Genomic DNA, 57,671 nt, shown 5'->3' on the forward strand with positions numbered 1-57,671 from the left:
TGCGTGATGACGTTCTCCGAGTTCGGCCGGCGGGCGAAGGAGAACGGTAGCAACGGCACCGACCACGGCAGCGGCGCGCCGATGTTCCTCGTCGGCGGCAAGGTGAAGGCCGGGTTCGTCGGCGAGCATCCGAGTTTGGATAAGCTCGAAGACGGGAACCTCGTCCACACGACCGACTTCCGGCAGGTCTACGCGGCAGTGCTGGACAAGTGGCTGGGCGTCGATCCGAAGCCGATTCTGGGTGAGGGCTTCAAGCCGGTGGACGTGTTCAAGGGGTGAGACCCGACTTCCGAAGTCGAAGCCGGACTTCGGAAGTCGGGTCACTCTTTGATCGCCGCCACGACGGTTTCGAGCGCCTGTCGCAGTTCCTTCGCCGTCTGCGGCCGCTCCGCCGGGTTCTTCGCCAACATCCATAGGCACAGGTCGCTCGCCAACGGCGACACGTCCGGGTTCCGCTCGACCGGCGGCCGCGGCGGCGTGCTCATGTGCTGCATGATCATCTGCATCCGGTTCCGCCCCTCGAACGGCAGCTTCCCCGTCAGTAGTTCGTAGAACGTCACGCCGAGCGAGTAGATGTCCGCCCGCAGGTCCACGCTCCCGGCGTCCTTCGCCTGCTCCGGGGCGAGGTAAGCGGCCGTGCCCGCCAGTTCCGGCGGGGCGGCCCCTTCGAGCATCTTCAGCAGGTCGGACTTCGCCAGCCCGAAGTCGATCAGCTTCGCGATGCCGCTGGTGCTGACCAGGATGTTGTCCGGCTTGATGTCGCGGTGGACGATCCCCGCCTGCCACACGGCCGCGAGGCCCTCGATCACCTGCCCGACGAGGTACAGCGCCCACGAGGTCGGCAGTGCGCCGCCCGAGCGGACCAACTCGCCGAGCGGCCGGCCCTCGACGAACTCCAGCACGAGGTACGGCCACCGCGGGTCGAACCCGAAGTCGATGAACCGGACGACCCGCGGGTGCTTCACGCGGGCCAGGGCCGCCGCCTCCGCCCGCATCTGCTTCAGGGCCGCGTCCCGGTCGTAGACGTTGCCCCAGTTCACCAACTTCACCGCCACCGGGATTTGCTTCGCCTCGTCCCATGCCCGGAAGACGTGGCACGACACCCCCTGGCCGAGTTGCTCCTGCAGCGCGTACGGCCCGATCCGGTCCCCGGTCTTCGGGCCGTTCGGGACGCCGTTGAGCGTGTGCTCCTTGCGGGTCGGGGCGGTGATGAAGCTGGTGTCGTTCGTCTCGTTCGACGTGGTGCGGCGGACCTCGTCGTGGATGTCCGACGAAGTGAGCCGGCCGTCCGGGGTGTTCGGAATGGGCGTGGGCGTCATAAGTGTTCGCGGGTCAATCGCAACTTTCCCGTCCGTGGCGAAAGGGATGCAACTTGCCTCATCACAGCTTAGCACACGTTGTAAAGGCGGAAAAATTTCCCGCGCAGTTCTTCCAGGAACGGCCCGACGGCGAGCGTCGCCCCCGTCACCCGGCGGCACAACTCCTTCGCCCGATACCGTCGGCCCTGCGAATGGACGTTCGCCACCAGCCACTCGCGGAGCGGCCGGAAGTCGCCGACGCGCATCCGGTCGTCCAGGGCCGGGATCGCCTGCCGAGCCGCCCGCATCAGCTGCGCCGCGTACAGGTTCCCCAGCGTGTACGTCGGGAAGTACCCGATGCCGCCGAAGCTCCAGTGGATGTCCTGCAGGCAGCCCTCACGGTCGGTCGGCGGCGTCAGGTCGAACAGCGTCCGGAACTTCTCGTTCCACGCGGCCGGCAACTCGGCCACCGGCAGGTCGCCGCTCATCAGGGCTTGCTCGATCTCGAACCGCAGGACGATGTGCAGGTTGTACGTCGCCTCGTCCGCCTCCACGCGAATGAACGACGGCTTCACTTCGTTGATCGCCGCATGGAAGGCGTCGAGCGGAACGTCCGCGATGCTCGTGAAGGTTTGTTGCAGCCGCGGGAAGAAGTGTTCCCAGAACGGCCGACTGCGGCCGACGAGGTTCTCCCACAGCCGGGACTGCGACTCGTGGATGCCGAGCGAACACGCCTGGGCCGTCGGCTCGCCGTACCGGTCGGCGGGGAGGTTCTGCTCGTACAACCCGTGCCCGGCCTCGTGCAGGAGGCCGAAGAACGCCTCGTTGAACGCCCGCGGGTTGTACCGCGTGGTGATCCGGCAGTCGCCGGGGCCGAACCCGGAGCAGAACGGGTGCGTCGTCGTGTCGAGCCGCCCGGCGGCGAAGTCGAACCCGACGGCCGCGGCCGCCGCCTCGGCGAACAGCTTCTGCCGGTCGATGGGGTAGTCGCGCTCCAGAATCGACCGGTCCGGCTTGGTGGAAGATGAGGTGATCTCGCGGATGATCGGAACCAGCCCGGCCGACAGTTCCGCAAAGAGGGCCGTGATCTCGCCGGCCGTGGCCCCCGGCTCGTACTCGTCGAGCAGCGCGTCATAGGGGTGGTCCTTCCACCCGACGGCCGCGGCCTCCTCCCGCTTCAGCGCGACGATCTTCTCCAGGTGTGGTTTAAAAAAAGCGAAGTCGCTCTTGGCCCGCGCCTCGATCCACGCCTCGTTCGCGGCGGCGGTGACGCGGGCGAGTTCCTCGACCAGTCGGGCCGGTACCTTCGTCGCCCGGTCGAAGCCGTGCCGCAGTTCGCGAATGTTCGCGGCTTCGAGAGAGTCTTCCGGGAAGCTCCCGGCCGCGGCCAGCAGTTCGCCGATTCGTGGATCAGTGGCGTGCTGGTGCGTCAGCTTCGCGAGCAGGGCCAGTTGCTCGCCGCGGAACGCGGCCCCGGCCTTCGGCATGTACGTCTGCTGGTCCCAGCCGAGGACCGACGAGCAGGACGAGAGAAGGGCCACGTCGCGGGAACGGGCCATCAGTTCGGCGTAGGGTGTGGTCATGCGGCTATGTTACGCGGGCGTGAACAGGAGGAACTCCCCGCGGACGTTCGTCCGCGGGCTTTGCCTTCAGAATTGAAAGCCCGCGGACGAACGTCCGCGGGGACTCACGCCTGGCACTTAATCACCGCCCGCGCCGCGCTGCCGCACAGGTCCGTGAACGTACTTTCGCTCGGCAGCAGCAGCTTCGCCACCAGCGCCGTCCACCCGGTCTGGTGGCTCGCCCCGAGGCCCATCCCCGTGTCGCCGTGGAAGTACTCGTAGAACGGCACGTAGTCCCGGAACTGCGGGTCCGACTGGTGCTTGCCGTACCACCCGTTCACCGGCCGCTCGCCCTTCGCGTCCTTCAAGAAGATGCGGGTCAGCCGCTCCGAAATCACCTTCGCCACGTCCAGGATCGACATCATGTTCCCCGATCCCGTCGGGCACTCGACCTTGAAGTCCTCGCCGTAGTAGTGGTGGAACTTGTGCAGGCTCTCGACGATCAGGTAGTTCATCGGGAACCAGATCGGGCCCCGCCAGTTCGAGTTGCCGCCGAACGCCGGGATCGTCGATTCCGCCGGCTGGTAGTCCACCGTCAGCACCTCGTCGCCGACCTGGAAGGCGAACGGCCGGCCCTTGTGCGACTTCGACAAGGAGCGGATGCCGAAGTCGGACAGGAACTCGTTCTCGTCGAGGACGCGGCGGAGCAGCTTCTTCATCCGGTGGCCGCGGAGCAGCGACAAGAGGCGGCGTTCGCCGCGGCCGCCCTGATACCACCGGGACACGAGCGTGGCGAGGTCCGGGCGGTTTTCGAGAATCCACCGCATCCGGCTCGCGAACGCCGGGACGCGGGCGAGCAGTTCCGGTTCGAGGACTTCCACCGCGAACAGCGGGATGAGGCCGACCATCGACCGGACCCGCAGCGGCTGCATGTGGCCGCCGGGGAGGATGAGTTCGTCGTAGTAGAAGCTGTCCTGCTCGTCCCAGAGGCCGATCCCCTTGCCGGCCATGTCGGTCATCGCCCGCGCGATGCCGAGGAAGTGCTCGAAGAACTTGATCCCCACGTCCTCGTAGACGGGGTTGTGCAGGGCCAGCTCCAGCGCGATCCGCATCAGGTTGAGGCTGTACATCGCCATCCAGCCGGTAGCGTCGGCCTGGTTGATGAACCCACCGGTCGGCAGCGGGCGGCTCCGGTCGAACACACCAATGTTGTCGAGGCCGAGGAACCCGCCCTGGAAGACGTTCCGGCCGAAGGCGTCCTTCCGGTTCACCCACCAGTTGAAGTTCAGCATCAACTTGTGGAAGCAGCGTTCGAGGAACGGGATGTCCCCGGCGTCGCCCCGCTGCTCGCGGTCGATCTGGAACACCCGCCAGCAGGCCCAGGCGTGGACCGGGGGGTTGGCGTCGCCGAAGTTCCACTCGTAGGCCGGGAGCTGGCCGTTCGGGTGCATGTAGCACTCGCGGAGGAACATCAGGAGCTGGTCCTTCGCGAACCCGGCATCGACTGTGGCGAACGGGATGGTGTGGAACGCCAGGTCCCACGCCGCGTACCACGGGTACTCCCACTTGTCCGGCATCGACACGATGTCGGCGTTCTTCAGGTGCTCCCAATCGACGTTGCGGCCGCGGTCGTGCTCGGCGTTGTTCCGCTTCCGCTCCCGCGGCGGCTTCGGCTGGGCCGGGTCGCCGTGCAGCCACTGCCACACGTCGTAGTTGAAGAACTGCTTCGTCCAGATCAGCCCCGCGATCGCCTGCCGGTGGACGAGCTTCGCGTCCGCGTCGGTCATCCCGGCCTGCACGTCGGCGAAGAACGTGTCGGCCTCCTCGATCCGCTGGGCCATCACGTCGTCGAAGTCGGCGAACGGCGGGTCGAGGGTGTCCTCGGTGGTGTGCCGCATCCGCACGCGGACGGTGGCGAATCCGCCGGGCGGCAACGTGAACCGGTACTTCGCGGCGACCTTCGTGCCGGTCCGCTCCGGGTTCACGGCGGTCGCGTCACCGCCGACGATGTTCTCGTGGAAGGCGTCTTTGAAGAAGCCCTGTTTCGGGACGCGGTAGAGTTTCGTGACGTTCGTGTCGTTGTCGGTGAAGAGCAGGGTCGGGCTACCGTCGAAGTGGCAGACGTACTCGTCCCAGTCGAAGTGGAACAGGCGGACGTTCTTGTCGTCGATGCCGGTGATGATGGGGCGGAAGGCGTCGGCCGTCCAGGACCAGGTGTTGCGGTACCAGACCTGCGGGAGCACCGTCAGTTCGGCCGTGTCCGGGCCGCGGTTGACGACGGTGATCCGCATGAGGATGTCGGTCGGCGACGCCTTCGCGTACTCGACGAACGAATCGAAATACCGGTCCTCGTTCAGCAACCCGGTGTCGAGCAGCTCGAACTCGGGTTCGTGGCGGCCGCGGCGCTTGTTCTCGGTCGCGAGCCACCGGTACGGGTACTCGGCCTGCGGGTACTTATAGAGGAACTTGAGGTAGCTGTGCGTCGGCGTGGCGTCGAGGTGATAGTAGAGTTCCTTAACGTCCTCGCCGTGGTTGCCGCCCTCGTTGGGGACGCCGTAGAGCCGTTCCTTGAGGATCGGGTCTTTCCCGTTCCAGAGGGCAAGGCCGAGGCAGAGCCGTTGGCCGCTGTCGCTGACGCCGGCGATGCCGTCCTCGCCCCACCGGTAGGCCCGGCGGTGGGCGTGGTCGAACGGGAAGTGGTCCCAGGCGTTGCCGTCCGGCGAGTAGTCTTCCCGCACCGTGCCCCACTGCCGGTCGGACAGGTACGGCCCCCAAGTCCGCCAGGACGCGAGGCCGTCGTTGGCTTCCCGGAGGCGCTGGTGCTCGGCGGTGGCGTAGGTCGCGGCGGTCACGGGCGACTCCGGGGTGTGGGGAAACTTGGAGTGACGATACTGCTTGGATGCAACGGTTTCACCCCGATTCCGGGCGAAATCGTTGCCGAGGCTTCCCGGCGTACCGCTAGGGTCGGCACAGGCGATAGAGGTCAGAGGTCGGACATCAGAGATCAGGAAAGACAGAAACCATTCTGACCTCTCACCTCTGACCTTTGACCTCTGACTTCTCGGTTTCCCCGGTTACCCCTATCGGGTAGGATGCATCTAACTCTCACCTGCCGGAGACCGTGTCCCCATGTCTCAGTCGGTCCCCACGCCCCCGCGTCGACCCTTGCGGCCGCTGCTGATTGCGTCGATCGCGTTCGCCGGGGCCGCCGCCCTCGCGGCGGTCGTCCTGCTCCGCCCGGCCCCGGCGGACGCGCAAAACCCGCCGAAGGTGAAGCTGCCGGAGAAGCGGCCGGACGCCCCGGACCTGAACGGCGGCCTCGCGTGGCTGAACACGTCCGGGCCGATCAAGATGGCCGACCTCAAGGGGAAGGTCGTGTTGCTCGACTTTTGGACGCTCTGCTGCATCAACTGCATCCACATCATGCCGGACCTCGCGAAGCTGGAGAAGAAGTACCCGAACGAGTTGGTCGTCATCGGCGTGCATTCCGCGAAGTTCGAGAACGAGAAGGACACGAAGTCGATCCGCAAGGCGGTGCTGCGGTACGAGATCGCGCACCCGGTCGTGAACGACGCGAACCACACGATTTGGGACAACTTCGACGTGAACAGCTGGCCGACGATGGCCGTCATCGACGCCGAGGGGAAGTTCGTCGGCAAGATTTCCGGCGAGGGGAACTACGACCTGATGGACGAGGTCGTGGCCACGCTCATCGCCGAGGCGAAGGAGAAGAAGGTCCTCAACGACAAGCCGATCCGGTTCGACCTGATTCGTTACCGCGAGACGGGCGACTCGCCGCTGTTCTTCCCCGGCAAGGTGACGGCCGACGAGAAGGGGAACCGCCTCTTCATCGCCGACAGCACGAACCATCGAATCGTGGTCACGGACCTCGACGGCAAGAAGCTGGACGTCATCGGGACCGGCACGCCGGGCTTCAAGGACGGGTTGTTCGCCGCGACACAGTTCGACGACCCGCAGGGCATGGCCCTCGACGGCGACACGCTGTACGTCGCGGACCGGAAGAACCATAGCATCCGCGCCCTGGACTTGAAGGCGAAAACGACCACGACCGTCGCGGGCATCGGAAAGCAGGACGGCGAGTTCGCGAACCGCGCCCTCGATTCGTTCGTAGACGCGAAGGGGATGGGCTTGAACTCGCCGTGGGACCTGCTCATCGTCGGCCGGCAGATGTTCATCGCGATGGCCGGGCATCACCAGATTTGGGTGATGGATTTGGACGCGAAGAAGGTGAAGCCGTTGGCCGGGAACGGCCGGGAGCACATCAAGGACGGGCCGCTGTATGCGTCGAGCTTCGCCCAGCCGTCCGGGTTGACGCACGACGGCCAGTTCCTGTACGTGGCGGACAGCGAGGGCAGCGCGATCCGGAAGCTGCCGCTCTCCGGCGACGGCCGGGTGACGACTTACATCGGGCGGCCCGGCGACCGCGGGGCGCTGTTCTTCTTCGGCGACAAGGACGGCAAGCTGGAGGACGCGAAGCTGCAGCACGCCCTGGCGGTGTTGCACCACGGCGGCAAGCTGTACGTCGCGGACACGTACAACAGCAAGCTGAAGGAGGTCGATCCGCAGGCCGGGACGTGTACGACGCTTCTCGGCGGCGACGACGCGGACAGCTTCTTCGGCGGCCCGCTGTTCAGCGAGCCGGCCGGGATGTCGATCGCGAACGGCAAGCTGTACGTGGCCGACACGAATGCCAACCGCATCCGCGTGGTGGACCTGAAGTCGAAGCAGGTCTCGACGCTGAAGCTGACGGGCGTGGAGCCGCCCCCGCCGCAGAAGGAATGGCAGCCGATGAAGTAACGCGCCGTTGAAAGATCGTCCCTCACACGGAGGTACTGCCGAATATGTCCGCCAAGCTCGCCACGGCACTCGGCCTGCTCCTAGTTCTCAGCCCGCTCGCGCCCGCCGCCGACAAGGATGCGTGGTACGCGAAGGCCGTGAAGTCGGTCGAGGCGAGCTTCGACCCCGCCGAGGCGAAGCCGGGGCAGACGGTCACCTTCAAGGTCACGGTCACGCTCAACGACGGCTACTACACGTACCCGCTGAAGCAGCCGGAGAAGAACGCGAAGGGAATGGTCAACAAGATCGCGTTCCCGAAGCCCGGCAGCGTCATCTTCGTCGGCGACGCGAAGGACCCGGACGGGTTCGACACCAAGAGTGAGCCTTTGCTCGATATCACGGAGCTGCGGACGTACAAGGGTACGGCGACGTTCGAGCGGAAGGCCGTCGTGTCGCCGACGGCGAAGCCCGGCGACGTGACGGTGCAACTCGACAAGTTCGTCCTGTCCGTGTGCGACGCCTCGAACTGCTACCCGGCCAACACGCTGACGCCGGAGGCGAAGCTGAAGGTTCTCGACGGCAAGGTCGAGGTCGCGAAGGAGTTCGCGGCCGAGGTGAAGGCGGCGCTCGACGGCAAGTAGAATGACGGCGACCCGGACCGACCCACGGACGGCCTCCGTGGGTCGTGCCATTGACCCGAGGACGGCATGCGCTCACTCCTGTTGCTCCTGGCACTCGCGACGCCGGCCCTGGCGCAGAAGAAGAAGCTCACGTTCGCCGACGTGGCCGACGTGTCGGCGACCATCGAGCCGCAACGGGCGCAACCGGGCGACACGGTGACGTTCAAACTCACCATCACCCCAAAGCAGAACTTCTGGACTTACCCGACCGGCAAGAATGTCTTCGGCCTCCCGAAGACCGGCGACGTGGTGTTCGACCCGAAATTCGCCGACCCGCCCAACCCGGAAACAAAAACGGACGAGATGGGCTTGCCGGAAGACTACTACCCGGCCGGCGGGACGTGGGAGTTCAAGGGCCGGGTGTCGCCGACCGCCACGCCGGGGAAAAAGACGGTCGCGCTCACGGGCACGAAGCTCCAGGTCTGCGACAAGCAGAATTGCTACTACTCGAGTGCGGCGACCACGCCGACGGCGGAGATCGAGGTTCTCGCGGGGGCCGCCCCGCCCCCTCCCTCGGCGATGCCGCCGCGAGGCCTGCCGCCGGAGAGCGCGAACAGCCAGCCGCAAGCCGTCCCGCTCGGGCCGCCGAAGGTGGAGCCGCCCGCCCCCGCGCACAAGGGCGTTATCAAGAAGAACGCCGTCCCCGTCGCCCAGCACAAGGCCGCACTCGACGACCTCGCGGCCCGGATCGAGAAGGAATCGACCGCCGGCCACCTGCCGACGACGAACCTCTGGGGCTTCCTCGCGACGGCCGCCGTGTGGGGCTGGATTTCGCTCGTCACCCCCTGCGTCTTCCCGATGATCCCAATCACCGTCAGCCTGTTCCTCAAGCAGGGGAACAAGTCCACGAAGGACGTGCTGAAGTTGGCGACCGTCTACTCGCTCACGATCATCCTCGTCATCGGCCTGTCGGCCGTCGCGTTCCTGAAGACGTTCCGCGAACTCAGCACGAACCCGGTCATGAACATCGGCCTCGGCGTGCTTCTCGTCGTGTTCGCGCTGTCGCTGTTCGGCATGTTCGACATCGCGCTGCCCGGCTTCCTACTACGGTACACCGAGAAGAAGCGGGGCGCGGGCGGCATGATCGGCACCGTGTTCGGCGCGCTGGCGTTCAGCATCGTCAGCTTCACCTGCGTGGCCCCGTTCCTCGGCGGGTTCGCGGGCATGGCCGCGTCGGGGCAGTTCAGCACGCTCCAACTCGTCCTCGGCGGGCTGGTGTTCGCGACCGCGTTCGCCTCGCCGTTCTTCGTCCTCGCGATGTTCCCCAGCCTGCTCAAGAAGCTGCCCAAGTCCGGCGGCTGGCTCGACACGATCAAGGCCGTCATGGGCTTCCTCGAAGTCGCGGCCGCGCTCAAGTTCTTCCGCACGGCCGAGCTGCTCCTGCTGCCGCGGACGGAATACTTCACCTACGAGGTTTGCCTCGCCGGGCTGATCGTCACGTCCGGCGTGTGCGGGCTGTACCTCTTGAACGTGTTCCGGCTGCCGCACGACGAGGAGCGGCCGAACATCGGCGTCGGCCGGCTCATGTGGGCGCTCGCGTTCCTCGGGCTGGCCGTCTACCTCGCGCCTGGTCTGTTCAAAACGAGTGAAGGTAAGGCGCAACGGCCGCGGGGCGTGGTGTACGCCTGGGTCGATGCGTTCCTGCTGCCGGACGCCAGCCCGGACCTGCCGTGGAACAGCGACCTGCCGGCCGCGGTCGCGCAGGCACGGAAGGAGACCGGCCAGAAGCGGTTCGTGTTCGTGGACTTCACCGGCGAGTCGTGCCAGAACTGCAAGTACAACGAGAACAACGTCTTCCCCCGGCCGGAGATCGACCCGGTGTTACGGGGCTACACGCTGGCCGCGATGTACACCGACAAGGTTCCGACGGACTTCTACCATACGCCGCCGGCCGAGGACGCCAGCCGGGCCGAGGCGGCGGAGAACGCCGAGTTCCAGCGGAAGGTGTTCCGGGACGAGGCGCTGCCGCTGTACGCGATCCTCGAACCGCTGCCGGACGGCAAGGTGCGGGTCGTAGGCGTGTACGACGAGGGGAAGATCAACGACCCGGCCCGGTTCGCAGAATTCCTGAAGAAGTCGCTCGGTAAGTGATTCAATGGCCCGGTTCACGAATGTCGCGCTCTACAAGTTCACGCCGCTCGACGACCTGAAACCCCTCCGCGACCGGCTTCTCGGGCGGTGTCGCGAAGGGAACCTCAAGGGGTCCGTCCTCCTCAGCACCGAGGGCATCAACCTCTTCGTCGCGGGGCTTCAACCGGGACTCGACCGGCTCCTCACGGAGTTGCGGGCCGTGCCCAATCTCGGCGAACTGGACCCGAAACTCAGCTACAGCGACGAGCAACCGTTCACGCGGATGCTGGTGAAGATCAAGAAGGAGATCATCGCGTTCGGCGTGCCCGGCATCGACCCGGCCCGGCGGCCGTCGCCGCGGGTGTCGCCCCGCGAGCTGAAGCGGTGGCTCGACGAGGGGCGGCCGGTCACGCTGCTCGACACGCGCAACAACTTTGAAGTAGACCTCGGAACGTTTCGCAACGCCCGCGCCATCGGCGTCGGCCATTTCCGCGAGTTCCCACACGCCGCCGACGCGCTACCGGACGAGTTGAAATCACGGCCGGTCGTCACGTTCTGCACCGGCGGCATCCGGTGCGAGAAGGCCGCGCCGTACCTCGAACGCCTCGGGTTCGAGCAGGTCTTCCAGCTCGACGGCGGCATCCTGAAATACTTCGAGGAGTGCGGCCGCGACCACTACGACGGCGAGTGCTTCGTCTTCGACAAGCGGGTCGGCCTAGACCCGAGCTTGCAGGAGTCCGACACGGCCCTCTGTTTCGTGTGCCAGTCGCCGCTCGGCGAGGCGGACCGCCGCGACCCGCGGTACGTCGAAGGCGTCTCGTGCGCCCACTGCGTCCGTAGCGACGAGGAACGCCGTCGCGCGGGGATGGCGCACCACGAGAAGTTGCTTCGCGAAGTGACGACACCGTTGCCGGGTGACGCGCCCTACGAGAACGTTCGCCCGTTGGTCGTGCCGCGGCGGTGGGCGAACGCCTCGCTCGTCGAGTACCTGCACGGCATCCTCGGTCACATTTCCATCGAGCACTGGCGAACCGAATGCGATGCCGGCCGCGTTCTGGGCCGGGATCACCGGCCGGTGACGGCGGAACACGTCGTCAAGGACGGCGACCGGTACTTCCACCTCCAACCGAGAGCCGCCGAGCCGGCTGTGAACGCGGACATCCGCATCCTGCACGAGGACGAGGCGATCGTCGTCCTGAACAAGCCGGCCCCGCTGCCGATGCACCCGTGCGGGCAGTTCAACAAGAACTCGCTGCAAATGATCCTGCGGCAGGTGTACGCTCCGCAACGGCCGCGGCCGGCGCACCGGCTGGACGCGAACACCACCGGCGTCGTCGTGTTCACCCGCACGGCCCACTTCGCGAAGCTCGTGCAGCCGCAGTTCGAGCGCGGCGAGGTGGAGAAACAATACCTGGCCCGGGTCGTCGGCCACTCCCCGGCGGACGAGTTCACCTGTGATGCACCGATCCAGGAGTCGGCGACGGAGGCCGGTTCCCGCGGAGTGCAAGAGGACGGGCTGTCGGCCCGCACCGACTTCCGGGTGCTACGCGGGTTCGAGGACGGGACGACGCTCTTGGAGGTGACGCCGCGGACCGGGCGGACGAATCAGATTCGCGTCCACCTGTGGTACCTCGGTTTCCCAATCGTCGGCGACCCGATGTACCGGCCGAACGGCGAGCGGGCGGACAAGCAAACGCTCGACGTGTCCGACCCGCCGATGTGCTTGCACGCCCACCGGCTGACGTTCACGCACCCCGTCCGAAACGAGCGGGTCACGTTCGAGGCCGACCCGCCCGAGTGGGTTACCCGCGGATGACCCACTGGGCCAGGTCCTTCAACTTTGCGGATTTCCCCTGCATCAGGAACCCGACGCGGAAGATGCGGCCGGCCGCCCAGACGCACGCCACGGTCGCTGCCGCGGTGATGGCCACGCCCGCGAGCAGCTGGACCAGCGGCACGCCCGGCGGGACGCTCTGGCGGGCGACCAGGATCATCGGGGCGCTCGTCGGGAACAGCGACGCCGCGACCGCGAGCTTCCCGTGCGGGTCCATCAGGATCGGGCCGATCGCGAACATCGGCATCACGATGAAAAACATCACCGGCGTCAACAGCGTCTGCGTGTCCTTCACGTCCTGCGCCGCCGCGCCGACGGCGATGAAGATCGAGCCGAACATCATCAGGGCCATGGTCAGGAAGACGAAGAACCAGAAGATCAGCCCCGGCGTGATGGCGTCGGTCAGGCCGTAGCGGGCCGCGAGGAAGTACCCGCCGCCGAAGTAGATCACGGCCGTCGTCAGCGAGATGCCGACGACGCCGAGCAGCTTCCCGGACATCAGCTCGAACGGCGTCACGGACCCGAGCAGGACCTCCGCGATCCGCTGGCCCTTCTCCTCGACGATGCCGTTCATCGCCGGGGACGCGCCGAACATGATGACCACGAACATCATCGCGATCAGCACGCCGGGCAGCAGGAAGTTCAGAATCCGCTTCTCGTCGGCCGCGTCCTCGATCGCGCCGGTCTGCGGGTTCTTCGTCGTCAGCCCCTTCGCCTGGAGCGGGACCGGCTGCTGGAGCGCCTTGACCTTGTTCACGTCGTACTTCTCGGCCGCGAACCGCTCCCGCTGGACGGCGTCGTTGATCCGCCGCTCCAGGTACCGGCCGATGAACCCCTCGCCCGGCTTCTTCGACTGCAACCGGATCGCCTGCCCGTCCGTCGCCTTCTCCGGGTTCAGGTCCGCCCGCGGGGCGAACACGTCCGCGCCGATTTCCAGGAACGCCTCGATCTCGTCCCGGCTGACCCGCTCGGACAGCTCGAACCGCTGCTGCCGCACGGCCTCCGGCGTGTTCTCTCCGGGGGGGACGACCTCCAGCTTCAGGGCCGGGTGGATCCGCGCGCCGGTCGTCGGGTCGTTGATGATGACCTCGTTGTACGTCGTCACGTCCGCGACGAGTGCGGCCGCGACCCGGCCGCCGGGCGACCGGTCCACCACGGCGTAGGTCTTCTCCGAGTTGTCGTCGAGCTTCTTCGTCAGCGCCTGGAGGCCGATGCTCGCCGTCATCATCACCGGCATGAGCACCAGCGAAATGATGAACGCCTTCGTCTTCACGCCGGCGAGGTATTCCCGCTTCGCGATCGTCAAAATCTTCCGCATGGGTCACTCGGTGGGGTCTTTCGGGTCCGCGATGCGGACGAAGATGTCGTGGAGCGTCGGTCGGGTTTGCTCGAACTGCCGCACCGCCCCGCGGCGCATCAGTTCCTGGAGGACCGCCTGGCTGTCGGTCCCCTTCGCGAGCCGGAGTTCCTGATACCGGCCGTAGTCGGTCGCCGTCTCGACGCCGAACAGCCCGGCGAGCGAACCGCCTTCCACCCGGACGCGGAGGGTGTCGAACCCGTAGGCGCTCTGGATCGAGTCGAGCGTGCCGTCGAGAACCTTCTTCCCCTTGTAGATCATGAACACGAAGTCGCACAACTGCTCGGCGACGGCCATGTTGTGCGTCGAGAAGATGATCGTCTTCCCCTCCTTGCGAAGGTCGAGGATCGCCTTGCGGAACAGGTTCTCGTTCACCGGGTCGAGGCCGCTGAACGGCTCGTCGAGGATGATGAGGTCGGGGTCGGTGACGACGGCCGAGATGAACTGCACCTTCTGCGACATGCCCTTCGAGAGCTGATCGACCTTCTTGTCCGCGGCGTGGGCCAGCTCCATCCGCTCCAGCCACTGCTCGATCCGCTGCTGCGGCTGCCGCATCCCCTTGAGTTCCGCGTAGAACCGCAGCACGTCGCGGACCTTCATCTGCTTGTAGAGGCCGCGCTCTTCCGGCAGGTACGTCACGCGGTTCGCGGCAGCGTGCCACGAGTCGTCGTCGAGGACGCGGATCAACCCCCGGTCCGGGAGGTAGATGCGCATAATCATCCGCAGCGTCGTCGTCTTGCCGGACCCGTTCGGGCCGATGAACCCGTAGATGGTCCCGGTCGGCACGACGAGGCTGAGGTCATCGACCGCGACCTGCGGGCCGAACGTCTTCGTCACCTGGTCGATTTCGACGGCCGGTGTCATGTGCCGACTCGTGGGGAAGGGGAGCGTCTGGTGCGGTATTCGCCGGGCGTGCTGAAATCTTCTTTGAAATTCTCGTTGGTGGGCAAGTCCATTTCTGGTACGAATGCCGTCAGCCCTTCGGAGGCGGTCATGGCCCATTCTCGCATCTCCCGGCGGACGGCCCTCGGCGGCACGGCCGCCCTCCTCGGCACGCTCGCCGCCGGCTCCCTTTCGGCCGCCGAGGGCGGGCCGCGCATCCTCGTCGTCGTCGGGCCGAGTTCGCACCCGCCGGGCACGCACGAGGTCGCGGCCGGCGGCCGACTTCTCAAACATTGCCTGGAAGCCGCCGGTGCGAAGGCCGATGTCATCACCGATTGGCCCGCCGATGCGAAGTCCCTCGCGGACGTGGCGTCCGTCGTGTTCATTGGCGACCTGTTCCCGCCGGAGGTGATGAAGGACCGCGACCGGATCATGGCCGACCTGACGGCAATGATGAACCGCGGCTGCGGCCTCGTCTGCCTGCACTACGCGACCGGGCTGGAAGCGAAATTCGTGAAGGACGACGGCGACCACCCGCTCTTGCACTGGATGGGCGGCTACTTCGCGACGCGGTGCAACCACCACAAGTCCGTGGCGAAGGTGTTCAAGGAGGCCACCATCGAGCCGGCCGGAGATCATCCGGTCCTCCGCGGGTGGAAGGCGTTCGAGCTGCACGACGAGCCGTACATCAACAACTACTTCGGCAAGGGCGGCCCGGCGAAGAACGTGACCGCCTTGGCGACGGCGATGCTGCCGCCGGACGCGCCGAAGAAGGAGACGGTCGCGTGGGCCACAGAGCGGGCGGACGGCGGCCGCGGCGTCGGCATCGTGATGCCGCACTTCTACAAGAACTGGAACATCGACGCCCTCCGCACGCTGGTCCTCAACGCCATCGTCTGGACGGCGAAGCGCGACGTGCCGACGGACGGCGTTCAGACGAACCTGCCGGTGCTGGAAACGTTCAAGCCCGCGGCCGTCGAAGTGCCGGTGAAGAAGAAATAACCTCCCCGAGATTCCCCATGTTCATGCGTCTCGCCGCGGTCGTCGCGGCCTGTTTCGCCGTCACGCATCTCGCCGCCGCGAAGCCGAACGTCATCGTCATCCTGACGGACGACCAAGGCTGGGGCGACCTCAGCGTCAACGGCAACACGAACCTCCGCACGCCGCACCTCGACTCGCTGGCGCGGGACGGGGCGATGTTCGAGCGGTTCTTCGTACAGCCGGTCTGCTCGCCGACGCGGGCCGAGTTTCTGACCGGCCGCTACCACCCCCGCGGCGGCGTCCGCGGCGTCACGTCCGGCGGCGAGCGGCTGAACCTCGACGAGCGGACCGTCGCCGAGAGCTTCCAGAAGGCCGGGTACGCGACGGCCGCGTTCGGCAAGTGGCACAACGGGTCGCAGTACCCGTACCACCCCCGCGGCCGCGGGTTCGGCGAGTACTTCGGGTTCACCGCCGGGCACTGGGCCGACTATTTCGATGCCCCGCTCGACCACGACGGGAAGGACGTGAAAGGCAAGGGCTACCTGCCGGACGAGCTGACGGACCGGACCATCGCGTTCGCGAAGAAAGCGACGGCCGCGGGCACGCCGTTCTTCGTCTACCTGACGTACAACACGCCGCACTCGCCGATGCAGGTTCCGGACGAATACTGGGCGCGGTACGAGAAGGCCGAGCTGAAGCTCCGCGGCGCGACGGGCAAGGAGAACGTCGAGCACACCCGCGCGGCCCTCGCGATGTGCGAGAACATCGACCGCAACGTCGGCCGCCTCCTCACGGCCCTCCACGATCAGAAGATCGAGGAAGACACGATGGTCATTTATTTCGCGGACAACGGGCCGAACGGCCCGCGGTGGAACGGCGGCATGAAGGGCGTGAAGGGGACCACGGACGAGGGCGGCGTCCGGTCGCCGCTGCACGTCCGCTGGCCGGGGCGGGTCAAGCCCGGCACGGTCGTGAAGCCAGTCGCCGCGGCCATCGACTTGATGCCGACGCTCCTCGCACTGGCCGGCGTCCCCCGCGTCGGCGAGAAGCCGCTCGACGGCATCGACCTGTCACCGTGGCTGCTCGGCAAGGGGACGCTGCTGCCGGACCGCGTCTTGTTCCAGACGTGGGCGGGCCGGGTGTCCGCGCGAACCCAGCGGTATCGGCTCGACAACGCCGGGAAGCTCTTCGACATGATCGACGACCCGAATCAGACCCGCGACGTGAGCGGCGACAAGCCGGACGAGGCGAAGAAGCTCCGCGACGCGGTGACAACGTGGAAGACGGACGTGGGCGTGCCGCAGAAGGCGGACGACCGGCCGTTCCCGGTCGGGCACAAGGACTGGACGCGGGCCGTAATCCCGGCGCGGGACGGTGTGCCGGTCGGCGGCGTGAAACGGAGCGCGTCGGCCCCTAATTGCTCGTACTTCACGAACTGGACGACGACGAAGGACGCCATGACCTGGAGCGTCGAGGTCGCCGAGGCGGGCCGGTACGATGCGGTCGTGAACTATACGTGTGCGGCGGCGGATGTCGGTTCGACGGTCGAGTTGAAGCTCGGCGACGCGGCGTGGACCGGCACGGTCGCCGAGGCGTTCGAGTCGCCACTACGGGGCAAGGAGATCGACCGGGTGAACCGCGGGGCGGAGTCGTACATGAAGGACTTCCGCCCGCTATCGCTGGGCACGGTCACGCTGCCAAAAGGCCGTGGCACGCTGACCCTCCGCGCGACGAACGTGGCCGGCAAGGCCGTGGCCGACGTGCGGGCGGTGGAGCTAATACGGAAGCCGTGACTTACTTCCCCTTCGCCTCCGGCTTCGGGGCTTGCTCGCGCTCCTCTTTCGTTGTCTTCTCCTTCACGACCGACTGCACGATCCCGTTGAACACGAACTTGAACGTGCCGTGCGACTGGCCGCGGAACAGCACCTGCGGGCCGAACATCGCCAGCCGGCCGTCGCCGACCCGCGCGTCCACGACCGCGGTGCCGCCTTCGAGGTACTCTTGCCCCCACGCCCAGCCGCTCCGCAGCGGCGACTTCGTGTCGAACCACGCGACCTTCCGCACGCCCCTAGCGGCCGCCCCGCTCGTCAGCCGGAACGTCGGACTCATCGAGAACATCACGTCTACTTGATCCTCCAGGCCCCACGCCAGTGGGTGCGACGGATCAACCTTCACCCGTAGCACGGACGACGGCACGTAATACTTGCTCGACGCGAACGGCCGTTCCTTCGTGTCCTCGTCCAGCTCGACGAGGTGGTTCGCGACCGGCAGCCCCAGGTCGCGGCCGATGCGGGAGGAACTGCCGATGGTTAGGATCGTGCCGCCGGCTTCCAGGAACTTCCGCAACTGCGGCAGCGTCTTCGTCGGCGTGATGCTCCCGCCGCGGCGGTCGCGGGCGGCGTCCTCCTTCGCCGGTTCTTTCGGTTCCTTCATCGGCTCTTCCTTCGGGTCGCCCGGCCCGGCCGGGCCGCCGGCATACGCGCCGTCAACCAGGACGATCACGTCGTACTTCTCGCGGAGGCTGCCCTTGTCCAGGTCCGCCGAGTACACGACCTCGAAAGGGAACTCGAACTGTTCAAAAATCCACCGCGTCCACCCCGACGGCATCGACCCGCCGTACCGGTCCCACAGGGCGATGCGAGGTTGCTTCAACACGACCGCCGAACCGGGCTTGGTTCGGGTTCCGACGAACGGCGTGCCGACCTCGGCCGCGATCTTCTCCACGACGGCGGCCGTCGTTTCCTTCTTCGGAACGAAGAACGTGCCCGCCGGGATCGTCGTGCCGCTGAGGGTCAGTGGTTCCTGCAGCCGCCGGACTTCCTCGTTCGCCTTGTGTAGTCGGTTCACGGCGCGGAAAGCGTCGTTCGCCTTCGGACTGAGGAAGAAGCCGACGGCCTCCTCCGCGTTCGTGACCTTCGCGGGCGGCGGCGAAATGGCCAACTCCGCGATCTCCTCGAACGGGCCGTCGAACCCGGTGAGCACGCGGTCGAACTTCAGCCCCATCTGGAATGCCGGCGTGTACCCGGCCGAGTCGTAGGGGCGGATCGGCGGGCCGCCGGGGTAGGCGAAGTCGTTCGGGTGGTCCTGCGGCTCGAACATGTCCAGCACGTGGGCGCGGAACGCCTGGGCGGACTTCACCACGTAAGACCCCTTCGGGTACTTCTGGTCGTTCACGGCGAAGTCGGCCGTCGCGCGGTGGACCGTCACGCCCGTGCCGAGGAGCGCGTTCACGAACTTCGTCGCGGTCGGGAAGTCCGGCTGGTCGGCCGGCAGGATGTAGCCGCGGGCGTCGCGGCGGTCCGGCTGCTGGAAGAGGCGGTCGAACTCGACGCCGCCGGTCCCGCGGGCCGCCCCGCGTCCGCCGGCCCGTTGCTTCACCGCCGCGTCCACGACCCTCGGCGTGATCGTCCAGCTGTCGCGGTTCCCCTTTTCGATGGCGTTCCTCCCCATTCGCCAGATGTTGAACAGCAACTGCTCACGGTGGCGGGAGGCGTAGTCGAGGACGGCCTTATTCGCGGTAACGGAGTAATCGACCGACTGCCGGAACCGCCACGGCTGCGGCTTGATCGGCGCGAGGTAGTCGCCCTTTGGGAGCTGCTTCTCGCTGACGAGTGGGATCGAGGTCGGCGTCGGGCTGCCGATGGTCTCCGTCAGGATGCCGATCATGTTGTGGAACGACGCCGTGGTGCGGAGGCCGCCGTTGAACCACGTCGAGTACGGCGCGCCGGACCGGATCGTCGCGCCGGGCTTGCCTTCGACGAGGAACCGCTGGATCATGGCCGCCCCGACCGCGTCGATACCGTTGAGGACGAGCGGGTCGCAGAAGTAGTTGAACGGGTCGCGGAACGGCGGGCAGAACAGCACCGTCCCGGCCGGGCCGGTCTGGTGGTGGTTGTACATGACCTGCGGGAACCACTCGCGGTACATGAACCGGTTCATGTTCTTAGTCTCGGCCTGCGTGTTCGCGTAGAAGTCGCGGTTGTTGTCGTGGCCGACGTACTTCTGGTACAGCCGCGGCAGCCCGGCCAGCGTCCGCTTCGTCGGCTCCTTTTCCTTCATGTACCAGTCCGCGACGAGGTCGTGCCCGTCCGGGTTCGCGTGGACGAAGAGGATGACCACGTCGTTGAGGATGCGGAGCGTCTCGTCGTCGTCCGCGGAGAGGAACTGGTAGACGGTCTCGATCAGCACCTGGGCGCAGAGCGTCTCGCTGGCGTGCAGCCCGCCGTCGATCCAGACGACGGCCTTCCCGTCCGCGGCCAGCTTCTTCGCCTCGGCCGCGGTCACTCCCCCTGCGAGTGCCAGCTTTCGCGAGGTCGCCTTGTACTCGGCGAGCTTCTTGTGGTTCGCCGGCGACGTAACGATGGCGGCGATCTGCGGCCGGCCCTCTTCCGTCTTGCCGACCGTGACGAGTTTCATCCGGTCGGACTCTTTTTCGAGCTTCTCCCAGTACCCTTTGAGCTGCTGGTAGTTCGCGAGGCAATAGTCGTCGCCGACGTTGAACCCGAGGTACTGCTTCGGCGTGGTGATCGCCTTGTCCTGGGCGGCAAGGGGAAGAGAGACGAGTAACAACAGGAGCGCTGACGGCACGCGGGAGCGGGGCATGGTGCAATTCCTTGAGACGAGACTTTCAGGCGGAGTGTTCGGCAGGAAGAGGTGAAGTGAGTGTACGCGGACCATTGAACGACTTGTAGGGCTACAATTTCGCTAGCCCTTCCTCTCTCCCCGGACGTGTCATGACCGCCTCTTCCGACCGCCGCTCGTTCCTGCAAACCGCGTCCCTCGGCGTCGGGGGCCTGTCGTTCCTGGCCGTCCTCCCGCCGGTCGCCGCGGCCGATACGAAACTCGATCCGAACCTCGTGCGGCTCGATACCGGTATCGAGCCGCTCGTGAAGTTGCTCGAAGAGACGCCGCGGGACAAACTCTTGGAGGAAGTCGCGGCGCGAATCAAAAAAGGTCTGGCGTACCGCGACGTGTTGGCGGCCCTGCTGCTGGCCGGCGTGCGGAACATCCAGCCGCGGCCGAACGTCGGGTTCAAGTTCCACGCCGTCATGGTTGTCAACTCGGCGCACCAGGCGGCGCTCGCCGGGCCGGACGGCGACCGGTGGCTGCCGATGTTCTGGGCGCTCGACAACTTCAAGAGTGCCCAGGCGCAGAACATCAAGGAGAGCGGCTGGCGGATGAAGCCGGTGGAGGAGATGAACCTGCCACCGGCGCGGAAGGCGCGTGACGCATTTGTGGCGGCGATGACGGATTGGGACGAGCCGCGAGCGGACGTGGCGGCCGCGGCCGTCGCGCGGACGATGACGGCGAACGAGGCGTTCGACCTGTTCGCCCGGTTCGGCTGCCGGGATTTCCGTGACATCGGGCACAAGGCGATCTTCGTGGCGAACGCCTTCCGCACGCTCCAGGTGATCGGCTGGCACCACGCCGAGCCGGTACTGCGGTCGCTGGCGTTCGCGCTCCTGAAGCACGACGCGAAGGGGAAGCCGGACGGCGACCTGGCGGCCGACCGCGTGGGGATTCGCAACGCCGACCTCGCCCGCAAGTTCGCCCCGACCTGGCGGGACGGGAAGCCGAGTCCCGAGGCGACGGCCGACCTGATGGCCGCGATCCGCGACGGCTCCGAGGGCGACGTGAGCGACAAGGTGCTGGCCGCGGTCAACGGGGGCGTCGCGCCGCAGGCGGTGTGGGACGCGGTGTTCTTGTCGGCCGGGGAGTTGCTGATGCGGCAGCCGGGGATCGTCGGGCTGCACACGCTGACGACGGCGAACGCGCTGCACTACGCCTTCGCCACGACCGGCGACGACGAGGCGCGGAAGCTGTTGCTCCTCCAGGCGGCGGCGTTCCTGCCAATGTTCCGCAAGGCGATGGGCGACCGCGGCAAGGTCGCGGAGATGCGCATCGACAAGCTCGAAGCCGACCGTGCGGGCGACGTGGACGGCGTCTTTGCGATGCTGTCGAAGGACAAGGCGAAGGCGGCGCGGATGGCCCTCGGTTATTTGAACGCGAACCCGGCGGGCGGGAAGGGACTGATCGACGCGGGCCGGCGGCTGATCTTCCTGAAAGGGACCGACTCGCACGACTACAAGTTCAGTTCCGCGGTGATGGAGGACTACGCGAACGTCTCGCCGGCGTCGCGTGACCGGTTCCTGGCGGCGAGCCTGTTCTGGCTGAAGGGGTCGGCCGCGAACGACTCGAAACTGGTCGAGCGAACGCGGGCGGCGCTTTCGTAATGTGGAACCCGGAGCGGTAGCGACGGGGTGTCTGGCGCGGCCAGACACCCCGTCGCTACCGCTCCGGGTTCTACGGGCGTTGGCCCGTGCTTTTCTCCCGCCAGTGGGGTATCATTCCACTACCTTCCCCACACCGTTCGTCCCGCTTCGCACCATGCACCGACTCTTCGTTCTCCTCGGCCTCGTGCTGGCCGTGCCCGCCGCGGGTGCGGACCCCATCGACTTCGGCCGTGACGTGCTGCCGATTTTGTCCGAGAACTGCTTCCACTGCCACGGGCCGGACGAGAAGGCTCGCAAGGCCGACCTCCGGGTCGACACGAAGGACGGGGCCGAGGCCGTCATCACGCCGGGCAAGAGCGCCGACAGCGACCTGATTCAACGGCTTACTTCGACCGAGAAGTCGAAGCTGATGCCGCCCGCGAAGTCGAACCGCAAGCTCACGGCGAAACAGATCGAAACGCTCACCCGCTGGGTGGACGGCGGCGCGGCGTGGGGCACGCACTGGGCTTTCGCGCCGGTCAAGCGACCGACCGGCGACACCATCGACCACTTCATTCACAAGAAGCTCGAACAATCCGGACTGAAGCCGTCGCCGGAAGCGTCCCGCGAGGCGCTGATCCGCCGCGTGACGCTCGACCTGACCGGGCTGCCGCCGACGCTCGACGAGATCGACGCCTTCCTCAAGGACGACTCGCCGACGGCTTACGAGAAGGTCGTCGATCGGCTGCTCGCGTCGCCGCGGTACGGCGAACGGATGGCGTGGGAGTGGCTCGACGCCGCCCGGTACGCGGACAGCAACGGCTACCAGGGGGACGGCGAGCGGACCATGTGGCCGTGGCGGGATTGGGTGGTGCGCGCGCTCAACGCCGACATGCCGTTCGACCAATTTACCGTCGAGCAAATCGCCGGCGACCTTCTGCCGAAACCGACGCGGGACCAGCAACTCGCGACGGCGTTCAACCGCAACCACATGATCAACGGCGAGGGCGGCCGCATCGCCGAGGAGAACCGCGTCGAGTACGTGTTCGACCAGACGGAAACCGTCGGCACCGTCTGGCTGGGCCTGACACTGAACTGCTGCCGCTGCCACGACCACAAGTTCGACGCGCTCGCGCAGAAGGATTACTACTCGCTGTCCGCGTACTTCAACCAGACGCCGGTGACCGGGAGCGGCGGGAGCGGGCAGACCGCGCCGGTCCTCGACTTCGCCACGCCGGAACAGGAGAAGCGGAAGGCGGACACGGCGAAGGCGTACGCGGACGCGGCGAAGATGCTCCAAGAAGCCGAGGCGAAGCTGCGGCTCGCGGGGATGGTCGAGAAGGACGGGAAGCTGCAATCGACGCTGCCGCAGGTCATCGAGTCGTCGCTGCGGAAGGGGCCGAACGACCGGGTGGACGCGAACTTCGACGAGCTGGCGAAGTTCTACAAGGACTCGCACCCGGAGTACGTGAAGCAACTGCCGGAGGTGCGGCGACTCAAGAGGCTCCGCGACGAAGCGGCGGCGAGCGTGCCGAAGGTCATGGTCATGCAAGACATGGCCAAGCCGCGGGACACGTTCGTCCTGAACCGCGGGTCTTACGAGAAGAAGGAACAGAGGGTGACGGCCGACGTGCCAGCCAGCCTGCCGCGGCTGCCGATGGACGCGCCAGCGAACCGGCTCGCGCTCGCGCGGTGGCTCGTGTCGCCGGACAACCCGCTCACGGCGCGTGTCACGGTCAACCGGCAGTGGCAGCTTTTCTTCGGGACCGGCCTCGTCAAGACGGCCGACGACTTCGGCGTGCAGGGCGAGCGGTCGACGCACCCGGAACTGCTCGACTGGTTGGCGGCCGAGTTCGTGGCGAAGGGGTGGTCGCTGAAGGCGCTTCACAGGATGATCGTGACGAGCGCGACCTACCGGCAGTCCTCGAAGGTCACGCCGGAGCTACTGCAGCGCGACCCGGACAACCGGCTACTCGCCCGCGGACCGCGGTATCGGCTGCCGTCGTGGATGCTCCGCGACCAGGCACTCGCCGCGAGCGGCCTGCTCGTCGGCACGGTCGGCGGGCTGCCGGTGAAGACGTACCAGCCGGCGGGCATCTGGGAGGAGGCGACGTTCGGCAACAAGCAGTACCGGCAGGACCACGGCGACGCGCTCTACCGGCGGAGCCTGTACGTGTTCTGGCGGCGGATCGTCGGGCCGACGATGTTCTTCGACACCGCGAACCGCCAGACGTGTGCCGTAATGACGACCCGCACGAACACCCCGCTACACGCGCTGACGACGCTCAACGACATCACGTTCGTGGAGGCCGCCCGCGCGCTCGCGCAGCGGGCGACGGGAGCGAAGGCGGACGACAAACTTGGCCTCGCGTTCCGATTGGTCACGGGCCGCAAGCCGACGGCGGCGGAAGCGAAGTTGCTTCAGGAAAGCCTGGAAAAACAGCGAAAGCTGTTTACCGCTGACACGGCGAGCGCCAAGAAACTGCTCGCCGTCGGCGAGTCGAAGCGGAACGAGAAGCTCGACGCCGTCGAGCACGCGGCGATGACGGCCGTGTGCCTGATGATCCTCAACCTTGACGAGGCGCTGTCGAAACAATGACGCCGCTCGCGGAATACCAACGCCACCTGACCCGCCGCCAACTGTTCGGCCGCACGGCCGTCGGCATCGGCACGGCCGCGCTCGCGTCCCTGCTCGCGAACGACGCGCGGGCCGACGCGCTCCCCGGTTTGCCGCACGTCGCGCCGAAGGCGAAGCGGGTCATCTACCTGTTCCAGAACGGCGCGCCCTCGCACGTCGATCTGTTCGACTACAAGCCGGAGCTGACGCGGCAGAAAGGGAAGCAGATCCCCGATTCCGTCGTCGGCGGGCGGCGGTTCAGCACCATGACCGGCGGGCAGGCGGTGCGGCCCTGCCTGCCTGAGATCACGAAGTTCAAGCAGCACGGCCAGAGCGGGGCGTGGGTGTCTGATTTCATGAGCCACACGGCCGGGGTCGCGGACGACCTGTGCTTCGTGAAGTCGATGCACACGGAGCAAGTGAACCACGCCCCAGCGATCTGTTTCCTGCTCACCGGCGGCGAGATGCCCGGCCGGCCGAGCATGGGCGCGTGGTTGACCTACGGCCTCGGCTCGGAGAGCGAGAACCTGCCCGGGTACGTGGTCATGACCTCCCGCGACAAGGAGGCGTCGTGCGGGCAAATCTTCTACGACTTCTACTGGGGCAACGGGTTCCTGCCCTCGCGGTTCCAGGGCGTCCAGTTCCGCGGCAGCGGCGACCCGGTGCTGTACCTGTCGAACCCGCCCGGCGTCACCCGCGACGGCCGCCGGGCGATGCTCGACGACCTCGCGAAGATGAACGAGCTGACGCACCAGGACTTCGGCGATCCGGAAGTGGCGACGCGGATCTCGCAGTACGAGATGGCCTACCGGATGCAGGCGAGCGTGCCGGACCTGACGGACCTCAGCCAGGAGTCGGCGAAGACGCTGGACATGTACGGCCCGGACGTGCGGCGGAAGGGGTCGTTCGCGTACAACTGCCTGCTCGCCCGGCGGCTGGCCGAGCGGGGCGTGCGGTTCGTGCAGCTCATGCACGCCGGGTGGGACCAGCACCGCAACCTGAACAACCAGCTCGTCGTCCAGTGCAAGGACACGGACCAGCCGTCGGCCGCGCTCGTGAAGGACTTGAAGCAGCGGGGCCTGCTCGACGACACGCTCGTGATCTGGGGCGGCGAGTTCGGCCGCACGCCGTTCCTGCAAGGCGACATCAAGGAGACGAAGAACTGGGGCCGCGACCACCACCCCTACGGGTTCACGGTCTGGATGGCCGGCGGCGGCGTAAAGGCCGGGACGACCTACGGCGCGACCGATGACTTCGGGTTCCAGGCGGCGGAGAACAAGGTCCACGTCCACGACTTCCAGGCGACCGTCCTCCGACTGCTCGGCATCGACCACGAGCGGCTGACGTTCAAGCACCAGGGCCGGCAGTACCGGTTGACCGACGTTCACGGCCACGTCGTCCCCGGTCTCTTGGCGTAAGACGTGCATGGCGGGCTGACATGAAAATCTTCCACTGCGATCACTGCCGCCACCTCGTGTTCTTCGAGAACTTGCAGTGCGTGAAGTGCGGCCACGTCCTCGCCTTCTTGCCTGACCTCGGAGTCATCGGCTCGCTCGACCCGCACGCGGAACCGCCCCTGTGGGAATCGCCGTTGCAGCGGGCGAAGGGGCGGACGTACCGGCTGTGCCAGAACTACGTCGAGCACAACACGTGCAACTGGGCGATGCGGTCGGAGGACGAGAACCCGCTGTGCGAATCGTGCCGATTGACGCGGGCCATCCCGGACCTGTCCGACCTGGCGAACAAGACGGCGTGGTACCGGCTGGAGGTGGCGAAGCGGCGGCTGGTCTACACGCTGAAGGCCCTCGGCTTGCCGCTGGACGGGCAGGCGTTCCAGTTCCTCGCGGACCCGGCCGACCCGCAGGCCCCGCGGGTGCTGACCGGGCACGCGGACGGCGTCATCACCGTGAACATCGCCGAGGCCGACGACGCCGAGCGGGAAAAGCGGCGCACGTCGTTGAACGAGCCGTTCCGGACGCTCCTCGGCCACCTCCGGCACGAGAGCGGGCACTTCTACTTCGACAAGCTGGTGGCGACGAACGAGGACGTGCTGCCGAAGTTCCGCGCCATGTTCGGCGACGAGCGGGCCGACTACGCCGCAGCGTTACAACGGCACTACGCCGACGGCGCGCCGCCGAACTGGGAGAACGACTTCATCTCGGCCTACGCGACGATGCACCCGTGGGAGGACTGGGCCGAGACGTGGGCGCACTACCTGCACATGGTGGACGCGATGGAGACGGCGTCCACCTGCGGGCTGTCGCTGTCCCCGCAGCGGCCGGACGAGCCAGAGCTGTCTGTGGTTGAGAACCCGGTCAGCGAAGGGACGCTGGCATTCGACGAGTTGATTGCCGGCTGGTATCCGGTGACGTACCTGTTGAACAACCTCAACCGCGGCCTCGGGTTGGTCGATGCGTACCCGTTCGTACTGTCAACCAGCGTCGTCGCGAAGCTGCGGTTCGTTCACGATCTGATCGCCGGGGTAAAGCCGTCCTTGCCGTAAACCGATAGGGGTTAATGCTGTTTTCTGCCCAACGGCAGTAACGACCATCATCCAAACAACGGAGGCTGTGTGAGTACCGAGCGCGCCTTGCTCGCCGCCATCCTCGCCAACCCTGACGACGATTTACCCCGGCTTGTTTACGCTGATTGGCTCGAAGAAAACGGCCGTCCGCGGCGGGCCGAGTTCATCCGGGTCGAATGCGAAACCGCTCGAACCAATCATGAATTACCCGCTTACGTGCAACTCCTCAGGCGCTCAGATCAATTGTCCAAAAGGAATGCCCAGCGGTGGTTTGGCCAGTTGGCAGACGAGGGCGTGTTTTATCATTTCATTACCTCTCGGGGGTTCGTAGAGTCGCTTGTGCTCTCCCTCGATTTATTCACTACTCACGCCGACGTAATTTCCAACCGTGCCCCGTTGTTGCGTGAGTTACACATCAGGACAGGTGGGGACTGGAGGGCGTTTTTTGCATCACCGGCTCTTTCGGCCATCCGCGCCCTGTCGTTCGAGGACGGCGTGTTCACCGACGATGCCGCCGAGGAATTGGCCGCAAGTAAACACACGACCGCACTCACCCGCTTAGAGTTGGACCGTCAACCACTCGGGCCAAATGGCGTGGCAGCCGTCGCAAGGGCTTCATTTCGAGCATTGGAGCGACTTTCTGTCGCCGAATGTGACATCGGCGACGACGGTGCGGAGGAACTGTTTGCCGCTGCGAATGTGCCGATACTCCGTGAACTCGACTTGAGCGAGAACGGGCTAACCGATGCTACGTGCTTGGCGTTGGCCGCATCTTGCCGTTTTGGGCGACTGGAACGATTGATACTTTGCAACAATCACATCACGGACGAGGGCGTTTCCGCGATGGCCGCGGCTCCACATCTAGATCAACTCCGCACCCTAAACCTGTACTCGAATCCGATCGGACCGAACGGCGGCCGGGCAATCCTAACGTCACGGCACTGGGCCGGGCTTATCGAGTTGAACTTGGTCGGTTGTGGGGTAGGGGTTGCGGTCGTAGGCGATCTCCGATGGGTCTATGGCGAGAAGGCTGTGAAGGCATAATTGGATAAGTTGTTGTTCGGAAGATCGAGGCTTAGGCCCAACCATGCTTCACTTGATACCGACCTCACAAGCCCAGTACCGTCTGATTCAATACACCTGCGCGTTCACGGCCACGTCGATTGTGTGCTCGCCGCCGCCGAGGATGACGCCCTTCACCGGGCTGACGTCGTCGTAGTCGCGGCCCCACGCGACGTGGATGTGGTTCTCGCCCGGAATCTGGTCGTTCGTCGGGTCGAGATCGACCCACCCGGAGTCGCCGCAGAACAGCGACACCCAGGCGTGCGACGCGTCGTTGCCGACGAGCCGCGGGCCGCCGGGCGGGGAGGTCGTCGAGAGGTAGCCGCTCACGTACCGAGCCGCCAACCCCAGCGACCGCAGGCAGGCGAGCTGAAGGTGCGCGAAGTCCTGGCAGACGCCGTGGCGGTTCGCGAACACGTCCTCGATGGGGGTCGATACCGTCGTCGATTTCGGGTCGTACCGGAAGTCCCGGTAGATGCGGTGCGTCAGGTCAAGGGCCGCGTCCAGGATCGGCCGCGTGCGTTCAAACGACGCCGCGGCGTACTCGGCGTATCGGCCGTCGAGCGGGATGTACTTCGAGGCGTAGGCGTACTGGGCGGCGTCGAACCACGCCCGCGAGCGGTCCTGCGGCAGCCTGTCGCGGACCTGTTCCCAGGCGTGCGACCCCTTCGCGTCCGGCGTGTACCGTGCCGTCAGCCGGACCGTATGGGTCGATTGAATCGTGAGCTGCTTGTGCGGCTCCTGGATGGTGAAGTGCGTGACCGCGTTGCCGAAGAAGTCGGCCCGCTCGTTCATCACCGCCGGGGCGGGGGTGATCTGGATTTCGCCCTGTTCGCACGCCTGCCACGGGGTTTCGCGGGGGACGAGGTGGGCCATGTTGTGGCAGAGCGTCACCGCTTCCGTGTACCGGAACCGCGTCGCGTGCGTGACCTGGTAGCGGATCATGATGCCGGCTCCGCGTGCGACAGGTGACGCGACTCCTGGAGGTGGCTCAGGTACTGCTGCGTCAGCGTGTCTGATAGCTGCGGAATCCACTGGCCGAGTTTGTTCAGCAACTCGACGAGCGCGGCCCGGCGGCCGCCGGTCACTTCCGCCAGCTTCTCGACCTCCGCCAGTTGCAATGACGACAGCGCGGACAGCGCGTACCGCTGGTCCAGCCCCCGCGCCGCGGACGGGACGCGGGGCAGGTTGTTCACGTCGTCCACCACGCTCACCAGCTGAGCCGCCAGCGACCGCGGGTTCGTCTCGTCGAACAGGATCAGGTCGAGCACGGACTCGGCCCGGAGCGTGCCGAGGTAGCGGCGGCGGTACGTCATCCGGGAGTCGCAGACCTCAACTACCGCGTCCAGCGTCGGCCCTTCGGGGGGAACGTACTGGCAAAGCGTTCCGCGAACGAGCTTGATGACGTGCATCGACCGCTCGATTTTCCGGCCGAGGTCGAGAAAGCGCCAGCCGTCGGTCCGGGTCATGCTCTCCACGGCCATGCCGCCGAACGCGGCCAGCCGCAGGATCGTCGTGTCGATCTCGTCCAGGGCGTCCGCGTGCGTCCGCCGCTCGTCCCGGTGCGGGTGGCGGGTGGCCCGGCTGACGACCCGCCACATGTCGAGCGAAATCCGGTCGCGGACCAGCCCGGCCACCCGGTGCAGGTCGCGGAGGGCGGACGCCAAACTTCCCGGCAAGGCCGTGCTATCGAGGGCGGCGAACACGTCCGCCGGCGTCTTCGGCTTGCCGTCCGTGTGGGCGGCCAGCGTCTGCAACAGGGGGATCAGTTCCGGGCCTTCGTCGGCCGTGCTGCGCTCCGCGAGCCGCGACACGACGCACCGCAGGAGCCGCGCGACGCCTTCCGCCCGTTCCGCGTACCGGCCGAGCCAGAAGAGGTTGTCGGCCGCCCGGCTCGGCACGTCGCCGCCGCCGCGGGTGAGCTGGATCGGGTCGTCCTTCGGCGGGAGCAGGCTGAACGTGTGGACCGCGCCGTCCGTGAGCACCCACGTGTCCTTGCTGCCGCCGCCGTACTGCATCGACACGAAGTCGGAGTCGGCCGTCGAGCCGAACCGCGTCAGCCCGCCGGGCATCATCTCGAACGAGTCGCCGTTGCCCGTGAGGTAGAGCCGCACGACGGTCTTCCGCTGCTGCACGCCGTCGGTGGTAAGCGTCGGCGAGAGGGAAAGCGGCAGCCGCTCCTGCGCGACGAAGGCGTGCGGCGTGGCGCGGATGCGTTCGGCCGCGAGCGTCGGGTTCTGCCAGTCCAGCGGGTGCGGACCGCGGTTGGACGCCGGGAACGCGGGCTTGATGACGAGTTCCGAGAGATGGTCGAGGACGTACCGCATGGAGGCCGGGTCGCCGCACCACCACGTCGGCACGCTGTCGAGCAACAACTCCTCGCCGAGCAACCGTCGGCAGAGCTTCGGCAGGTACGCCATGAGCGCCGGCGTCTCGATCACGCCGCTGCCGATGGCGTTCGCCACGGCGACGTTCCCGGTCCGCACGGCGTGCATCAAGCCGGGCACGCCGAGGAACGAGTCCGGCCGCAGTTCCAGCGGGTCGCAGAAGTCGTCGTCCAAGCGGCGGAAGATCACGTCCACCGGTTGCAGGCTGCCGAGGACCTTCAGGTAGACGCGGTTGTCGCGGACCGTCAGGTCGCCGCCTTCCGCGAGCGTGTAGCCGAGGTAGCGGGCGAGGTACGAGTGCTCGAAGTACGTTTCGTTGTACGGCCCCGGCGTCAGCAGCACGACGCGGGGATTGTCCTTGTTCCGCGGGGCGACGCTCCGCAGCGAGTTGATGAGCGTCTGGAAGAACATCGCCAGCCGCTGCACCTTGCACCCGTGAAACGCCTCCGGGAGCGTGCGGGAGACGACGATGCGGTTCTCGAGCGCGTACCCCGCGCCGGACGGGGCCTGGGTGCGGTCGCTGATGACCCGCCAGTCGCCGTCAGCCGTGCGGGCGAGGTTCGCCGCGTACAGGTGCATGAACCGGCCGCCCGGCGGGCGGATGCCGTGGCACGGCCGGAGGAATCGGGGGCTGTGGTGAATCAGGTCGAACGGCAGCAAGCCTTCGTGCAGGACGTGTTGGTCGCCGTAAAGGTCGGCGAGGATGCGGTCGAGCAGGCGACCGCGCTGGATCAAGCCGCGCTCGAGATTAGCGGCTTCCTGCGAAGCGAGCAGGAACGGCACGGGGTCGAGTTGCCATGGTCGGGTCATGCCGTTCGGGTCGCCGTACACGTTGTACGTGACGCCGTTCTCGCGGATGAGCCGTTGCGCGTCCCGCCACCGGCGGGTGAACTCCGGGCCACTCAGGTCCGGCGTGCGGCGGAAGAACGGCAGCCAGTGCGGGCGGATGACGTTGTTGGAATCGTGGACCTCGTCGTACCCGTGCGCGGGGCGGACGGGGGCCGCCCCGCCCGCCGCGGCTATCGGTTCCTCGGTCACGTTCGCGGCGGACGACATCGGTGAGGCGACTCTAGAAGTCTCGGACCCGGCCGCGGTTGTCCCAAACCCGCGCCATGAAGTCAACGGCGGTCCGTGCTTCTTGTGGAACCCGGAGCGGAAGCGATGGGGTGTGGCCGCTGATCCCACACCCCATCGCTTCCGCTCCGGGTTCCACAGGCGGCGGCCGTGCCCAATCTTAGCTCCCGATTTTCATGGCGGTCGGAACTGAAGTCTGGCGAGAAATCGGTGGCGGGGCGTAAATCGTCGGTTCCGGCCGCCGCAAATCCAGCGTAAACGGAAATTCCTCGTTCGGTTCCGGCGGCGGGACGCGGACCGCCCCCGGCGAGTGGCCGAACGCGAAAAATCGGCTGATCCGCCGCCCTTCGGCCTCCAGCGCGTTCACCGGGAACGTGTCGTGCGCCCGCCCGCCGGGGTGGGCCACGTGGTACGTGCAGCCGCCGACGCTGCGGTCGTTCCACGTGTCCAAAACGTCGAACGTCAGCGGCGAGTGCGGCTGAATCGTCGGGTGCAAGCACGACGGCGGCCACCACGCCCGGTAGCGGACGCCGGCCACGAACTCGCCGTTCGTCCCGGTCGGGTGCAGCGGAAGCCGGCGGCCGTTACAGGTCACGACGTGCCGCGGGTCGGTCAGCCCGCGGACCTTCACCTGCAACCGCTCGACGGACGAATCGACGAACCGCACGGCCCCGCCGCCGCCGGCCTCTTCGCCCAGTACCGGCCACGGCTCGATAGCCGTCCGCAGTTCCAGGTGGACGCCGCGGCTGGCCATGTCGCCGATCAGCGGGAACCGGAACTCGACGTGTGGCGCGAACCATGCCGGGTCGAAGGCGTACCCGCTCTGGGTCAGCTCGTCGAGCGCGTCGCGCAAGTCGTGCTCGACGAAGTGCGGCAGCAGGAACCGGTCGTGCAGCTCGGTCCCCCACCGGACGAGTTTGTGTGGGTACGGCTTCCGCCAGAACCACGCGACCAGCGACCGGAGCAGCAACTGCTGCACGAGGCTCATCCGGGCGTGCGGCGGCATCTCGAACGCCCGCAGTTCCAGCAGTCCGCGGCGGCCCTCCGCCCCTTCCGGGTTGAACATCTTGTCGATACAGAACTCGGTCCGGTGCGTGTTCCCGGTCACGTCCGCGAGCAGGTTGCGGAACGTGCGGTCCACCAACCACGCCGGCGGAATGCGGCCGTCCTTCGGTAGTTGGTTGCACGCGATTTCCAGTTCGTAGAGCGCGTCGTGCCGGGCCTCGTCCACCCGCGGGTGCTGGCTCGTCGGGCCGACGAACAGGCCGCTGAACAGGTACGACAGCGACGGGTGGTTGTTCCAGAACGTGACGAGGCTCTTGAGCAGGTCCGGCCGCCGCAGGAACGGGCTGTCGGCGGGCGTCGCCCCGCCGAGGACGAAGTGGTTCCCGCCGCCGGTCCCGGTGTGCCGGCCGTCGAGCATGAACTTCTCGGTCCCCAGCCGCGATTGCTTCGCTTCCTCGTAGAGACTCGTCGTGAGGACACTCAACTCGGTCCAGTCGTTCGCCGGGTGGACGTTCACCTCGACCACGCCGGGGTCGGGGGTGACGCTGAAGTTGTTCAGCCGCGGGTCGTGCGGCGGCTTGTAGCCCTCGATCAGCACGGGCATCTTCAGGTCCGCGGCCGTCGTTTCGATCGCGACGACGAGGTCGAGGTAGTCTTCCGCGAACCGACACGGCGGCATGAAGACGTACAGCTTCCCGTTCCGCGGCTCGACGCACAGGGCGGTGCGGACGACTTGCGAACTCGTGTCGGCGAACAGGTGCGCCTGCGCCTCGCCGAGCCGCGAGCGGGGGACGTTGCCCGCCGGTTGGCCGTTGAGGGCCGCGCCCCGCGAGCGGAGGCGGTCGGCCATCGCCGTGATCGACGGGAACGCCGGCCGCGGGGCGAACGGGTCGCGCTCCGTCAAGAATTGCCGGTGCAGCGGATCCTCCCACGGCAACGAGTCGAGCGGCAGCCGATACCCCATCGGCGAGTCGCCGGGCGTGAGGAACAAGTGTTCCTTGCGGACGAACCACGGCCCGGTTTCCCAGGTCGCCGCCCCCGCGTGGGTGCGGCGGAGGGGCAGGGCGTAGCCAACGACGCTGCCGAGCTTCTGCTCGAACACGCGGGCCAGCGTCGCCCGCTCCTCCGGGTTGTCGAGGTTGCTCTTCAGCGGATCGACGTTCGCCGGCAGCCGCCGCTCCTTCCAGAGGTAGTACCATGCGTCCTCAAAAGCGGCGACGGCGTACTTCGGGTCGAGCTTTAACGTCTCGGCGAGCCGCGCGACGAACTGTTCAGCCTGCTTCGCGCCGAATCCGTAAGGGATTTGCTCGTTGCCGACGAGGGCGGGGTCGGTCCAGATCGGGTCGCCGTCCCGCCGCCAATAACAGTTGAACGCCCACCGCGGAAGGGACTCGCCGGGGTACCACTTCCCCTGGCCGAAGTGCAACAGGCCGCCCGTCGCCCACCGGTCGCGGAGCCGCTTGAGCAGGACCATTCCCTGCCGCCGCTTCTGCGGGCCGAGGGCTTCCGTGTTCCACTCGGCCGCGTCGCGGTCGTCGATACTCACGAACGTCGGCTCGCCGCCCATCGTGAGCCGCACGTCCCACTCGCGGATTTCGGCGTCGATGCGGTGGCCGAACGCATCGATGGCCGCCCACTGCGCGTCCGTGTACGGCTTCGTCACGCGGGGCGACTCCCGCATCCGGGTGACGCTCATCTCGAAGTGGAACTCCTCCTTCAACTCGTCGTCATCGTCCTTGCCCTTCGCCCACCCGTAGGAGCCGGTGATCGGCGCGGCCGACTGCGGGTCGGCGGTGCAGGCGAGGGGGATGTGCCCCTCGGCGGCGAGGAGGCCGGAGGTCGGGTCGAGGCCGACCCAGCCCGCGCCGGGCAGGTAGACTTCGGCCCAGGCGTGCAGGTCGGTGAAGTCCGAAGTCGGCCCGGCCGGGCCTTCCAGCGGCGGCTCGTCGGCGACGAGTTGGATCAGGTAGCCGGAACAGAACCGGGCCGCGAGGCCGAGGTTCCGGCAGAGCTGCACGAGCAGCCACGACGAATCGCGGCAGGAGCCGGACGCCGCCGTCAGCGTTTCCTCCGGCGTCTGCACGCCAGGTTCCATCCGGATGACGTACTTCACCCGGCGGTAGATCGACTGATTCAGTTCGATCAGGAAGTCGATCGTCCGGCCGGTGTGTGGCTTGACCTCAGCGACGACGGCCGCGAGTTGCGGGCCAAGCGGCAGCGGCTTCAGGTACGGGGCGAGTTCGCGGAGCGTCACCGGGTCGTAGGCGAACGGGTACGTCTCCGCCGACTGTTCCACGAAGAAGTCGAACGGGTTGATCGGGATCAGTTCCGCGAGCAGATCGACGGTGACCTTGAACTCCTTCGCCGGCTCCTGGAACACGAGCCGAGCGAGGTAGTTGCTGTACGCATCCTGCTGCCAGTTGAGGAAGTGCTTGCCCGGCTCGACGGACAGTGAGTACCCGAGGATCGGGGTGCGGGCGTGCGGGGCGGGCCGCAGCCGGACGGTGTGCGGGTCGAACGTCACCGGGCGGTCGTAGCGGTAGCTCGTAACGTGCCGGAGGGCGACACGGATGCCCATGATGAACCTCGGAGGGGGTGCGTCGTTACTGGGACTGGGACTGGGGTTGGCCGGCGGGCATTCGTGCCTCGACCGCGAAGTAGCTGCTGTGGACGGCACCGCCGATGTCGTGGATGCTGTCCACGACGTGCGTGAGCGTTTGGTGCAGGCCGAAGGCGATCACGTCCTTGATGTCCCGGCCGTCGAGCCAGTGCAGCAGCTCGGACAGTTTGCGGTCCGCGGGCGTGTTGGCTTCGCCCGACGGCGTCCCGGCGATGGCGGCGAGCGACTCGCGGCAGGCCGACAGGCAGTGGTGGATCGACCGCGGGAACTCGTCGTCGAAGATCAGGAACTCGGCCACCGCGCCCCCGGGGTCGGACGGGTCCGCGAGCGGCTTCTTGTGGAACGGCTCGTACCCGGAGCAACTCATCAGGATCGCGATCCAGTGGGCGTTGTCCACGGCCGTGCCCACGTCGTCCACTTTCGGCAGGAGGATGTGGTACTTCACGTCCAGCGTCCGGGCCGTCTGGCAGGCGCGCTCCAGGTGGCGGCCGAGGCGGAGGAACTCCCACGCCTCGCCGTGGGACATAGTCGTATCGCAAACGCCGGACAGCAGTTGGTTGATCCGCCGGATTTGGGCGTAGAACTCCCCGCGGTTGTGGGCGAACAGTTCGCGGGTCGAGTGGTGCTTCAGCCACAGGTGGTAGTAGTTCATCCGCTCCCACGTCTCGGCCGAGATGACCTCGCGGATGATCCGGGCGTTCTCCCGCGCCCAAGCCAACGACGACACGATGCTGAACGGGTTGTCCTCGTCCCAGGTCATAAATTCCTGGACGTTCTCGGCCGACGGGTCGCGGTCGTAGTCGTGGATGCCGCTGATGATGAGCACCGGCTTCCACTGCTGCTCGACCGGGACGTGGAAGTCGAGCAGCAGCGTCTGGTTCACTTCCAGGACGCGGGCGGTGTTCTCCGCCCGTTCCAGGTAGCGGGCCATCCAGAAGCAGTGTTCGGCGACGCGGGAGATCATGGGCTAGTCAGATGGTGGGGAAGGGCGGTCACTCGCAGTGTTCCAGCACCCAGGTGTCCTTGCTGCCGCCGCCCTGGCTACTGTTCACGACCAGCGACCCCTTCACGAGCGCCGTCCGGGTCAGACCGCCGGGCAGCACCCACGTCGTCTTCCCGGTGACGATGTACGGCCGCAGATCGACGTGCCGCGGGGACACGCCCTCGTCCGTCCACGTCGGGCTGGTGGAGAGCGTCACCACCGGCTGCGCGACGTAGTTCCGCGGGTTCTCGACAATCTTCGCGCGGAACTCGCTCCGCTGGGCGGCCGTGCTGCTCGGCCCCATCAACATACCGTACCCGCCGGACTCGTTCACCGCCTTCACGACCAGTTCGGGGAGGTGGTCGAGCGTGTACTTCAAGTCGTCCGGCCTGGCGCAGATGTACGTCGGCACGTTCCGCAGGATCGGCTCTTCCGAGAGGTAGAACCGGATCATCTCCTCGACGTAGGGGTAGACGGCCTTGTCGTCGGCGACGCCCGTGCCGACGGCGTTCGCGAGCGTCACGGTCCCGGCCCGGTACGCCCGGAACAGCCCCGGCACGCCGAGCAGGCTGTCCGGCCGGAACGCCTCCGGGTCGAGGAAGTCGTCGTCGAGCCGCCGGTAGATCACGTCCACCTTCTGCGGCCCGCGGGTCGTCTTCAGGTAGACCGTGTCGTCGTGGACGAACAAGTCCTGGCCGATGACGAGTTCGACGCCCATGTGCCGGGCGAGGAAGCTGTGCTCAAAGTACGCCGAGTTGTACGGCCCCGGCGAGAGGAGCACGATCGTCGGCGGGCTGGCGGCCCCCTTCGGCGCGACCGACCGCAGCGCGTCCCGGAGGCGGTGCGGGTAGTCCTCCACCCGCTTCACCTGGCAGTCCTGGAAGAGCTGCGGGAACACCTTCTTCATGATGGCCCGGTTTTCCAGTACGTAGCTGACGCCGGACGGCGTGCGGCCGTTGTCTTCGAGGACGCGGAACTCGCCGTGCTGGTCGCGGATCAGGTCCGTGCCGCAGATGTGGACGTACACCCCGCCCGGCGGCGTGAACCCGACCATCTCCTTGCGGAACCCCTTCGAGCCGAGCGCGAGGTCGGCCGGGATCACGCCCTCCTTGATGATCCGCTGGTCGTGGTACATGTCGTTCAGGAACAGGTTCAGCACCTTGAGCCGCTGCGTCAGCCCGGCCTCGAGCCGCGGCCACTCCGCGCCGGGGACGACGCGTGGGACGATGTCGAACGGGAATATTTTCTCCGTGCCGCGGCGGTCCGAGTAGACGGTGAACGTGATCCCCTGGTTGACGAACGCGAGGTCCGCACTGGCCCGCCGGGCGTGGAACTCGGTGATCGCGATCTGCCCGAGCTTCGTCGCAACGGTCCGGCAGTGCGGGTGCGGTTGGCCGTTCGCTTGGAAGAGTTCGTCAAAAGCCGTCGGGTGGGGCAGGTAGCCATCGAAAAGGCGAGTGCCGAAGCGAGAGGAGGTGATAAAGGTCTCCGTGCGATCGAGGGTACTAGGCATGGCGCACTTTTTAATCAGGGGATGCTAGTAAAAGTGGCACGGCTGCCGCATTTCCCAGGAAATGAAGCATTAATAGCGTCCAGTGCAGTTCCCGTTCCAGTCATTCGAGGCGGCTCGGTCAGGCCGGATGCGAGTCCGGGGTCGTTCCGCGGTGAATCTACCAGAGTGAGTCTGGCTCCCGCCAGCAAAAACTTACCAGGTCCGGGGAACGGTGGGATTTGCCTCCGTCACTGGTCGTGCGAACAATTCAACAATCCCGGAGAACAACCCATGCCCCTCGACACCCGACCCTTTGACGTCAACGATTCCGCCGACCGTCCCGCACAGCGACCCGGCCGCGCCCCCGAACCGCGACCCGAAGAGGACTTGCTCGACGCCTATTCGAGGGCGGTCGTGCAGGTGGTCGATACCGTGTCCCCGGCCGTCGTGTCGGTCACCGGCGATGGCCGCGAGCCGAACCGCGGGTCCGGGTCCGGCGTCATCGTGTCGGCGGACGGGTACGTGCTGACGAACAGCCACGTCGTCGCCGGAAGGTCACAACTGGTCGCGGAGACGACGGACGGCGACCGCCTCCCGGCGAAGGTGATCGGCGACGACCCGTCCACCGACACGGCCCTGTTGCGGCTGAAGTCGGCCGACCTGCCGCACACGGCCTTCGGCGACTCGGCGACGCTGCGGGTCGGGCAACTCGTCATCGCGATGGGCAGCCCGCTCGGGTTCCACTCGACCGTCTCGACCGGGATCGTTAGCGCACTCGGCCGGAACATGCGCGGCCAGGACGGGCGGATGATCGAGGAAGTGATCCAGCACACGGCCCCGATCAACCCCGGCAACTCCGGCGGCCCACTCGTCGATTCCCGCGGCCGGCTGGTCGGCATCAACACGGCCATCATCGCGTTCGCCCAGGGCATCGGGTTCGCCGTGCCGAGCAAGACGGTCCGGTGGGTGTACGGCGAACTCCTCGCCCACGGCCGCGTCCGCCGCCGGCTGTTGCGAGTCACGGCGGCGGCCGTGCAGTTGCCGCACGCGGTCATGGTGGAACACGACTTACTGTCCGATCGTGCGGTGCGGATCGGGGAAGTCCACGGGAAGAACAATGCGTTCCGGGAAGATGACGTGCTCGTGGCGATCAACGACCGGATCGTGGCGAGCGTGGACGACGTGCATCGGATTTTGGCCCAGCACCCGGCGTCGGCGAAGCTGTTGGCGACCGTCATCCGCGACGACCGGCTGCTACTCGTCGAGGTTCCTGTCGAGCCGTGATTGTAGGGTGGTGGGGGGGGGGGGGGGGGGGGGGGGCCCCCCCCCGCCCCCCCCCGGGGGGGGGGGGGCCCCGGGGGGGGGGGCCCCCCCCCCCCCCCCACCACCCTACTTCAACTTGATGACGCTCGGAAGCAGGCAGAGCCGGTCCTTGCACGCCAACACGCGGACGCGGACTTCGAGCGCAGCGTCCTTCGGCCGCGTCACCTCCCCGGTGATGGTCACCTTCCCCTCGTAGATTTGGTACTCGCCGGCCGTCGCGTCCTTCGCCGGCGTCCCTTGCGGGAACTCGATTTTCGCATCGACCTTCTTGTCGCCGACGTAGACCTCGACGGTCGTTTCGGACTCCTTCAGCGGGTCGTTGCCGACCGGGTTCGCGTAGACGTGCCACGGTTCCGCGACGGTCAGCGTGACGGTGAACGTCTGCCCGCCGTCCTTGTCCGTTTTGCCGAGGTCCAGCGATGCCGTCACCACGTCCGCCGCCTCGCGAGGGTTCTTGGCCGGGGCGGGGGCCGGCGCGTCTTTCCCTCCGAGCACGACCGGGTCTTTTTCCGCGAGGTCGAGCAGGTCGTCGAGGCTCCGCGCGACGGTCGGCACGGAGCCGGGACTCGTCTTCAACACGCCGGTGAAGGATTTCACCGTGCGGACGCACAGGTCGCGGTAGGTCGCCTCGTTCGTCTTCCGCCACAGCCTTAGAAGGCCGCGGATCGTCATCCCGTTGCCGGACGGCTGCGCGCCATCATAGCTGTCCTTCGACCGGGCGAACAGCTTCTCGTGATCGTGCGCGGTGTAGTAGAACCCGCCGCGGTCCTTGTCCGCGTGCCACTTGATGAGCGTGTCGGCGACGGTCTTCGACTCGTCGAGCCACTTCTTCTCGCCGGTCGCGTCGTGCAGCGTCAGCAGGCCGTGCAGTAGGAAGGCGTAATCGTCCAGGAAGGCGTTGCCCCGCGCCGCCGGCTTCTCGCCCGGCACGGCGGCGTAAAGTCGCAACAGCCGGCGGTCCTTGTCCCGCAACTTCGTGAGGAGGAAGTCGGCCGCCCGCGTCGCCGTGTCGAGGTACGCTTTCTCCTTGAACACTTCCCCGGCGCGGGCGTAGGCCGCCATCATCTGTCCGTTCCAGGCGGTGATGACCTTCGTGTCCAGGAACGGCCGCACCCGCTTCGCCCGATGCGCGAGCAGTTTCGCCTTCACCGGCTCCAGCTTCGCGAGCAGTTCCGCCTCGGTCAGCTTCAGCTCCTTCGCGAGGTCTGCCGTCGGCTTCGGCAGGCGGAAGATGTGAAACTTGTCCTCGAAGTTGGGTGCGTCCCCGCCGTAGACCGCCATCACGAATCCCGCGTCCGCGTCGTTGCCGAGGGCCGCCTTGATGTCGTCCGGCGTCCAGACGTAGAACTCGCCCTCGACGCCGTTGCTGTCCGCGTCGAGCGCGGAGTAGAACCCGCCGTCCGGCCCGGTCATCTCCCTCGCCACGAACGACAGCGTTTCCGCGACCACCCGCTTGTAAATCGGGTCCGGCGTGACGCGGTAGGCGTCCGCGTACAACTCGACGAGCTGCGCGTTGTCGTACAGCATCTTCTCGAAGTGCGGCACGGTCCACGTCCGCTCCGTGCTGTACCGGTGGAAGCCGCCGCCGAGTTGGTCGTAGATGCCGCCCTCGGCCATCTTCCGCAGCGTGAGTGTCACCAACTTCGCCCGCGGCTCGTTCCCCGGCTTCTGCCCCTGTTGGTGCAGGAACGCGAGGGCCGCGACGCGGGGGAACTTCGTCTGCTTGAAGTTCCGCAGCTTGTCGCCGATGCCGCCGTGGACCGGGTCGATCTCCAGCCACCGCATCGCGTCCTTCACCAACTCCCGGTCGAGCGGAACCAGCGGCACAGCCTGCACGTTCTTCTCCAGCGCCGCGGCCGTCATCTCCGCGATCCGCTCGGCCTGCTTCTCCAGCCCGGCCCGGTCCTTCGCGTTCAGCTCGATGACACGCTTCAGGATCGTCGTCATGCCGCTGATCGTGCCGTCCTCGACCTTCTTGTCTTCCGGCGGGAAGTACGTGCCGCCGAAGATCGGCTTGCCGTCCGGCGTGAGGAACATCGTCAGCGGCCACCCGCCGGACTGCCCGACGGTCTGGAGGGCCGTCATGTAGATGTCGTCCACGTCCGGTCGCTCCTCACGGTCCACCTTCACGCAGACGAAGTTGTCGTTCAGCACCTTCGCGACGGCCGCGTTCGAGAACGACTCCCGCTCCATGACGTGACACCAGTGGCACGAACTGTATCCGATCGACAGGAAGACGAGCTTGTTCTCCTTCCTCGCGCGGTCGAACGCCTCCTGCCCCCACGGGAACCAGTCCACCGGGTTGTATGCGTGTTGGAGCAGGTACGGGCTGCTTTCCTTCGCCAGGCGGTTCGGCTTACCCTTCTCCTTCGCCTTCGGGTCGGCCGCCGGTGTGTGAACGAACGCGAACGCGAGAGCGATGAGGAGCGCAAGGCAAAGGCGAAGGAATGAGTCGGTCATGGGAATCGCTCGCACGGGTGGGGTACGAACTCAGGTTATCCGGGCCGACGCGGTGGAACAAGTTTTCGCCGCCTCAACAATTGTCTGGACAAATTCTGTTTGAACGGATAATTTCTGAAGCATGACTCAACAGCGGCCTTCCCGCCGGGTTCCGGCCCGCCGGTTCGACTCGCCGCAACAGGAGGCGTACCTCGCGCTGTGGCGGACATACGACCGGCTGCGGGCCGTCGAGGACGAACTGTTCGCCCGGTTCGACCTGACGGCGCAGCAGTACAACCTGCTCCGGCTGTTGCAGGCCGACCGGCCGGACCCGGTTTCCGTGTCCCGGTTGTTGGAACGGCTCATTTCCCGCGCGCCCGACATGACCCGCATGTTAGATCGGTTGGAGGGCCGCGGGTTCGTCCGCCGGTCGCGGTCGGCGGAAGACCGGCGGGCGGTGTTCGTCACCATCACCCGCGCGGGCCTCGACCTCTTGCGGCACGTCGCCGGGCCGCTGGCGGAATGCCACGAGCGGCAGCTCGGCCACCTCGCGGCGGAGGAGTTGAAGTCCCTCATCGAACTGCTGAAGGCCGCCCGGCGGCCGCACGAGGCCGACGACAGCCCGTGGAGGTAGTCCCGCCCCGGAGCCGCGAATGAATTCGCCCGATTTGATACCGGCGACCGCCCCCGCGCCGAAGCGCACATGGGTCGGGGCCGCGGCTTTCCTGGGGCTACTACTCGGCGCGGTCGCCGTCTTCTTCCTCGTCCGGCACGTCGGGGAAGGGTTGACGGCCCCGGCCCCCGCGGCGTCGATCACATCGCCGAAGGCGGCCGAAGTGAACGTCGTACTGCACGTCGTCGCCACGCTCGTCGCCGTCATTGCCCTCGGGCACGTCCTGGGTGCGGCCCTCCGGTACGTCGGTCAGCCGCCGGTGATCGGTGAGGTACTCGCCGGCATCCTGCTCGGCCCGTCGCTCCTGGGGGCCATTTCACCCGAAGCGATGAACGCGCTCATCCCGTCCGCGGCGGTCGATCCGACCGGGCAAGTTGCGGCCGCGCTCAAGGCCGTGGCGCAGCTCGGCGTGATCCTCTACATGTTCCTCGTCGGGCTAGACCTGAACGCGAACCACTTGAAACAGAAGGCACGGACGGCGGTGGCGGTGTCGAGTACGAGCATCGTCGTGTCGTTCGTGTGCGGGGCCGCCCTCGCGCTCGGCCTCTACCCGACGCTCGCCCACGCCGGCGTACCGTTCACCACCTTCGCCCTGTTCATGGGCGTGTCGATGGCGATCTCCGCGTTCCCGGTGTTGGCCCGCATCCTCACCGACCGGGGCATGGCCAAGACGGAGTTGGGGGTGGTGGCACTCGGTTGTGCCGCCGCCGACAACGTAACGGCGTGGTGTCTGCTCGCGCTCGTGGTCGGGGTAGCGGAGGCGAAGGCGGGTGCCGCCGTGCTCGTGCTGGCGGGGGCGGCCGCCTTCATCGCCGCGATGGTCCTCGTCGTGAAGCCGGTGGTCGCGCGGGTCAGCCGGCGGTGCGACGCGACGGTCGGCCCGCTCCCGCCGGTCGTGATATCCGGGACGTTCCTCGGGTTGCTGTCGGCCGCGCTCGCGACCGAGGCGATCGGCATTCACGCCATCTTCGGGGCGTTCCTGTTCGGCGTCTTGATTCCGCACGACGGCCGGATCGCGAAGGAGTTTACCGCGAAGTTGAAGGACCCCGCGACGGTCCTACTCCTTCCCGCGTTCTTCGCGTTCACCGGCATGCGGACGCAGTTCGGGTTGTTGAGCGGTTGGCAGGACTGGGCGTGGTGCGCCGCGATCATCGTCGTCGCGTCGGCCGGCAAGTTCGGCGGGGCGCTCGTCGCGGCGAAGCTGGCCGGCCAGTCGTGGCGGTCGTCCGCCGCCCTCGGGGCGTTGCTGAACACGCGGGGGTTGATGGAACTGGTCATACTGAACATCGGCCTGGACATGGGCGTCATCAGTCCGACCCTGTTCGCGATGATGGTGATGATGGCGCTCGTCACCACCGCCGCGACCGTCCCGCTGTTGAACCTGCTCGTCCGGGAACCTGCTACCGGTACAACTCCTCCCGCCGGTCCTGGTACACCTTCAACTGCCCGCGAACGGCCGCAAGTCGCTCCTTCGTGATTTCGCCGACGAGCAATGCTTCGTCCGTCTCGGCGGCTGCCAACACGGTCCCGTACGGGTCGTAGAGGCGGCTCGTGCCGCCGAACGCGAGGCCGTGGTCCTCGCCGACGCGGTTGACGGCCGCGACGTACACCTGGTTCTCGATGGCCCGGCAGGCCGTGATCGTCTCCCAGTGCCCGATCCGCACGGCCGGGAACGCGGCCGGGACGATCAGCACTTCCGCCCCGGACAGCGCGAGCTTGCGGGCCAGTTCCGGGAACCGCACGTCGTAGCAGGTCATCAGCCCGACGCGGAACTCTCCGATCTCGCAAAGCGTGAGGGCGTCGCCGGCCCGGATGTAGTTCTGCTCGCACACCGGCTCGGCCGTGATGAGGTGCGTCTTGCGGTACTTCGCGATGAGCCGTCCGTCCGGGCCGATCACCGCGACCGTGTTGAAGATGTCCCTGCCGACCCGTTCGGACAGGCCGGCCACGACCGTGATCTTCGCGTCAACCGCGGCGGCAACGATGTCCGCGAAGACGCCGCCGTCCCACGTCCCGGCGGTCCGCACGATCGTCGGCATGTGGTAGCCGGTGTCGCTCATCTCCGGGAACACGACCGCGTCGCACCCGCGGTCGGCGGCGGTCCGGATGCCCCGGAGGACGGTCGTTCCGTTTGAAGTGATGTCGCCGGGGGTCGATCGAATCTGGGCGAGTGCGATCTTCATCCTGATTCGACCTCCCCTCGCGTCCTCGAACTCGGCCTTACTTCCGTCGGAAGGCCCGGATGGCGAACCCGAAGGCTGGGACGCCGATCCCACAGAGCAGCAGCGCCGGCGGGGCCGGGATCGCCGTGATGTAGGACGTGACGGAGAACTGCCCGCTGCCGCCGGCCGGGAGGTCGATCGTCACCAGCTGGTCCAGCGTGTACACGCCGTCCGGCTTGGGGGTGAGTGCCTCGAACATTTGCGTGAGCATCGGGCTGCCGTTCACGGTCGCCGAGTTCCCCCCAAGGATGCTGCTGGTGGCCGTCGTCGTCACGAGCGGCGAGCCGGGGATGGCGGCGAACGGGACGATCGACGTGTGCATGATGCCGATGGTCCCCTCCGTCCCCGGCGGGAGGGTGAACTCGTCGTTCCGGATGCGGACAACGTACCTGCCGGCCGGGACGTACCCTACCCCGCCCGACGGCGACGTGAGTGCCGCCTTGAACTGGAACGTCGTCCCGATGGCCGCGTAGGTCGGGAACTGTTCGCGGCTGGACGCGGCCGTGAACCGGCCGTCGTCGGCGGCCGTGCTCCCGGCCTGGAATACAATCGCGTCCGGGAACTCAGGGGTGGTCGTCGCGGTTACCGGCCCGGTGTACCCGGCCGGGGCTGACTCGACGGTCAAGGTGAAAGCGGCACGACCGGAGGCGGCGAATAACACGGTCAGGGCCAGGGCGAACAAAAACGGACGCATGGTGGAACCTCAATAATGGGGCAAAAAATCACAGATCGCGCGGCAGTCTTCCGATCGGAAGGAATGCAAGTTCCGAATTAAGGCGATTCGGGCCACATTCTTGCCAACAAGCACAAATTCTGCACATTTACAGCCAACTACTTAACTTTATGACTAAATGGCTCAACTGCTACATTCCTCTTCAAGAGTTTTCCGACACACCGCGCCGAATGAGATACCGAGTCGAAGCCAACGCCTCCGGTCGGTCCGTATTTTCAGTTACGACCGCTCGACCTCAAGAGAACACAAAGGGAAGAAGTGACCGTCCCGCACGAACCCGCTCTGGCCGCGGACGAAGTGAATCGCATGTGGCAGCACGGGATGCACGAGGAACGCCTGTTCCACGACCGGCTCAATTATTTCTCGGCCGTCCAGGCCGGGCTGCTCGCCGTGTTCGCCATCCTTTACAACAAGGAGCCGTCGCCGACAGTCTTCGTCCCTCTCGTGGCCGTCGGCGTCGCGTTCGCCGCCCTGTGGCTGCGGGTCCAGGTCCGACACTGGCGGTACTGCGTACACGTAAACCAACAACTCCGCCGGGCCGTTCCGGAATACGCCCGAACGCTCGCCGGGTATTGTGGGCCCGGCCGGACCGACGGGCTGTCCATCGCCCGGCCGCTCGCCTTCGCCGTGCCGATCCTGTTCGCGACTATGTGGGTGGCAATTCTCGTACACGTGCTTGTGAGGGTCTGAGTTGGAATGGATCATCTCCCGCCGGAGCGACGTGGCGTCGATGGACGCACTCGGTTGGCCAACGGGGTAGTCGATATCACGAAATACGGCGGGTAGCGTCTCGGACGTGTGTGAGATGAGCGGCCGTCGAAGTGGTCACTCCCGGGATTGAACCGGGGACCTAGCGATTTTCAGTCGCTCGCTCTACCAGCTGAGCTAAGTGACCCTGGTGACAATGATATAGCCGCCGTCACCCCGAACGGCAACGGCGGCTGAGCCGTTACTTCGCGAGCGCCGGCGTCAGGTCGAGCGAGATGCGGGCCGCGTCGTCGGCCAACTTCCGCACGTCCTGCGTGATCCGCATCGAGCAGAACTTCGGGCCGCACATCGAACAAAACTTCGCGCTCTTGAACACCTCTTGCGGCAGCGTCTCGTCGTGCATCCGGCGGGCCGTCTCCGGGTCGAGCGACAGCTCGAACTGGCGGTTCCAGTCGAACTCGAACCGGGCTTTGCTGAGCGCGTCGTCGCGGACCCGCGCGTTCTTCCGGCCGCGGGCGATGTCGCCGGCGTGGGCCGCGATCTTGTACGCGATTACGCCCTGCCGCACGTCGTCCTTGTTCGGCAGGCCGAGGTGTTCCTTCGGCGTCACGTAGCAGAGCATCGCCGCGCCCGCTTCGGCGGCGAGGGCCGCGCCGATGGCACTCGTGATGTGGTCGTAGCCGGGGGCTATGTCCGTCACGAGCGGGCCGAGGACGTAGAACGGGGCGTCGTGGCAGAGTTCCCGCTCCTTCTCGATGTTCATCTTGACCAGGTGCATCGGGATGTGGCCGGGGCCTTCGATCATCACCTGGCAGCCGTGGTCCCACGCTTTGAGCGTCAGCTCGCCGAGGGTTTTCAGTTCCGCGAACTGGCCGGCGTCGTTGGCGTCCGCGAGGCTGCCGGGGCGGAGGCCGTCGCCGAGGCTGAACGTCACGTCGTAGGCCCGCATGATCTCACATAGCTCGCCGAAGTGCGTGTACCACGGGTTCTGCTGGTGGTGCGCGACCATCCACGCGGCCATCAGCGACCCGCCGCGGGAGACGATCCCCGTCACGCGGTCGCGGGTCAGCGGGACGTGTTCGAGCAGCACGCCGGCGTGGATCGTCATGTAGTCCACGCCTTGCTTCGCCTGGTGCTCGACCATGTCGAGCATCATCTTCGGCGTGATGTCGCGGGGGTCCTTGACGTTCTGGATGATCTGGTAGATCGGGACCGTTCCGATCGGGACCGGGGAGGCGTCGATGATCGCCTGGCGGATGCCGTCGATGTTCCCGCCGGTGGACAAGTCCATGACCGTGTCCGAGCCGAGGTGGACGGCCGTGTGCAACTTCTCCAACTCGTCCTCGACCTTGCCGGTGACGGCCGAGTTGCCGATGTTCGCGTTGATCTTGCACGACGACGCCACGCCGATGCACATCGGTTCGAGCTTCTTCCGAAGGTGGACCGTGTTCGCAGGGATGACCATCCGGCCGCGGGCGACCTCGCTGCGGACGAGTTCGGCGGGCAGGTCTTCGCGCGTCGCGACGAACTGCATTTCGGGCGTGATCGTGCCCGCGCGGGCGGCTTCGAGTTGCGTCATGGGCCGTGGTACCCCGAATGGGGCGGGAAGTGCGCGGCCGGTGGCCGATGGTTCGCTTTCCCCGCCGGAATGACCCGGTTAAGGTCCGAAGGGTGTGTTCTCAGCCCGCCGAACCGCGGCGGGCACCCCTAGCGACACGGGTATTGTAGGGGCGAAAACAAAACGGCGGCAACCATTCCGGTTGCCGTCGCGGGAAATCACCGGGAACGGTTATTCCTTTTCCTTCTCCGTGATCTTCGCGTCCTTCGCCCCCTTCGTGATGGCCTCGACGGCCTTCTCGGCTTCGGCTTTCGTCTTAAAGCTGCTCGTCGAGCTGCCGACGGTGTTGCCGTTCTTCGCCTTCAGGCGGAACCGCTGCTCCTTCTTGTTGTCCTCGTACACCTCGAACGTGTACTTCGAGATGTCGGCCTTGAAGTTCTCGACCATCTTCTTGGCGTCGGCCTTCTTGCCGTACCCCTGGCCGGAGTTGGCGACGTTCGTGCCCTCGCCGTCGAGCAATCGCCAACGGAACTCGCCCTTCGCGTCGGCGTAAATCTCGAACGACATCTTCTTGTCGGCCGCCGACGCGAGCGGGCCGCCGACGAGCAGTAGGGTGAAGGCGAGCCAGGTGCGACGAGTCAACATGATGTGAACCTCGGATGGGTTGGACGAACACTGGGATTGTAGGCGCGAAAAAGCCCCGGCACGGTCGTGCCGGGGCTTTCGCCCACATTCACAGTCACTTCTTCGCGAGGACAAAGAGCTTGTCCAACTCCTCGTCCTTCAGCTCGTCGGCCCCCTCGCTCGGGTCGATGACGAGCGCCTCGCCGTTCGGCGCGACCCAGACGACGTGGTTGCCGAGGACGTACACGTCCTTCATCTTCGGCTGCCGTTCCAGCAGCCGGAAGTACGCGTTGCCCTGGGCCTTGATCGCGACGAGCTTCATCTTCGCGTCGTACTTCTCGTCGATCCAGACGCCGCCGACCTCGACGCACTGGCGGCCGTAGGCGGCGCGGTTGGCGGTAATCGACACCCGCGACTGGTTGCGGAGGTTGTTCGACGCGACGGCGAGGTCCACGCCCTGCGTGCCGACCTGGTTCGCCCGAAGGTTGCCCTTGTAGTTTTTGTCGGCCTCGGCGAGGACCACCTGGTCCTTCTTCGCCTTTTCAAGCGCGTCGGCGTAAGCCCCCTTGCGGTCGGCCGGCTTTAGCTTGGCGAGTTGCTCGTCGATCTGCTTGTTCTGGACCGCACCGCGGCCGGCCGCGAGCGTGCCGTCCTTGCCCTCTGCCTTTTCCCTTGTCGCGTTCGCGGCCGCTTGTTGGGCTACCTCGCCGGCTTTCGGGGCAGGCCCGGCCGCGCCGCCGGGGGCCATCGGCAAGAACCCGGTTCCGCCGAACCCTCCGGCCGGCCCGCCCATCGGGGCGTTCGCCGAGCGGCCCGGTGCGGCGACCGGCATCGGGCCGTCCGGCACCACCAGGTAGCTCGTGTACGGCGTCGCGATGCCGTACTTCTTCGCCATCTCCGTCACCTCGTCCACGAGCTCCTTCTTCTCGCCGTTCGCGCGAATCTGGTCGAGGATGTACCCGACCTTCCGCCGCGCCCACAGGTGCTCGACGAACTCCTTGCCGTCGGTCGTGCGGGTCGTGGGGAAGGTGAATTCCTCTACCAACTCCTTCGTCTCGCTGCCGACCAACCCGCTGAGTTTCACGCTCGCCGGGCCGCTGCCGGAGAAGCGGCCGATGACGACGAGCTGGCTGCCGTGGAACAGGTCGGGCAGTTGCACCGGGTAGACCTCGTGCAGCCGCACGCCGGTCGCGGACAACTTCACGTTCGTCATGACCGGGTGGCTGATCTTCTCGTGCAGGCTGCTCACCTTCGACTCGATGTCCTCCTGCGGCCGGACGTAGGTGCTGACCGCGCGGGTCGCGTCCGACAGTTGGTCGAGCATCGCCGCGTTCACGTCGTCGCCGACGCCGAAGGTGAAGATGCGGGTGCTGGCCGTGTTCTTCGCGGCAATCGCCTTCACGATCTTGTCCGGGTTCGTCTCGTCCACCGTCGGCACGCCGTCGGTGAAGAAGACGACGTTGAACGACCGCCCGGCATCCCCCTTCGGCCGCAGCGAGAGAGCCGTTTCGAGGGCGGGTAGTATCGCGGTGCCGCCGCTCTGCCGGAGGTCGTCCACCCACTTCTCGGCCTTCTCCAGGTAGTCCTTCGTGGCCGGGTGGAGCGTGTCGCTGAACGTGCTGATCGTGGTGGCGAAGCTGACGAGCGCGAACCGGTCGTCGGCCGTCAGGTTGCCGAGGCAGTGCTTGAGCGCCTTCTTCGCCTGGGCCATCTTCAGGTCGGACATGCTGCCGGACTTGTCGAGGACGAGCACGATGTCCCGAGGCACGCGGTTGTTCTTGCTCGCCTCCGTGGACGGCGAAACGAGAAACATGAAGTACCCGTCCTCGCTCGACACCGGCCGGTAGAGCAGGGGGGTGATGCCGATGGGCTGGGCGCTCGTCGCGTAGAAGAGTTGGAAGTCCTTGTCGAGCAGGGCCTGGTTCTTCTCGAAATCGACCAGCACCTCGCGGTCCGACTTCCGCTGAATCGTGATCGCGTGCGTCGGGCTGTAGACGGTCTGGATCGGGGCCTGCGACTTCAGCGTGAGCTTGACCGAGAAGTCGTCGAGCGTGCGGGTGGCCTTGCCGTCGGTCTTCATCGGGTAGACGTACTCGACCACGCCGGCGTCCCGCGGCGCGACGTGCGTGAACGACAGCTTCACCTTCTGGTCGCCGTTCGGCGGGACGGGGAACACCCGCATCCGCAAGAGGTCGTTACCCATGTACTCGAGAATGCCGGGGTCCTGAGTGCGGCGGACGATCTCGGTGTAGATGGCGTTCGCCTTCTTCGCGTCGAGCAGTTCGCCGCTCGTCTCCTTGTTGTCGATCCACATCGTGAACTTGTTCACGCTCGCCCCCTTCGGGACGGGGAACAGGTACGTCGCCTCCAGGGGCCGGCTCGTGTGGTTGCGGAAGACCTGCTCGACGGTCGTGACGGCGACTTGCTCGTCGATGGTCCCCGCCACCTTGTGGCTGACCATCGCGAGCGGCGGGACTTTTTTGTCTTCGGGGATTAGCAGACCGTTGGCGAGGGCCGCCCCGGAGGTTGTCGCGAACAGCGCGACGGCGAAGAGGATTCGGGAACGCATGACCGCCTCACACGAAGAGGGCCGGAATGGGATGGGCTTCCACACACCGATTCTAACGTGCGAACGGGACGGCCGACGAGCGGGTCGCGGGCGGTCGTTACGGCCGGGTTACAGTGGATTTCTGTGGAACCCGGAGCGGAAGCGATGGGGTGGTAGTCGCTCACCCCATCGCTTCCGCTCCGGGTTCCACAGAGCGCTATCCCACCAACAGCCCGTTCTTCGCGAGCATCGCGAGGTTGCGGGTCAGCCCGATGTGGAAGTCGGCCTCGCTCGGCCGGTTCGCGGGTGGGAGAAGTTTATAGACCTCCTGACCGACCTCCGCGACCGTGCGCGTGCCGTCCAGCAGTTGCACCATCCGGGAGGCGGGCGGGTCGTCGAACGCGATCTGAAGATGTAGCATCGTCGTCGTCCGGTTGCCGTCAGCCAGCTGCACGCGGGCGAGGGGGCTGGCGACCGGTCGATCAGAAACGGTCTTCACGAAGGCCGGCGAGAACCCGCGGAGCGAGATCAGGTCGGTGTGCCACGCGGCGAGGAGGTCTTGCCGGAGTTCCCGCTCCTCGGCGTCCGTCACCGCGTCCCGCCCGAGCTTGCGCCTCGCGGCCGCCAGCAATTCCGGGTAGGAGAGCAGGTGCGGGTTGTGCTCGCCGAGTGCGACGAGCGCGGCCTTCGCCAGGGGCAGGGTCGTTGTCATCGTTCCCGTGTCGTTGAAGAACCGCATCGGCCGGTCCGGGGCGAGGTCGAGTGCTTCGTACTTCGGCGCGCCGCAGGCGTACAGCTCGCGGATCACGTCCGGGTCCGCGGTCCCGCACGGCTGGTGCGGGGCGCGGGCCAACATCGTCTGGCGGAACCGGCGGAGCGTCACGAAGTCGTAATACTGCTCCCGCTTCAGCGGGTTCTCCTTCGAGAGCGTCCGGAACACGTCCGCCGCCTGCTCCCGGATGTCCTCGTTCCCCATCGTGTACGGCTCCGTCTCGGACACGAACGACAGGTCGAACCGCGCGGCGTGGGCGGCGAAGTCCTTGAAGTAAACCGGGTCGTTCACCGGCGAAAGGTCGTCGTGGTACAGCACGTTCGCCACCCGCTTGTTCAACACGATGTCCAGGTCCTCGTCGAACAGCCCCGGCCTCGCCCCCTCCGGGATCGGCCGGCACGTCCGCAGGAACTCGACGAACTTCATCGACTGGTCGATCATCTGCCGCGGGTCGGTCGCCCCGCCGACGTGGTACTTCATCATGTCCCACAGCATCCGGCGGATGTAGCAACCGGGGTAGGCGTTATAGCTGACGTACCCGATGCCGTGCTGCGTCAGCACCCGCCGCATGAGGGCCATGAGCGCGTCTCGGACAGCCGGGGGAACCCACGAATAGAGGCCGTGCGCGAGAGCGTAATCGAACGACTCCGGCGGCGCGTCCCAGGCGGTGATGTCGGCCGCCATCAGTTTGATGTTGGTCAAGCCGACCCGTTCGACGAGTTTGTTCCCGCGCGCGATCGCCTCGGCGGACAGATCGACGCCGACGAACGTGGCGTCCGGCATTGCGGCCGCGCACGCGATCAGGTGCGTCGCCTCCCCGCACCCGACCTCCAGCACGCGGCACGTCGCCGGGGTCGCGGCCGGGACGCCGTACATGCGGGCGACGGCGTACAGGTGGCCGGGGTGCGAGAACATCCGCGGCTGCGTCGGGTACGGGACGGTGTCGTAGGGAGTCGTCATGCGCGGCTCGGGAGTATAGGAATGTTGGCAGCGTACCCGACGACGCGGGCGGAAGAAACAACCCACGGGAGAAAACATGCGGGCGGTCACGTTTATCCAGGGCGGCGGCATCGGCCACGATCAGGAGAAGGCGGTCCGCCGCGTCGTCGAGGCCCTCGGCGTGCCGATCGAGTTCCAGACGTTCGCGTGCGGCGAGGCCGGGAAGGAGCCGATCCCGCAGGCCGCGCTCGATGCCGTCCGCAAGACCGGTGTGGCCCTGAAAACGAAGCTGCTCCCGCCGAAGGCCGCGAAGGTGGCGGCGAACGTCAACGTCGAGTTCCGCCGTCGCCTCGGGCTGTATGCCTCCGTCCGGCCGATCCACAACCTGCCCGGCCTGCCGAGCCGGTTCGCCGGCGTGGACTTCTTCCTCGTCCGGGAGATCACGGAAGACCTGTACACGGCGAGCGAGCACGAGGTCGTCCCCGGCGTCGTTCAGAGCTTCAAGATCGTTACGGAGGCCGCGTCCGTTCGGTTTTTCCGGTACACGTTCGACTTCGCCCGGCGGAAGGGGCGGAAGTCCGTCCACTGCATCCACAAGGCGAACATCCTGAAGCTCGCGGACGGGCTGTACCTCGACTGCTTCCGCCGGGTGGCGAAGGACTACCCGGAGATCGCGGCGAAGGAGATGATCGTCGATAACGCCTGCATGCAGATGGTCAGCCGCCCGCAGCAGTTCGAGGTGGTCGCGGCGGGAAATCTGTACGGCGACCTGCTCAGCGACCTCGGCGCGGGCCTGGTCGGCGGCGTCAGCGCGACGGCGGCGGTGAACGTCGGCGACGGGATCAAGGTGTACGAGGCGGTCTACGGCGCGACGCATGAAACGGTTCCCCCGGACACCGCCAACCCCGTGCCGCTGATCCTGCCGACGATCCTGCTGCTCCGCGAGATCGGCGAGACGCCCGCGGCCGATCGCTTGGAGGCGGCGCTCCACCAACTGATGACGACGACCGACGTTCGCACCCGCGACCTCGGCGGCTCCGCTACGACGACGGAATTCACCGCGAAACTCGTCGGGATGCTCTGACCGTCCCTGTCTGGCCGCGGACTTGCTAGCTAGGATGCCCTCGCCCGCCACCTTCAACCGGAGACGCCACCCATGTTTACACGTCGCCAGATGCTCCAGGCTTCCGCCGCCGCGGTCCTCGCCCCGACGCTCGCCCGCGCCCAAGAGAAGCCGGCCGGGTTCACGCTCCCGAAGCTGCCCTACGCCTACGACGCGCTCGAGCCGCACATCGACGCCGAGACGATGACGATTCACCACTCGAAGCACCACCAAGCCTACGTCAACAACCTGAACGACCTGCTCGCGAAGAACGCCCCGGCGCTCGTGGGCAAGACTATCGAGGAAGTGCTGGCCGCGCTGCCGACGATCCCGGAGGCGGGCCGGCAGGGGGTGCGGAACAACGGCGGGGGGCACTGGAACCACACGTTCTTCTGGAACGTCATGGCGAAGAACCCGGCCGGGCCGAAGGGCGAGTTGCAGAAGGCCATCGACGACTCGTTCGGGTCGATGGACAAGTTCAAGGCGGCGTTCAGCGACGCGGCCGCGAAGCGGTTCGGCAGCGGGTGGGCGTGGCTGGTTCCGGGCAAGGAGAAGCCGCTGGCGGTGGTGAGCACGCCGAACCAGGACAACCCGCAGATGGACGGCGGGGCCACGCCGATCCTCGGCGTGGACGTGTGGGAGCACGCCTACTACCTGAAGTACCGCAACCTGCGGCCCAAGTACCTCGAAGCGTTCTACAACGTCGTGAACTGGAACGTTGTGGCCGAGAACTTCGCGAAGGCCAAGAAGGGGTAACCGGGCTTAAGCCCAGGGTCGCCCGACCCTGGGCTTCCGCGGTCTCAATCCACCTCCGGTTCCGGTCCCAGGAACTTCCCGCCGTCGAGCAGCAAGTACCCGTTGACGGTCAGGACGGCCCCGACCACGGCCAGCACCAGGCTCACGTAAAACGCCCACCGCTTGCCGGACAGCATCGCCACGGATGCTAGCACGACGCCGATCTGTAACGCGACCTCGGCGAAGTCGAAGTACGGGTCCCGCTTGTGGGCGTCGTCGCGGGCCGCCTCGTGGTTCCGGGCCTTCGCCATGATCGCCTCCTTGTCCGCCTTATACTCGGCCAGCTTCGCCCGGATGCGCTTCAGCGTGTCCTCCATCTTCTTGCGGGCCTCGTCCGCCAGCGACCCCTTCGCGAGCTCGATCTCTAGCTTCTCCGCGTCGTTCAGGTAGAGCGCCTCGCGGATCGCCTTCGCCTGGTACTGCGCCCAGCGGTTGCTCGCCCGCTGCTGCTCCATCATCATGTCCTTGCCGGCGTTGTTCCCGCCGGCCGCCGCGAACGCCAGGATGACGGCGTAGATCGCCACCGACAGCGCGATCCGCTTCGTGTACGGGTCCTCGGCCTTTTCCTTCGCTTCCTTCGGGTCCGGGATTTCGACTTCGGCCATGCCTGAGTCCTTCCGAGGGGAAATGAGGCGGACGACCGAATTCATAGCCGCGAACCGCCTGGGAAGATAGCCGATCTAGCCGATCTTGACACTTTTTTCCCGTCCCGGTATTCGCCCCGCCGCCGGCGCAGGGAACGCGCCGGTTAGGGGGAGCCGACCGATGACCGTCCGACCCGCCCGCGCTGGCTTGCTGGCCGTGGTTCTGGTGACCGCAGGGTTGCTCGTCCGATCCGTCGGGGCCGGCGAATCGCCGATCGGCAAGGTCATTGCCGAAGTGGTGCCGGTGAACAACCGCCTCCACCCGAAGGAACACATCCTCGGCCAGATGAAGACGCGGGCCGGCAAGGCTTACGACGACGTGGTCGTTCAAGAAGACGTTCGCCGGCTGATCGCGACGAAGTGGTTCGCGCCCGGCGGCGTCGAGGTTTCGACGACCGTTTCCAACGACGGCAAGGTCACGGTTTACGTCCAGGTCATCGAGTTGAACAACACCGTGCAGTCGGTGCATTTCGTCGGCGCGCAGCACCTCGGCAACGACACCCTCCTGCAACTCACCGGCATCCGCAAGGGCAGCGCCCTCAACCCGTCGTTCAACCTGGCCGCCGCCCAGATCATCGAGAACAAGCTGAAGGAGGACGGCCGAGGGTTCGCGACCGTCCGGCTCGTCGAGGGCGAGAAGCTGACCGACACGCGGGTCGTGTTCAACATCGTCGAGGGGCCGGTCGTGAAGGTCAGCCGCGTGTCGATCCGCGGGTGCAAGCAGACGTCGTCCGGCCGGGTCGCCACGCAGCTGACCGTGAAGGCCCCGGTGTACGGCCTCGTGCGGTTCATCAACGACAAGTACAACCCGATGCAGATCGAGGACGACAAGAAGAAGGTCATCAACTACTTCCACAAGCTCGGCTACCTGGAAGCCCGCGTACAGGAAGAAATCATCCCGTCCCGCGACCTGAGCAGCGTCGAGGTCATTTTTCACGTCGATGAGGGCGCGGCGTACACGGTCCGCGACATCCGGCTCGAAGGGAACAAGCTGTTCAACAACGAGACGCTCGGCAAGCTCATCGAGCTGAAGGCGGGCGGGCGGTACGACCGAGACGTGATCCAGACCGACGCCACGCGGATGAAGAACTACTACGGCTACCGCGGGTACTACGTCATCGTCGAGGAGCAGTGGGTCGCCGTCCCCGGCAAGCCGGGGTTCGTGGACGTGATCTATCAAGTCCTGGAGCCGCAGCCCCGCGACCCGGAGGCGGCCGCGTCGAACGTGCCGCCGGTCCGCCGGGTGTCGCACCAGGTCCCGGCCGACGCCCCGCTCCTCCGCGAGCCGGACCGCATCGGCCGGATCGAGATCCGCGGCAACGAAGTCACGATGGACAGCGTCATCCGCAACGAACTCGGCATGGCCGGCATCCGCGAGGGGCAGGTACTCCAGTACCCGTCGATTGAAGCCGCGCGGCTGAACCTGTTCCGCCGCGGTATCTTCGACATGGAAGCGCCGCCGACGGTTGAGGTCCGGCAAAGCGACGTGGACAGCACGTTCAAGGACATCATCGTCACCGTGAAGGAAACGCGGACCGGGCAGTTCCTGCTCGGCGGGGCGGTGAACTCGAACAGCGGCCTGACCGGGAACATCGCGATCAACGAACGGAACTTCGACATCCTCCGCGTGCCGACGAGCCTGGACGACTTCCTGAACGGCCGGGCGTTCCGCGGCGCCGGGCAGGAACTCCGCATCGAGGCGCAGCCGGGGACGATCTTCCAGCGGTACTCGGTGACGTTCCGCGAGCCGTACCTGTTCAACAGCAACTACGGCCTGTCCACGAGCGCCTACTACTACAACCGCGGGTTCGCCGAGTACGACGAGGACCGGGTCGGCGCGCGGGTGAGCCTCGACCGGCGGCTCGACCTGTTCTGGCGGGCGAACTTCACGACCCGTTTCGAGGGCGTGACGGTCAAGCGTCTGCCGGGCGACGCCCCGGATTCGATCCGCCGGGACGAGGGGCAATCGACCGTCCTCGGCCTGCGGCCGGGCATCGTCCGCGACTCCCGCGACAGCTACGTGTTCCCGACAACCGGGAGCGTGTTGGACATCGCCTACGAGCAAGTCCTCGGCGACTACACGATCCCCATCGGCACGATCGAGTACACGAAGTTCTTCTCCAGCGAGGCGCTCCAGCGGAAGGACGGCAGCGGCAAGCACGTGTTCGCCGTGCGGTCGCAGGTGTCGGCGACGAGCACCGACGCCCCGGTGTTCGAGCGGTTCTTCGCCGGCGGGTTCCGCAGCATGCGGGGGTTCAGCTTCCGCGGCATGGGGCCGGCCGACATCTCGTCGTTCGGCAACCAGTACAGTGTCGGCGGCACGTTCTCGTTCCTGAACACGCTCGAATACCAGATTCCGCTGAACGCGAAGGACTCCTTGTTCTTCGTGACGTTCCTCGACCACGGCACGGTCGAGCGGACCGTGTCGATCAAGGACTACCGCGTCTCGGCGGGCTTCGGGTTCCGGGTGCAAATCCCGGCCCTCGGCCCGGTCCCGGTGGCGTTCGACTTCGCGTTCCCGCTGAACAAGACCGACAGCGACATCCGCCAGGTGTTCGCGTTCTACATCGGGCTGTTCGGCGGCCAGTGACGAGCGGGGTCTGGGGGCTAGGGTCTGGGGTCTGGTCTGCATAAGAAGACGTGCAAGCCAGACTCCAGACCCTAGCCCCCAGACCCCATGCTTCTCTTCTCCCAACTCCCCGCCGACGTTCTCGACGAGGCGGTCAAGAAGCTGCCGGCCCTGATCGCGGGGGCGCTCATCTCGGCCGTGTCGTTCCTGCTCGGCCGGTGGTGGGGGAAGTGGAAGGCCGGCCGCGAGTGGCGGAAGAAGGAGTTCTTCAACCGCGTCATCGTCAGCCTCAACATCTTCGCGGACGGCTACCTCAAGATTCGCACCGTGATGGAGGACTCCATCGAGACGGTGTTCCTGAACCAGGTCGCCATCGACAAGGTGCTGGACGCGGCGAAGCGGTGTACCGCCGACGCGCCGATCCTGCCCATCGAGAAAGCCGACCGCTGGTACTTGCTGAACTTCGCGCTCAACGAGGTGGCCGAGCGGTTCTCCGCCGGACAGGTCAAGCACGACGCCGGGCTGCCGGTCACGAAGGTGAAGTACGCCCTGTTCCTGACGTGCGAGTTGGTCGGCGAGGAGCGGA

At 66.7% G+C, this 57,671-nt stretch carries 40 protein-coding genes and 1 tRNA gene (2 of these 41 cut by a window edge); 20 read left to right on the forward strand and 21 right to left on the reverse strand.

Annotated elements, in window-relative coordinates; translation table 11 throughout:
- On the forward strand, nt 1–279 hold the final stretch of the coding sequence (locus AC5JJ2_RS27370) for a DUF1501 domain-containing protein (protein ID WP_495861237.1). Its footprint begins 963 nt before the window's first position; only the last 279 of its 1,242 coding nucleotides appear in the window; its start codon lies off the left edge, out of view; its stop codon occupies nt 277–279.
- Between the two features lie 41 nt (nt 280–320).
- Here AC5JJ2_RS27370 and AC5JJ2_RS27375 read toward each other — a convergent pair whose 3' ends face one another.
- The 3 genes from AC5JJ2_RS27375 to AC5JJ2_RS27385 form a co-directional block, all read right to left on the reverse strand.
- Nucleotides 321–1,319, reverse strand: coding sequence for a serine/threonine-protein kinase (locus tag AC5JJ2_RS27375; protein WP_495861238.1), 999 nt, complete (start codon nt 1,317–1,319; stop codon nt 321–323).
- 68 nt (nt 1,320–1,387) lie between these two features.
- Complete coding sequence (locus AC5JJ2_RS27380) at nt 1,388–2,881, reverse strand: carboxypeptidase M32 (protein ID WP_495861239.1); 1,494 nt, start codon at nt 2,879–2,881, stop codon at nt 1,388–1,390.
- Nucleotides 2,882–2,985: 104 nt separating this feature from the next.
- Nucleotides 2,986–5,712 carry an MGH1-like glycoside hydrolase domain-containing protein gene (locus AC5JJ2_RS27385; RefSeq protein ID WP_495861240.1) on the reverse strand — a complete coding sequence of 909 codons (2,727 nt, stop codon included), beginning with the start codon at nt 5,710–5,712 and terminating at the stop codon, nt 2,986–2,988.
- A 277-nt stretch (nt 5,713–5,989) separates the two neighbouring features.
- On the opposite strand from AC5JJ2_RS27385, the gene AC5JJ2_RS27390 reads away from it, so the two are divergent.
- From AC5JJ2_RS27390 to trhO, 4 genes are all read left to right on the forward strand, one after another.
- Nucleotides 5,990–7,678, forward strand: coding sequence for a thioredoxin-like domain-containing protein (locus AC5JJ2_RS27390; RefSeq protein ID WP_495861241.1), 1,689 nt, complete (start codon nt 5,990–5,992; stop codon nt 7,676–7,678).
- Between the two features lie 44 nt (nt 7,679–7,722).
- Nucleotides 7,723–8,298, forward strand: coding sequence for a hypothetical protein (locus AC5JJ2_RS27395; protein ID WP_495861242.1), 576 nt, complete (start codon nt 7,723–7,725; stop codon nt 8,296–8,298).
- Nucleotides 8,299–8,364: 66 nt separating this feature from the next.
- Complete coding sequence (locus AC5JJ2_RS27400; protein ID WP_495861243.1) at nt 8,365–10,428, forward strand: protein-disulfide reductase DsbD family protein; 2,064 nt, start codon at nt 8,365–8,367, stop codon at nt 10,426–10,428.
- A gap of 4 nt (nt 10,429–10,432) precedes the next feature.
- Nucleotides 10,433–12,223, forward strand: coding sequence for an oxygen-dependent tRNA uridine(34) hydroxylase TrhO (gene trhO / locus AC5JJ2_RS27405; RefSeq protein ID WP_495861244.1), 1,791 nt, complete (start codon nt 10,433–10,435; stop codon nt 12,221–12,223).
- Here trhO and AC5JJ2_RS27410 read toward each other — a convergent pair.
- From AC5JJ2_RS27410 to AC5JJ2_RS27420, 3 genes are read right to left on the reverse strand one after another with little or no spacing between them, the layout of a single operon-like run.
- Nucleotides 12,210–13,559 carry an ABC transporter permease gene (locus tag AC5JJ2_RS27410; protein ID WP_495861245.1) on the reverse strand — a complete coding sequence of 450 codons (1,350 nt, stop codon included), beginning with the start codon at nt 13,557–13,559 and terminating at the stop codon, nt 12,210–12,212. The genes trhO and AC5JJ2_RS27410 overlap by 14 nt on opposite strands.
- A 3-nt stretch (nt 13,560–13,562) precedes the next feature.
- The gene (locus tag AC5JJ2_RS27415) at nt 13,563–14,462 is read right to left on the reverse strand and encodes an ABC transporter ATP-binding protein (protein ID WP_495861246.1); all 900 of its coding nucleotides are present in this window, start codon (nt 14,460–14,462) and stop codon (nt 13,563–13,565) included.
- Entirely contained in the window at nt 14,459–14,593 is a 135-nt protein-coding gene (locus AC5JJ2_RS27420; RefSeq protein ID WP_495861247.1) for a hypothetical protein, read from the reverse strand. The genes AC5JJ2_RS27415 and AC5JJ2_RS27420 overlap by 4 nt, the downstream gene beginning before the upstream one ends.
- On the opposite strand from AC5JJ2_RS27420, the gene AC5JJ2_RS27425 reads away from it, so the two are divergent.
- Together AC5JJ2_RS27425 and AC5JJ2_RS27430 are read left to right on the forward strand one after the other, a co-directional pair.
- A complete protein-coding gene (locus AC5JJ2_RS27425; RefSeq protein WP_495861248.1) occupies nt 14,592–15,482 on the forward strand; it encodes a ThuA domain-containing protein in 891 nt (296 codons plus the stop codon). The two genes, AC5JJ2_RS27420 and AC5JJ2_RS27425, sit on opposite strands and share 2 nt — an antisense overlap.
- A gap of 17 nt (nt 15,483–15,499) precedes the next feature.
- The gene (locus tag AC5JJ2_RS27430; protein ID WP_495861249.1) at nt 15,500–17,254 is read left to right on the forward strand and encodes a sulfatase-like hydrolase/transferase; all 1,755 of its coding nucleotides are present in this window, start codon (nt 15,500–15,502) and stop codon (nt 17,252–17,254) included.
- A gap of 1 nt (nt 17,255) precedes the next feature.
- Here AC5JJ2_RS27430 and AC5JJ2_RS27435 read toward each other — a convergent pair whose 3' ends face one another.
- The gene (locus AC5JJ2_RS27435; RefSeq protein WP_495861250.1) at nt 17,256–20,063 is read right to left on the reverse strand and encodes a M14 family metallopeptidase; all 2,808 of its coding nucleotides are present in this window, start codon (nt 20,061–20,063) and stop codon (nt 17,256–17,258) included.
- A gap of 131 nt (nt 20,064–20,194) precedes the next feature.
- Between AC5JJ2_RS27435 and AC5JJ2_RS27440 the strand changes: the two genes are divergently transcribed.
- The 5 genes from AC5JJ2_RS27440 to AC5JJ2_RS27460 all read left to right on the forward strand — a co-directional run bounded on the left by AC5JJ2_RS27440 (nt 20,195) and on the right by AC5JJ2_RS27460 (nt 27,858).
- A complete protein-coding gene (locus tag AC5JJ2_RS27440) occupies nt 20,195–21,694 on the forward strand; it encodes a hypothetical protein (RefSeq protein ID WP_495861251.1) in 1,500 nt (499 codons plus the stop codon).
- Nucleotides 21,695–21,848: 154 nt separating this feature from the next.
- Entirely contained in the window at nt 21,849–24,272 is a 2,424-nt protein-coding gene (locus AC5JJ2_RS27445; RefSeq protein ID WP_495861252.1) for a PSD1 and planctomycete cytochrome C domain-containing protein, read from the forward strand.
- Nucleotides 24,269–25,708 carry a DUF1501 domain-containing protein gene (locus tag AC5JJ2_RS27450; protein WP_495861253.1) on the forward strand — a complete coding sequence of 480 codons (1,440 nt, stop codon included), beginning with the start codon at nt 24,269–24,271 and terminating at the stop codon, nt 25,706–25,708. The genes AC5JJ2_RS27445 and AC5JJ2_RS27450 overlap by 4 nt, the downstream gene beginning before the upstream one ends.
- Before the next feature lie 20 nt (nt 25,709–25,728).
- Nucleotides 25,729–26,793, forward strand: a complete 1,065-nt coding sequence (locus AC5JJ2_RS27455) for a zinc-binding metallopeptidase family protein (protein ID WP_495861254.1) — start codon at nt 25,729–25,731, stop codon at nt 26,791–26,793.
- Between the two features lie 69 nt (nt 26,794–26,862).
- The gene (locus AC5JJ2_RS27460; protein WP_495861255.1) at nt 26,863–27,858 is read left to right on the forward strand and encodes a TIGR02996 domain-containing protein; all 996 of its coding nucleotides are present in this window, start codon (nt 26,863–26,865) and stop codon (nt 27,856–27,858) included.
- An 87-nt stretch (nt 27,859–27,945) separates the two neighbouring features.
- Here the strand turns inward: AC5JJ2_RS27460 and AC5JJ2_RS27465 are convergent, their stop codons facing one another.
- From AC5JJ2_RS27465 to AC5JJ2_RS27485, 5 genes are all read right to left on the reverse strand, one after another.
- Nucleotides 27,946–28,821 carry a transglutaminase family protein gene (locus AC5JJ2_RS27465; protein WP_495861256.1) on the reverse strand — a complete coding sequence of 292 codons (876 nt, stop codon included), beginning with the start codon at nt 28,819–28,821 and terminating at the stop codon, nt 27,946–27,948.
- On the reverse strand, nt 28,818–31,319 hold the full coding sequence (locus AC5JJ2_RS27470; RefSeq protein ID WP_495861257.1) for a circularly permuted type 2 ATP-grasp protein: 2,502 nt from the start codon (nt 31,317–31,319) through the stop codon (nt 28,818–28,820). Before AC5JJ2_RS27470 ends, AC5JJ2_RS27465 begins: the two co-directional genes overlap by 4 nt.
- A gap of 178 nt (nt 31,320–31,497) precedes the next feature.
- The gene (locus tag AC5JJ2_RS27475; RefSeq protein WP_495861258.1) at nt 31,498–34,920 is read right to left on the reverse strand and encodes a transglutaminase family protein; all 3,423 of its coding nucleotides are present in this window, start codon (nt 34,918–34,920) and stop codon (nt 31,498–31,500) included.
- Nucleotides 34,921–34,945: 25 nt separating this feature from the next.
- Nucleotides 34,946–35,926, reverse strand: a complete 981-nt coding sequence (locus tag AC5JJ2_RS27480; RefSeq protein ID WP_495861259.1) for an alpha-E domain-containing protein — start codon at nt 35,924–35,926, stop codon at nt 34,946–34,948.
- Between the two features lie 28 nt (nt 35,927–35,954).
- Nucleotides 35,955–37,457 (reverse strand): circularly permuted type 2 ATP-grasp protein, encoded by a 1,503-nt coding sequence (locus AC5JJ2_RS27485; RefSeq protein WP_495861260.1) that lies wholly within the window; start codon nt 37,455–37,457, stop codon nt 35,955–35,957.
- A 366-nt stretch (nt 37,458–37,823) separates the two neighbouring features.
- On the opposite strand from AC5JJ2_RS27485, the gene AC5JJ2_RS27490 reads away from it, so the two are divergent.
- On the forward strand, nt 37,824–38,720 hold the full coding sequence (locus tag AC5JJ2_RS27490) for a S1C family serine protease (RefSeq protein ID WP_495861261.1): 897 nt from the start codon (nt 37,824–37,826) through the stop codon (nt 38,718–38,720).
- 105 nt (nt 38,721–38,825) lie between these two features.
- Here AC5JJ2_RS27490 and AC5JJ2_RS27495 read toward each other — a convergent pair whose 3' ends face one another.
- A complete protein-coding gene (locus tag AC5JJ2_RS27495) occupies nt 38,826–41,219 on the reverse strand; it encodes a DUF255 domain-containing protein (protein WP_495861262.1) in 2,394 nt (797 codons plus the stop codon).
- Between the two features lie 121 nt (nt 41,220–41,340).
- On the opposite strand from AC5JJ2_RS27495, the gene AC5JJ2_RS27500 reads away from it, so the two are divergent.
- Together AC5JJ2_RS27500 and AC5JJ2_RS27505 are read left to right on the forward strand one after the other, a co-directional pair.
- Entirely contained in the window at nt 41,341–41,832 is a 492-nt protein-coding gene (locus AC5JJ2_RS27500; protein ID WP_495861263.1) for a MarR family winged helix-turn-helix transcriptional regulator, read from the forward strand.
- 19 nt (nt 41,833–41,851) lie between these two features.
- Entirely contained in the window at nt 41,852–43,348 is a 1,497-nt protein-coding gene (locus AC5JJ2_RS27505) for a cation:proton antiporter (RefSeq protein ID WP_495861264.1), read from the forward strand.
- Here the strand turns inward: AC5JJ2_RS27505 and AC5JJ2_RS27510 are convergent.
- The gene (locus AC5JJ2_RS27510; protein ID WP_495861265.1) at nt 43,272–44,054 is read right to left on the reverse strand and encodes a nitrilase-related carbon-nitrogen hydrolase; all 783 of its coding nucleotides are present in this window, start codon (nt 44,052–44,054) and stop codon (nt 43,272–43,274) included. The genes AC5JJ2_RS27505 and AC5JJ2_RS27510 overlap by 77 nt on opposite strands.
- A 37-nt stretch (nt 44,055–44,091) precedes the next feature.
- Nucleotides 44,092–44,787, reverse strand: coding sequence for a hypothetical protein (locus AC5JJ2_RS27515; RefSeq protein WP_495861266.1), 696 nt, complete (start codon nt 44,785–44,787; stop codon nt 44,092–44,094).
- A 297-nt stretch (nt 44,788–45,084) separates the two neighbouring features.
- Here AC5JJ2_RS27515 and AC5JJ2_RS27520 point away from each other — a divergent pair, with 297 nt between their 5' ends.
- A complete protein-coding gene (locus AC5JJ2_RS27520; protein WP_495861267.1) occupies nt 45,085–45,516 on the forward strand; it encodes a RipA family octameric membrane protein in 432 nt (143 codons plus the stop codon).
- Nucleotides 45,517–45,648: 132 nt separating this feature from the next.
- Here the strand turns inward: AC5JJ2_RS27520 and AC5JJ2_RS27525 are convergent.
- From AC5JJ2_RS27525 to AC5JJ2_RS27545, 5 genes are all read right to left on the reverse strand, one after another.
- Nucleotides 45,649–45,721, reverse strand: a tRNA-Phe gene (locus AC5JJ2_RS27525).
- Between the two features lie 54 nt (nt 45,722–45,775).
- On the reverse strand, nt 45,776–47,113 hold the full coding sequence (thiC, locus tag AC5JJ2_RS27530; RefSeq protein ID WP_495861268.1) for a phosphomethylpyrimidine synthase ThiC: 1,338 nt from the start codon (nt 47,111–47,113) through the stop codon (nt 45,776–45,778).
- A gap of 210 nt (nt 47,114–47,323) precedes the next feature.
- Nucleotides 47,324–47,737 carry a YegP family protein gene (locus AC5JJ2_RS27535; protein ID WP_495861269.1) on the reverse strand — a complete coding sequence of 138 codons (414 nt, stop codon included), beginning with the start codon at nt 47,735–47,737 and terminating at the stop codon, nt 47,324–47,326.
- 94 nt (nt 47,738–47,831) lie between these two features.
- Nucleotides 47,832–50,285 (reverse strand): VIT domain-containing protein, encoded by a 2,454-nt coding sequence (locus AC5JJ2_RS27540; RefSeq protein WP_495861270.1) that lies wholly within the window; start codon nt 50,283–50,285, stop codon nt 47,832–47,834.
- A gap of 196 nt (nt 50,286–50,481) precedes the next feature.
- Complete coding sequence (locus tag AC5JJ2_RS27545; RefSeq protein ID WP_495861271.1) at nt 50,482–51,996, reverse strand: methyltransferase regulatory domain-containing protein; 1,515 nt, start codon at nt 51,994–51,996, stop codon at nt 50,482–50,484.
- Between the two features lie 76 nt (nt 51,997–52,072).
- Between AC5JJ2_RS27545 and AC5JJ2_RS27550 the strand changes: the two genes are divergently transcribed.
- Both AC5JJ2_RS27550 and AC5JJ2_RS27555 read left to right on the forward strand, forming a co-directional pair.
- Nucleotides 52,073–53,059 (forward strand): isocitrate/isopropylmalate family dehydrogenase, encoded by a 987-nt coding sequence (locus AC5JJ2_RS27550; protein WP_495861272.1) that lies wholly within the window; start codon nt 52,073–52,075, stop codon nt 53,057–53,059.
- 72 nt (nt 53,060–53,131) lie between these two features.
- The gene (locus tag AC5JJ2_RS27555) at nt 53,132–53,833 is read left to right on the forward strand and encodes a superoxide dismutase (protein ID WP_495861273.1); all 702 of its coding nucleotides are present in this window, start codon (nt 53,132–53,134) and stop codon (nt 53,831–53,833) included.
- A 44-nt stretch (nt 53,834–53,877) separates the two neighbouring features.
- On the opposite strand, the gene AC5JJ2_RS27560 is transcribed toward AC5JJ2_RS27555, so the two are convergent.
- The gene (locus AC5JJ2_RS27560) at nt 53,878–54,477 is read right to left on the reverse strand and encodes a DUF4337 domain-containing protein (RefSeq protein ID WP_495861274.1); all 600 of its coding nucleotides are present in this window, start codon (nt 54,475–54,477) and stop codon (nt 53,878–53,880) included.
- Nucleotides 54,478–54,637: 160 nt separating this feature from the next.
- Between AC5JJ2_RS27560 and AC5JJ2_RS27565 the strand changes: the two genes are divergently transcribed.
- Together AC5JJ2_RS27565 and AC5JJ2_RS27570 are read left to right on the forward strand one after the other, a co-directional pair.
- Nucleotides 54,638–57,106, forward strand: coding sequence for a BamA/OMP85 family outer membrane protein (locus AC5JJ2_RS27565; RefSeq protein WP_495861275.1), 2,469 nt, complete (start codon nt 54,638–54,640; stop codon nt 57,104–57,106).
- An 87-nt stretch (nt 57,107–57,193) separates the two neighbouring features.
- On the forward strand, nt 57,194–57,671 hold the 5' portion of the coding sequence (locus tag AC5JJ2_RS27570) for a hypothetical protein (protein ID WP_495861276.1). The gene runs 179 nt beyond the window's last position; only the first 478 of its 657 coding nucleotides appear in the window; it begins with the start codon at nt 57,194–57,196; its stop codon lies off the right edge, out of view.

The organism is Limnoglobus sp. (assembly GCF_059499385.1).

Bases quoted from the DNA above. Each gene is read 5' to 3' on its own strand.
- AC5JJ2_RS27445 (WP_495861252.1), top strand. From the start codon at position 21,849: ATGCACCGACTCTTCGTTCTCCTCGGCCTCGTGCTGGCCGTGCCCGCC.
- AC5JJ2_RS27450 (WP_495861253.1), top strand. From the start codon at position 24,269: ATGACGCCGCTCGCGGAATACCAACGCCACCTGACCCGCCGCCAACTG.
- AC5JJ2_RS27430 (WP_495861249.1), top strand. From the start codon at position 15,500: ATGTTCATGCGTCTCGCCGCGGTCGTCGCGGCCTGTTTCGCCGTCACG.
- AC5JJ2_RS27455 (WP_495861254.1), top strand. From the start codon at position 25,729: ATGAAAATCTTCCACTGCGATCACTGCCGCCACCTCGTGTTCTTCGAG.
- AC5JJ2_RS27435 (WP_495861250.1), bottom strand. From the start codon at position 20,063: ATGCCCCGCTCCCGCGTGCCGTCAGCGCTCCTGTTGTTACTCGTCTCT.
- AC5JJ2_RS27395 (WP_495861242.1), top strand. From the start codon at position 7,723: ATGTCCGCCAAGCTCGCCACGGCACTCGGCCTGCTCCTAGTTCTCAGC.
- thiC (WP_495861268.1), bottom strand. From the start codon at position 47,113: ATGACGCAACTCGAAGCCGCCCGCGCGGGCACGATCACGCCCGAAATG.
- AC5JJ2_RS27480 (WP_495861259.1), bottom strand. From the start codon at position 35,926: ATGATCTCCCGCGTCGCCGAACACTGCTTCTGGATGGCCCGCTACCTG.
- AC5JJ2_RS27510 (WP_495861265.1), bottom strand. From the start codon at position 44,054: ATGAAGATCGCACTCGCCCAGATTCGATCGACCCCCGGCGACATCACT.
- AC5JJ2_RS27375 (WP_495861238.1), bottom strand. From the start codon at position 1,319: ATGACGCCCACGCCCATTCCGAACACCCCGGACGGCCGGCTCACTTCG.
- trhO (WP_495861244.1), top strand. From the start codon at position 10,433: ATGGCCCGGTTCACGAATGTCGCGCTCTACAAGTTCACGCCGCTCGAC.
- AC5JJ2_RS27505 (WP_495861264.1), top strand. From the start codon at position 41,852: ATGAATTCGCCCGATTTGATACCGGCGACCGCCCCCGCGCCGAAGCGC.
- AC5JJ2_RS27420 (WP_495861247.1), bottom strand. From the start codon at position 14,593: ATGACCGCCTCCGAAGGGCTGACGGCATTCGTACCAGAAATGGACTTG.
- AC5JJ2_RS27465 (WP_495861256.1), bottom strand. From the start codon at position 28,821: ATGATCCGCTACCAGGTCACGCACGCGACGCGGTTCCGGTACACGGAA.
- AC5JJ2_RS27380 (WP_495861239.1), bottom strand. From the start codon at position 2,881: ATGACCACACCCTACGCCGAACTGATGGCCCGTTCCCGCGACGTGGCC.
- AC5JJ2_RS27390 (WP_495861241.1), top strand. From the start codon at position 5,990: ATGTCTCAGTCGGTCCCCACGCCCCCGCGTCGACCCTTGCGGCCGCTG.
- AC5JJ2_RS27400 (WP_495861243.1), top strand. From the start codon at position 8,365: ATGCGCTCACTCCTGTTGCTCCTGGCACTCGCGACGCCGGCCCTGGCG.
- AC5JJ2_RS27495 (WP_495861262.1), bottom strand. From the start codon at position 41,219: ATGACCGACTCATTCCTTCGCCTTTGCCTTGCGCTCCTCATCGCTCTC.
- AC5JJ2_RS27535 (WP_495861269.1), bottom strand. From the start codon at position 47,737: ATGTTGACTCGTCGCACCTGGCTCGCCTTCACCCTACTGCTCGTCGGC.
- AC5JJ2_RS27550 (WP_495861272.1), top strand. From the start codon at position 52,073: ATGCGGGCGGTCACGTTTATCCAGGGCGGCGGCATCGGCCACGATCAG.
- AC5JJ2_RS27425 (WP_495861248.1), top strand. From the start codon at position 14,592: ATGGCCCATTCTCGCATCTCCCGGCGGACGGCCCTCGGCGGCACGGCC.
- AC5JJ2_RS27470 (WP_495861257.1), bottom strand. From the start codon at position 31,319: ATGTCGTCCGCCGCGAACGTGACCGAGGAACCGATAGCCGCGGCGGGC.
- AC5JJ2_RS27555 (WP_495861273.1), top strand. From the start codon at position 53,132: ATGTTTACACGTCGCCAGATGCTCCAGGCTTCCGCCGCCGCGGTCCTC.
- AC5JJ2_RS27475 (WP_495861258.1), bottom strand. From the start codon at position 34,920: ATGGGCATCCGTGTCGCCCTCCGGCACGTTACGAGCTACCGCTACGAC.
- AC5JJ2_RS27565 (WP_495861275.1), top strand. From the start codon at position 54,638: ATGACCGTCCGACCCGCCCGCGCTGGCTTGCTGGCCGTGGTTCTGGTG.
- AC5JJ2_RS27410 (WP_495861245.1), bottom strand. From the start codon at position 13,559: ATGCGGAAGATTTTGACGATCGCGAAGCGGGAATACCTCGCCGGCGTG.
- AC5JJ2_RS27545 (WP_495861271.1), bottom strand. From the start codon at position 51,996: ATGACGACTCCCTACGACACCGTCCCGTACCCGACGCAGCCGCGGATG.
- AC5JJ2_RS27540 (WP_495861270.1), bottom strand. From the start codon at position 50,285: ATGCGTTCCCGAATCCTCTTCGCCGTCGCGCTGTTCGCGACAACCTCC.
- AC5JJ2_RS27500 (WP_495861263.1), top strand. From the start codon at position 41,341: ATGACTCAACAGCGGCCTTCCCGCCGGGTTCCGGCCCGCCGGTTCGAC.
- AC5JJ2_RS27560 (WP_495861274.1), bottom strand. From the start codon at position 54,477: ATGGCCGAAGTCGAAATCCCGGACCCGAAGGAAGCGAAGGAAAAGGCC.
- AC5JJ2_RS27485 (WP_495861260.1), bottom strand. From the start codon at position 37,457: ATGCCTAGTACCCTCGATCGCACGGAGACCTTTATCACCTCCTCTCGC.
- AC5JJ2_RS27415 (WP_495861246.1), bottom strand. From the start codon at position 14,462: ATGACACCGGCCGTCGAAATCGACCAGGTGACGAAGACGTTCGGCCCG.
- AC5JJ2_RS27515 (WP_495861266.1), bottom strand. From the start codon at position 44,787: ATGCGTCCGTTTTTGTTCGCCCTGGCCCTGACCGTGTTATTCGCCGCC.
- AC5JJ2_RS27440 (WP_495861251.1), top strand. From the start codon at position 20,195: ATGACCGCCTCTTCCGACCGCCGCTCGTTCCTGCAAACCGCGTCCCTC.